Genomic DNA, 54,681 nt, shown 5'->3' on the forward strand with positions numbered 1-54,681 from the left:
GCGGTACCCGCTCGCGGACGGCGTCCGTGCCTGCGTCGAGTTCCTGAACGAGCACACCCGCGGGAAGGTTGTCGTCGTCGTGGCGGAAGACGAGGAAGGTTGACCCGCGGTCGCCTTCGCGCGGCGGAGTGATCCGGCGTGCGGGTGTTCAGATCCGGCCGGCCACCGTTCGCGCCAGGTTCTCCAGGGGCCCGCGGTTCTCCGCCGGATCGTTGTTGCGGGCCAGCACGATCGACACCCAGAAGTCGTTCACGTTGACGAAGACCGCGTAGTCCTCGATGTAGGCTTCCTTGCCGATTCCCGGCAACGGGGTGAGCGTGTGGCCGATGCCGCGCTCGGCAGTGAGATAATCCTGTGCCGTTTGCCCGGAGAAGATCTCCACCTGGCCGGTCGGCCCGTCGGGCGGTGCTGTGTAGACGCACCTCTCCGGGGTGGACTCGGGGCTGCCCAGCGCGGTGCCGGCGAGTTGCTCGGCCTCCGGCCGGGACACGAGTTTGCAGGGATCCGGGACTCCCGCCGCGTTTCCCGCCGGCCCGGCCGATTTCCCGCTGCCGGTTCCGCCTGTGGTTGTCGCCGTCGCCGGCTGGCTGCCGTCCGCTGGGGGAGTCGAGGCCTCATCCGAGGAGCCGCATCCCGCCAGACTGATCGTCATGACGACCGCGAGCGCGGGCAGCATCCCGCGAGCCGCGCGGCGAATCCGATCCATCGCAGAACGAGTCATAAGAATCCCCCACCTGCCGGCCACCGCCGACACCCCCATCCCGGGCGAACGGGACGAACCTATTGCCCGTCGGCGGTGGCGACGGGCAAAAGTCGTATGCCTGACGATCCGGCGTCGGGCAGGCTCGCCACGCTCCGGACCTGCAGGGTCGATGAACCTGGCGGGCTGCCGATCAAGGTCTGTGGGGCACGCGGCGGTTGGGCGGGCTGACCATGGTGTCGCCGGCTGGGCTGGCGAGGCGTCGTTCAAGATAGACGAACGCTTCGATGGCTTCGGGGGCTTCGAACGCACGATTTCGGCGTCCAACCGTGACCTGGCGGAGAACGCCGACATCGACGAGACGGTTGATCGCCTGGTTTGTTGCCTGCAGGCTCCGACCTGCGAGTGCGGCAGCAGAGCCGACGGTCAGCACCGGCGTCGCGGGGAGCAGGTGCACGATGCGTTCCAGCGTGGAGTCGGCGCGCACGCGGCCGGCTCTGCGGAGCCAGTCATTGCGAAGCGTTTCGAGGCGCTGCTCGAAATCGACGGCATCCGCACACGCGCGGGTACAGGCGGCGGCGAACAGCGCGACCCAGGAATCGGTTGCCACCTGCGCCTCGTCGGAAGTTGCCGGACCCACGTAGTGAGTAGCGGAAAGCGCCGCGAGGTACTCACGGGACCAGGTCGCGAGGATCAGGGAGACAGGGGGTAGGACACCCGCTGCGAGCCCGCGGCGCCGCAGCAGCATGTGGATCAGTGCGCGGCCGGTCCGGCCGTTCCCGTCGACAAACGGGTGGATCGTCTCGAACTGTGCGTGCGCGATGGCTGCCTGGGCGACGGCTGGAAGACTGTCGTCGGCGCAGAACGCGCAGAGGTCTTCGAGCAGGTCGGGCACGGCCTCAGGGGGCGGTGGGACGAAGGCGGCCGAGCACGGGTTGTAGCCGCTTCCTCCGATCCAGTTCTGTTCGGTTCGAAGCTTGCCGGCATGCTGCTCCAGGTGGCTGGCGGTGAGCAGGCGCCGGTGGACATCGAGCAGAGACGCGACAGTGATGGGATCACCGACACCGACCAGTTCGGTCGCACGTACCATTGCGTCGATGTTGGCCAGTACTTCGGCCGCGGTGATGTCGGTGGCGGGCTCGCCGAACCCGCGCGCTGCCTCGGCCCGCAGGAGGCGTCGGCCGCCGACCTCGAGGCCTTCGATCCGAGATGAGGCGACCGACTCGGCCCGCAGAAGGATGCGTGCCAGCACTTCGGTGCCTCGTAGTGCGGAGGCCTCGCGGTCGAGCCGGCTGATTGCGACCTCGGCCTCCGCGACATCTGCCGCTGTCGCGGCATCAAGACGCCACGTCCGGCCGACCAGGCGGTCCGGCAGGTAGGCGTCGTAGTCGCAACCGAGCCTGTCTCGCCGGGACAGCCCTGCGCCAGGATCGCTCTCCCAACGCTGCCGTAGGAGTTCAGCCATCTCGACAGCCTCCATAATCAAGGTTATGTCACAACCTTGATTATGGAGGAGTCGACTTCAAGGTTGCCGTTACCGGGCCAGGCGCGTCGATCAGTCGCCGGGAACGGTGCCTGGCGCTGGGAGCTGTGCTGCCGGCTGGGCAGCTTCCTCGTCGGTGAGCAGGCGGGAGCGGGTGAGGAAGCGGTAGCCCTCGGGTGCCTCCAGGCTGAAGCCGGCGCCGCGGCCGGGCACCAGGTCGATGGTCAGGTGGGTGTGCGACCAGTACTCGAACTGGGCCGCGCCGATGTAGACGGGCACGCCTTCGCCCGGCACGGCGTCCCCCGGGGCGACGTCCTTCCCGACGCCGATCACGCCGAGGAGGACGTCGCTGTCACCGACCAGAAACTCCCCGCGCGGAAAGCACATCGGCGACGAGCCGTCGCAGCACCCACCCGACTGGTGGATCATCAACGGCCCGTGCTCCTGGGCGAGGCGGCGCAGCATGGCGAGCGCGGCAGGCGTGGCGTCGACCCGGGTCACGTCCGTGCTGTCTGCGCTGTCTGTGCTCTCCTGGTGCATCGCCGTCTCCTGTCGGTCGCGGGCGGGAAGGCTGCCGAGCGATCTGGCGATCTGGCGGGCTCGGCGGCTTGGCGGCCTAGAAGAAGCCCATCGCCTTGGGGGAGTAGCTGACCAGCAGGTTCTTCGTCTGCTGGTAGTGGTCGAGCATCATGCTGTGGTTCTCCCGGCCGATCCCGGACTGCTTGTACCCGCCGAACGCCGCGTGCGCCGGGTAGAGGTGGTAGCAGTTCGTCCAGACCCGGCCCGCCTGGATGTCCCGCCCGGCCCGGTAGGCGAGGTTGCCGTTACGGGTCCACACGCCGGCGCCGAGGCCGTAGAGGGAGTCGTTGGCCTGGGCGATCGCGTCGTCGTAGCCGTCGAAGGAGGTCACCGACACCACCGGCCCGAAGATCTCCTCCTGGAAGATCCGCATCCGGTTGGTGCCCTGGAAGATCGTCGGCTGGACGTAGTAGCCGCCCGAAAGGTCGCCGCCCAGCTCGGCGCGCTCGCCACCCAGGACGAGGCGGGCGCCCTCCTTCTTCCCGATGTCGATGTAGGAGAGGATCTTCTCGAGCTGGTCGGAGCTGGCCTGTGCGCCGATCATCGTGTCGGTGTCGAGCGGGTCGCCCTGGCGCACCGCCTTCGTGCGGACGGCCGCCGCGTCCAGGAAGTCGTCGAAGATCGACCGGTCGATGAGGGCGCGGGACGGGCAGGTGCAGACCTCGCCCTGGTTGAGGGCGAACATGGTGAATCCCTCCAGGCACTTGTCCTGGAAGTCGTCATGCTCGGCGAGGACGTCCCTGAAGAAGATGTTCGGGCTCTTCCCGCCGAGCTCCAGCGTCACCGGGATCAGGTTCTGGCTCGCGTACTGCATGATCAGGCGCCCGGTCGTGGTCTCACCGGTGAAGGCGATCTTCGCGATCCGGGGCGATGACGCCAGCGGCTTGCCGGCCTCGACGCCGAAGCCCTGCACCACGTTGAGAACACCGGGCGGCAGCAGGTCCGCGATCAGCTCCCACAGCAGGTTGATGGACGCCGGTGTCTGCTCGGCGGGCTTGAGCACGACGGCGTTGCCGGCCGCGAGCGCCGGCGCGAGCTTCCACGTCGCCATCAGCAGCGGGAAGTTCCACGGGATGATCTGCCCGACGACCCCGAGCGGCTCGTGGAAGTGGTAGGCGACGGTGTCCTCGTCGAGCTGCGACAAGGTGCCTTCCTGCGCCCGGATGGCGCCGGCGAAATACCGGAAGTGGTCGATGGCCAGCGGAATGTCGGCCGCCAGCGTCTCGCGGACCGGCTTGCCGTTGTCCCAGGTCTCACCGACCGCCAGCAGTTCGAGATTCGCCTCCATCCGGTCGGCGATCCTGTTGAGGATGTCGGCGCGGGCGGCCACCGCCGTCTTCCCCCACGCGGGTGCGGCCGCATGGGCGGCGTCGAGGGCCTTCTCGACGTCCTCGGCGCTGGAGCGGGCGATCTCGGTGAAGGCCTGGCCGGTGACCGGGCTCGGGTTCTCGAAGTACCGGCCCTTCACCGGCGGCACGTACTCGCCACCGATGATGTTGTCGTAGCGCGACGCGTAGCGGACTGGCGAGCCCGGTTCGCCAGGGCGGGCGTAGATGGTCATCTCGAGCGCTCCCTCTGCGATGTGAGGCCGGTCACCGTGACGCCGGCTGCGTGCACGCTAGATCGGTGAACGTTGCAACACCGTTGCAACACGGCGGGGGTGCCAGCGGCCCCTTGCCCACTGATCCGGTTCGCGCCACCCTGTCGGGGGGAGGTCTCCATGACCAACGGGTGCGACGGGCGCCGGGTCGCGCAGGAGCAGCTGCTCACCGGGGTCCGCACCGCCGCCGCGGCCGACGGTCGTGCGCCTGGCGGTGGCGAGCAGGCGCTCGGCCAGGTGCGCCCCGAGGTACTGGAATCCTGGTCACGCTCCCGCACCTTCGGGGTGGACCCGGACGCCACCGTCCCTCCCGTCGATCTCGTCGACGACGCGCTGGAGGACTACCGGGCGTCGCACCCGCTGGGGCAGGCGATGCCGGTGGTGCGCGACCTGCTGGTCGAGCATGCGGCGTCCGAGGAGATGATCGTCGCGGTGAGCGACGCCGCCGGCATGCTGCTCTGGGTGGAAGGCGACCCGGCCGCCTGCCGCCGGGCCGAGCGGATGCGGTTCGTCGCCGGGGCCCGCTGGGACGAGCGACACGCCGGCACGAACGCTCCCGGCCTGGCGTTGGCGCTCGGGGTCGGCATGCGGGTGGTGGCCGCCGAGCACTGGGCCCGTCCCGTGCAGCCGTGGAGCTGCTCGGCGATGCCGGTCCGCGATCCGGTGGGCGGTGCGCTGCTGGGCGCGCTCGACGTGACCGGCGACGAGCGGGCCGCCTCACCCGGGGCGCTGGCGCTCGTCCGGGCCACCGCCGCCGCGGTGGAACGCGAGCTGCTGCTGCGGCAGCACCGAGACGGGGGCGGGCGTCGTGCAGCCGAGCCGCCGCTGCGGTTGTCCGTTCTCGACCCGGGTGGGCCGACGCTGTCCCGGCACGGGCGCACCAGGCGGGTCAGCCTGCGCCATGCGGAGCTGATGCTCCTGCTGGCCGAGCATCCGCAGGGATGCAGCGCCGGCCGGCTCGCCGTCCTGCTCGACGAGCGGGACCTCGACGAGGTGACGGTCCGCGCCGAGCTTTCGCGGCTACGGCGGGTCCTCGGGCCGGAGGCGCTGCGTTCGCGTCCGTACCGGCTCGCCCCGGGGGCGCTCACCACCGACGTGGACGACGTCCGGCGGGCGCTGGCCGCCGGCGACCCCGCGGCGGCCATCACCCTGTGGCGCGCGCCGTTGCTCGCGCGTTCCGCCTCCCCGGGGGTCGCCACCGTGCGGCTGCGGATGGCGCAGGAGGTGCAGGCGGCGCTGGAGCGCAGCGGTGATGCGCTGTTGCTGCTGCGCTGGGTCGAGGGCCCGGTCGCCGCGGACGACCTCGCCCTCTGGCGCCGATGCCGGGACCTGCTGCCCGCGGGCCCGGAGCGGGACCGCGCAATCGCCCGGGTGCGCGTCCTCGACCGCGAGAGCCGCTGAGCGACGCAGGACCGGACGTAATGGTCCGCCTCAGAGGATTCTGGTCGTTGGAGAATCCACTCTAGGATACCGAGCTTCGGATTTCCTCTGCTGCCGAGCAAGAAGTGAGGATTTTGGCTGTTATAACAACCGAAATTCCTCACGTTACGGGTGGGCTCGGTTCTGGTTGTAGGTGGATTGTGCGGCGTCCACCTCGGGCATGTGGGCCTCGGCCCACTTCTTGAGATGGCGCAGGGTTTCCAGGAGTGACAGTCCCAGCGGGGTGAGTTCACGCCAAGGTCGCCGGCGGCGGTCAGCGCGGCCGCTGGCTACTGGTCCCCCGACCCGCCCTCTGGCGGGAGCGCCGGCCCCGCGCCTGCCGTGAGGTCTGGCCGCACCCGCACTCGGCTGGCCCGGGCTTCCAGATAGCGTTGCTCGGCGAGGCTGGCGGTGGCCCGCGCGGCCCGCCGGTAGTGCTCGTACGCCCCGGCCGGGTCGCCGTTCTTCTCCAGCAGATGCGCCCGGACGGACAGCAGACGGTGATGCCCGGCCATCCGTTCGTCACCGTCCAGGGTCGCCAGCAGCTCCAGCCCGGCCGGCGGGCCCTTGGTCTCGGCGAGCGCGATCGCCCGGTTCAGGGTGACCATCGGGTTGGGTGCGATCCGTTCCAGGATCAGATAGAGGGCGTGTACCTGCGGCCAGTTGGTCTCGGCGGCGGTGGCCGCGTCGGCGTGCGTGGCGGCGATGGCGGCCTGCAGCTGGTAGAGCCCCAGGACCGGCCCGGCCAGCGACGCCGCGGCCAGCTCGATGCCCTCGTCGATCAGCTCGCGGTCCCACCTCGCGCGGTCCTGCTCGTCCAGTGGCACCAGGTCGCCGGCTGCCGTCGCCCGGGCCTGGCGGCGGGAGTGGGTCAGCAGCATCAGGGCGAGCAGCCCCGTCACCTCGCTGTTCTCGGGCAGCTGGGCGTGCACCATCCGGGTCAGCCGGATCGCCTCGTGCGCGAGGTCGGCGCGGTGCAGCTCGCTGCCCGACGAGGCGACGTAGCCCTCGTTGAAGATCAGGTAGAGCACGTGCAGGACGACCCGTAGCCGCTCGGCGTGCTCCGTGCCGCCCGGCAGGCTGAACGAGCTGCCGGCGGCCCTGATGCGCTGCTTGGCGCGACTGATCCTGGCCGCCATCGTGGCCTCGGGCACGAGGAACGCGCGGGCGATCTCGGCGGTCGTCAGGCCGCCGACCGCCCGCAGTGTCAGCGCGGTCTGGGAGGCGGGCGTCAGCGTCGGATGGCAGCACAGGAACAGCAGGACGAGCGTGTCGTCGCTGTCCGGAACGTCCTCGGGCACCGGCTCGGTGGCCGTCGCCGACTCCCGCTCGCGGCGCGCGTGGTCACTGCGCATCTGGTCGATGAGCCGCCGGGACGCAACCGTCATCAGCCAGCCGCGCGGGTTGTCCGGCACCCCCTCGGCCGGCCACTGCACGGTGGCGGCGAGGGAGGCCTCCTGCACGGCGTCCTCGCATCCTTCGAACTGCCCGTGCCGACGTGCCAGGGTGCCGAGGACCTGCGGCGTGATCTCACGCAGCAGGTCCTCGATCACTGGTGCGGTCATGCCTCCAATTGTCCGTCGGCGAACATCACCTGCCGCACCTCGACACCCAGGCCTTCGATCGCGGCGTCCGGGATCTGCGCCGCCAGCTCGATCGCCCGCTCCTTGTTCTCGACATCGATCAGGTAGAAGCCGCCCAGATACTCCTTGGACTCGACGAAGGGCCCGTCGGTCACCACCCGCTGGCTGTCGCGCACGGCCACCACGGCGGCCTGCGCCGGGTCGACCAGCGCCAGTCCGGTGATCAGCTCGCCGGACTTCTTCATCGCCTCGATGAGCCTGCTGTGGCCGTCGCCGACCGCCGCCTTCTCCTCGTCAGTCAGGACGTCCAGCAGGGCTGGGTTGATAACCAGGCTGATCACGAACTTCATGGGTTGCTCCTCGTGGTTCGCGAGCCCCGGCTGGGCCCGCCGACCACCTGGTCGGAGCCGACCGCACCGTCTTGACATGCCCGCCCGAACATCTTCCGTCCGCACCGGCCCGACGAGCGGGACAGGCCTGGTTCCGCAGGGGTAGAGGCCGCGTTGACGCCTCCACGCACTCTCCCGAACATGCGGAGGAGTCCGCTGTCTACCAGGCAACGGGGCCGTCGGCGTCGACGAAGGTGCCCGTCTCGGCGTCGGCGGGCAGTGTCGCGGCGCTGACCACGACGTGCGCGGCTTCGTCGGCGGTCAGCGGCGCCAGCTGGCGGTTCATCGGGGTCAACTCCGTCTGGACGAAGCCCGGGCACACGGTCGTGACCTTGATGGAGGTGTCCCTGAGATGCTTCGCCAGCTCGATCGTGAGACTGTTGAGTGCGGCTTTCGAGCTCCTGTAGGCGGGCAGGAACATCGAATAGTACGGAGATCGCGAGTTGTTCTGATCGGTGAGCGAGCCCATCGTCGAGGACACGTTGACAATCCGGCCCGCGTCGCTTAGTCGCAGTAGCGGAAGAAAAAACTCGGTTACCGTCACCGCGCCGAAAACGTTTGTTTCGAATGTTTGCCGGAACGTGTCCGGGTCCGCGAGGTCGTGGGTGCCGGTGTCGGTGGCCTCGGGGAGAACGCCCGCGTTGTTGATCAGGACGTCGAGGCGGCCGTATCGCTCCTGGACTGCGGCTGCGGCAGATCTCACGGTTGCCGGCCTGGTGACGTCGAGTTCTACCCAGTCCACGGCTCCGTGGTTTACGCCCAGCGTCTCGATGGCCCTGCGTGCTGCTGTCTCCCGGCGCGCTCCAATGATTACAGTAGAGCCTGCTCGGCTCAGATGTGCGGCGGCCGCGTACCCCAGGCCTCGGCTGCCGCCAGTGATGAGAACGATGGTGGACATTCGGATCTCCAGGATCTCCGGCGTATTTCCCTGCAGGCTAGTTCCTGCGCGCCGAACAATGCTGGCGAAAATCCGACGTGGCATTCCCCGGTCCGATACAGGACTGCGGCGTCGTTCCCTCCGCGGCAGTCTCCGCTATGAGGCGAAACGTGAGCTAGCCACTCAGGGCGACGAACCGCCTGAGCTTGCCTGTCGAGGCGTGCCGGGGGATCCGCGCAACGGTGGTCACGCCTATGTCGGCATCCGGGAGACCGTAGGGCCGTAGCGAGAGGGCGAGCGCCGTGGCCACCGCGGTGGTGTCGGGTGACCCGACCACCAGCACATCCGCCCCACCTGCGGTCTGGCGCACCTGATATTCCGAGATCAGCGGGTCGGTGCCCAGCACATGCCGGAACACGCTCGCCGGGACCGTTCGCCGCCCGTAGCGGAAGTCGTCGTCACGCCGGCCGACGATGTCGGCGACACGCGGCATCGAACTCCCGCACGCACAGCGGCCAGGCAGCGGCGTGATCTCGTCGCCCAGGTCGTAACGGATAAACGGGAAGGTTCGTCCCGCCAGTCCGGTCGCGAGTGTGCGGGCCGCCGGCTTGTCGGGGGCGACCGGGCGCCCGGCCGCGTCGACCCGCTCGAGGATCACCTCGTCCGAGCAGATGTGCAGGCCGTCGCCGTCGCGGTGGCCGCAGCCGACCGCCTGGACGCCGATCTCCGTCGAGCCCCACAGGTTGTGGACGGGGACGCTCCAGGCGGTGTCGATGGCGTCGCGGTCCTGGGCGCTGAGCGGCTCGGAGTTGGTGCTCACCCGAACCGGCCGGATGTCGAGCTCTCCCGCGTTCGCGGCCCGGGCGAGGCGGCCGATCACCGAGGCGTAGCCGACGAGATGGGTCGGCCGTGCGTCCGCCACCGCGCGCAGAATCTGATCGAACGGGGCCGTCGTCGGGATCACGAAGGTCTGCGTCGACGGCCCGGTCGCGATGTCGAACAGCGGCGTGCTGGCGTGCGGCGGCTCGCCGGCCTCCAACACGGCCAGTCGTGCCGGGCGGCCGGCCTCGCCCGCCGGGTCGGCAGGGCCGGCTGATGCTCGCTCGCCCCGAACCTGCCATCGCCAGGCGAGACAGGCGAGCGTGACGAACTGCTCCCAGTCCCAGATGTAGACGCCGCGCACACCGCTCGAGCCGCCCGAGCTGAAAACCTGCAGCCCGGTGGGCGTGTAGGAGAACCAGCCCTGCCGCGCCAGCACCCGCTCGGCGCCCGCCCGGTCGATATCAGGCGTGCTTACTATCGCGTCCCATTCACTCTGGACGTCCTGCTTGGTCATTGCGGGCAGCCGCGCGAGGTCGTCAACCGTCGCCGTGGCCGGGTCGAGGTCGGTCATCCGGGCTGCGTGGAACGGTGAGCGTTCGCGCGCGAACCCCAGCAGCGCACGCAGTCGTTCGGTGCGGTGGTGCTCGATGCGCTGGCGCGACCAGGACAGCCGCGCGACATGGTCCTCGAGCGCCGCCCGCACAGCGCTCAGATGTGCTGCACGCAGACGCTGGTAGACCGCCGCGGAATCCTCGCGGGACACGCACACAGTGTCGGCCGCGACCCGCGATCACGCGAACCGGTGGCTGTGCGGGTGGCCGGCAGGTTCGGTGGATCGCCGCCACAACTGGCCGGATTTTCCCGTTACCCGCGCTGAAGACCGACTGTTCCTCGGCGTCCCTGCAGTCTGCGCAGCAGGGCCAGGCCGGCGAGGAAAAGAGCCAGGACGCCGGGGCCGGCGTGCACGATGATGAAACCGGAATAGTGCGGCCCGCCCCAGGCGTGCCGATAGGCCGCCGGATCGCCGGGGCGCTCGGTGGCGAGAAGGTATCCGGCCCGGGCGACAAGAACAGTGCCGACGGCCAGCAGGAGGAGGCGGGCCACGGCGCGCCATAGCCGTACAGCCCGGCCGGTGGCCGGTGGTGGCACCGGCCGGCGTGCGGCGATCACGCCCACCGCGATCAGGCCCGCTGCGACCACGGCGGCGACCGCGAGCCCGGTCATGCCGCCCTGGCTCCGTCGGGTCGGATGCGGCGCATGACCGCGGAGTGGAGCAGCAACGCGGTCGGTGTCAGGGTCGCGACCAGGGTCAGCGCCCGCAGCGGGGTGGTCGGAGCCCACAGGATGTTGTCGGTCAGCTCCGCTCGTACGGCAGCCACCTCCATGGCCGCGGTGGCGAGCACCGCCGCGGCCATGCGGGTGAGTCGCGGCCTGGCCCGGAGATGGAGCCCGACGGCCAGGCGAAGGACGTCGACGACGACGGCGAAGGTCAGTGGGGTGTCCTGGAGGAGCGCGGCGAACTCGTCGCCGTAGCGCGCCCGCCACCGCCGGGGGCACAGGGCGAGAAGGGAACGTTTCATGCCTGGGCCAGCCTTGTCTGCCCGGTGTGGACGACCCGGGACCAGGTCGCCAGCTGGGCGGCGAGGGCAGCTCTTCCCGCTGCCGTGATCTCGTAGGGGCGGCGGCGGTCGTCGCTGGGCAGCGCGGCGATCAGGCCGCGTTCGACCAGCTTGGTCAGCGAGCCGTACAGGGTGCCGGGCCCGAGCCGGACCCCGGTCTGTTCCAGCACGTCGGTGGTGATCGCGTAGCCGTGCTTGGGGCCGTCGCTCAGTGACAGCAGGACGAGTACGCCTGGCTCGCCGAAGCGGGCCAGGCCCTCGTCCCGCCCGAATCTCGCCATGCGATGCATCGTATGGCGTAGTAGTCGGGTGCGGCAACACCCGGTGATCTCCGCTCAGGCGTGGGCGCGCAGCGCCCGGGAGTACCACTCCCAGGCGTCGACGATGTCGTCGGGCGCCTGGCTGGGCTCCCAGCCGTTGATGACGCCGACGAGCGTCCAGTAACGGCCGACGCGGCGGTCGGTGAAGGCCTCGATCCGGTCGGCCACCCGCGTGCGGTCCTCCGGCGGGGTCGGGCCAAGCGCTTCAAGACGCTCGACGATCGTCCGAGCCTCAGGCGCGGCAGGGTCGACACCGGCCCTCGCGGCGGGACCAGCGAGCTCGCCGACGGCCTTGCCGACATCGAACTGCGCCACGTCCGGCTCCGGCCCCTCGGCCCTGGCCCGCTGCGCCATCCGCCGGCTGGTGGCGATGAAGTCCGGATCCCGCAGCAGCTCGGCGATCTCCACCCAGGCCACGACCTGCTCCGGGGTCGGATCCTCGGGCAGCTCGGGTGCACCCATCGCCATCCTGTCGGCGACGGCGCTCGGGCTGTCACCGAAGACGGCGTCGAGATATTCCTCGACGATTCGGCGACGCTGTTCGTCTGTCATGTTTGTGAGGTCGGTCATCCGTCGCAGCTCCTCTGGGTCGGTGGAACCGATGAAGGCGCGCAGCACCGCACGCTGCAGCCGCAGCACGCGGATCTGGGCGTCAAGGGCCTGGACGTGCCGGGCGGCCACCTCGTCCAACGAGGTCTCGGCGCCGAGCACCTCCCTGATGTCGTCCAGGCCGACGCCGAGCTCGCGCAGGGTACGGATCAGGCGCGCACGGGCGACGGCCTCAGGCCCGAACAGCCGGTACCCCGCCGTCGTGCGTCCCTGCGCGGGCAGCACCTCGGCGTCGGCGTAGAACCGCAGTGTCCGTACCGACAGCCCGGTACGCGCCGCAAGCTCGCCGATCATCATGAACCCGATCATCAGGCCTCCACCAACTGGAGAGTCAACCGCCGCAGCCGTCCTGCCGCCCGCGCGCGCGGAACATATGGTCCGGGAGACTGCCCGAAAGGACATTGACGGCCGGATCGGCGCCCGTGATTCTGATTCTGATTCTGAATCGGAATCGCAGACGAAGCGGCCGCCGCGCAGGCGGACCGGAATCCGGAGAAACCCGGGCGTCGCGGGTCGCAGGGCCGCACTATCCGGGGGAATTTCCTGCGGCGGTATGCACGCCACGGGCTGACAGCTTGCTGCGGGGCCAAGGTGAACACGAGCGTGGGGATGCGACGGTCGGCCGATCGTGGCATGCGGCTGGCGGTGACCTGCGCCATTCTCGCGACCGCCGCGGTGGCGGTGGTCGTCGTGTCGAGTCACGGCGACCGGGCGCTGCGGGTGTCGCTGGACAGCGGGTCGGCGTGGCTGGTGTCCTCCGCGGTCGGCCAGGCCGCGCTGGTGGACGGCTCCTCCGGGCAGCTGATCACCCAGGTCAGGGTCGCAGACCCGGGCTCGGATCTGTCCGCCGCCTCGACCAGTGCCCAGACGCTGGTCGCTGACACGTCCACCGGCACGGTGGTGCGGGTCGACAGCGCCTCCTACGAGGTCTCCAAGCCGGTGCGTTTCGCCCGGCCGGGCCAGCGGCTGCGGGTCTTCGCCGGCCCGCGTCGCGCGTACGTCTTCGCCGAGCAGACCGGGCTGGTGACCAGCGCCGACTCCCGGACGCTGAGCGCGGGCCAGCCGCAGTCCGTCGTGTCACGGATCGGGCCCGGCGGCGGCGTGGTGGACGCGACCGGCCGGCTGTGGCTGGTCGACGCCGACTCGGGCCGGATCGTCTCCCTGGACAGCGCCGGCACGGGCCCGGCGGTACCCCGGACAGGGGCCGTCGCGACACCGGCGGCCCGGCTGCTCGAAGTCGGCGGGCGAGCCGTCGTCATCGACGGGGACGCCGTGCGCCCGCTGCACGACGACGGCACCTTCGGGGCGCCGACCTGCCTGGCCGGCGGCGCGCGGGACGACACCGCCGTACTGACCGGATCCGCGGCCGCGTCCCGGGTGTACGCCGCCTCCGGGCAGCGAGGGGTTCTCCTCGTCAGCGACCTGGACAGCAACCGGTGCGACACCGCGATCGACCTCGACGCCGCCGGGCACACCCTCGGCGAACCCACGGAGGCCGCGGGCCGGGTCTTCATCCCCGACTTCACCACCGGCGAGGTCCATATCGCGGACCTGGCCCACCCCGACACCGTGACGCACGCCGACGTCCTCGACCCGGACACGCCGTTCGACCTTGTTCCCAGCGGGCCGTTCGTGTTCTACAACGACCCCGCCAGTGCCCGCGCCGGAGTCCTGTCCCTCACCGGCCAGACCATCCCCATCCAGAAGTACAACCCCGACCGACCCGGAGACAGCCTGTTCTCCGGAGGCAGCGGCGGCGGCGCGGAAGACACCCAGGGCTCTGGCAGCTCCGGTGGCTCTGGTGGTTCCGGCGGCTCCGGTAGTTCCGGGAACTCCTCGAAACCCACCACCCCACCGACCGGCACAGCATCGCCACGGCCACCGACGCCGACCGTCTCCGGCACGCCGGATCGTGACCGATCCGCCGTGCAGATCCAGACATCGACGAATCCGGCGACAGCCGGCCGCCCGGTGGTGCTGCGTGCGATCGCCTCCAACGGGGCGAGGCTGGTCTCGGTGCGGTGGTCGTTCGGCGATGACGCGGGTACCGCGGCGGGAGCGGAGGTGTCGCACACCTGGGCACGGCCGGGCAGCTACCCGGTGACCATCCGGGCCGGGCTCGCCAGCGGCGAGCAGGTCCAGGTCAGCAGCACGATCAACGTGGTGGACCAGGCGCCTCCCACGAAGCCCGACCCGTCGCGCACCCCACCCCCCGGCACTTCCACGGGCACCCCGCCTCAACCAGACCCCGACCCGACCCGGACCCAGCCGCAGCCCGATCAGCCCGCCAACCCGGCGACGCCCACCCTCGACGTCGCGCGGACGTCCACCACCTCCCTGGACGTCAGGGTTCGCCCTGGTACCGGAGCGGGCGCCGCCGTGACCCATTACGCCCTGGACGCGTCACCAGCGACGGGCACGACGGTCAACGCCCTCGGCGGCGGCGCGTTCCGGGTCGACGTCACAGGATGCGACGCCTTCACCCTGGTGGGCACGGTCTCCGCGGCGAACGGGGCGACCGCGCGATCCCAGCCGCATCAGGTCGCGGCGCGCACGGACGGCGACTGCGGCCCGCCGCAGGCGTCGCTGGCCGTGACACCGACCTCCGGCGAGGCGCCACTGACCGTGACAGCCGAGGACACCATCCGTTACCTCGTGGACCCGCACCTGAGCTACCGCATCACTTTCGGCGATGGGAGCCCTGCGACAGCTGGTTCCCCGGCCACCCACACCTACACAGCTCCGGGCACCTACACCGTCACCCTGACCGCGATCAGGGACGGTTCCGGGGTGACCGCGACGGATACGGCCACCGTCACCGTCGGGGCCCAGTTCAAGGCCACCGCCGGGTCCGCCTCCGTCAGCCCGGGATCGGGTACCTACGCCTGCCCGTTGACGCTCACCTTCACCGGCACGGTGACCGCGAACGGCGCGGGCACCGCCACGTGGGCCTGGCGCAACCATGGGCCCGGGGCGCAGTCGCTGACCTTCAGCGGCGCCGGGACGCAGACCGTCAGCTTCACGATGACCGTGGACGGCGCGCCCGGGGAGACCACCACGAACACGGATGAGATCGAGATCTACGAGAACGGGCAGATCACCTTCGTATCCCCGGCATACCGCGCCAGTGCCACGATCACCTGCGCGTCACCCACGCCTCCGCCGACGACAACGCCGTCCTCGTCCGGGGGACTCGGCGGACTCGGCCGTCCCGGCAGCGGCTGACCTGGCAGCGCGCCGCCCTCCGCCGTCCTCCAGACGTGCGTGGCGTGTAAATGGTTGGCGAGCGTGGCGGCCCCGCGTCATGATTCCTCCGTTCCGTGTAGGCGATCGAGCACACAGCGCCCGTGTCGGAGGAATCATGACGACCGCCGTCACCGGGACGGCGTCAGCCGGGCCCCGGCCCGAGGTCCGCGTGGCGGGCGGGGCGCTGCGCGGAAGCCTGGAGTCGGGCGTCGCGGTCTTCCGCGGCATCCCCTTCGCTGCGCCGCCGGTCGGTGCGCTTCGCCTCGCCGCACCGCGGCCGGCCGCGAGCTGGGACGGGGTGCGGCCCGCCCTTTCGTACGGCCCCCCGCCGCCGCAGACCGACATGCTCGGCCAGGGCACGGGTGCCCAGGACTCCGGGGCCCAGGGCGTGGTGGGCGACGACTGGCTGACGGTCAACGTCTGGTCGCCCGAGGCCGACCCGGCCGCGACGCTGCCGGTGATGGTGTGGATCCACGGCGGTGCGTACACGATCGGCGTGTCCAGCCAGCCCGAGTTCGACGGCGGCCGACTGGCGCGCGACGGTGACGTGGTCGTGGTGACCTTCAACTACCGAGTCGGGATGGAGGGCTTCGCCCAGCTCGCGGGAGCACCTTCCAACCGGGGCCTGCTCGACCAGGTCGCAGCCCTGGAATGGGTGCGCGACAACATCACTGCCTTCGGTGGCGACCCGGACGACGTCACGGTCTTCGGCGAGTCCGCCGGTGGCGGATCGGTCGCCGCCCTGCTGGCCATGCCCCGGGCGGGCGGGCTGTTCCGCCGAGCCATCGCCCAGAGCGTGCCGGGCACCTTCTTCTCGCCCCAGCTCGCCGCCGACATCGCCGCCGCCTGCGCCGCCGAGCTCGGACTGCGTCCCACCTCGGCGGACCTCGCCACGGCGGACCCGGCGCTGCTGGCCCTCGCCGGTGACGCCGTCGCCGCGACGATCACCACCCGGGCGCAGCGCTGGGGCCAGCCCGCACACCGATCGATCCTGTTCGCGCCTGTCGTCGACGGCGACGTCCTGCCGGTCACCCCGTGGCAGGCCGTGGCATCCGGCAGCAGCCGGGACGTCGACCTGCTGGCCGGCCACACCCGCGACGAGCAGCGGCTGTTCACCGCCTTCACCGGCCTGCTCGGCCAGGTGACCCCCGAACAGGCGGAGACCGCGCTCCAGGTCTTCGCCCCCGGCCCGGACGGTGCCCACCGCTACCGCGGCGCCTACCCGGACGCGAGCCCCGACCAGCTCTACGAACTGGTGCACTCCGACTGGCTGTTCCGGATGCCCACCCTGCACCTCGCCGAGGCGCAGGCCGCGGCCGGTGGCCGGGTGCATCTCTACGAGCTGACCTGGCCGGCCCCGGGGATGGGTGGCGCGTTCGGAGCCTGCCACGGCCTCGATGTGCCGCTCGTTTTCGGCAACCTCACCAGCGGCCAGCCAGCCCTGCTGATCGGTGACAGCCCCTCCGCCGAGGCGACGGCCCTGTCGGCCCGGATGCGGACTGCCTGGACCGCCTTCGCCGCCGGGGGCGACCCCGGCTGGCCGGCCTACGACCGCGACCGACGCCTCACCCAGCTCTTCGACGTCTCCTGCGCCGTCACCGCCTACCCGGAGGAGCGATCCCGGCTGATCTGGCAGGACCATTCCTTCCCGGCCCTGCTCCTCGGCGCGGAGTGACGACCGCGGACTGAGTACGACCGCAGCCTGAGTGCGGCTGCGGCACGCACGAGCACGCGCCGCGGCCGTGAGGTGTCGAGCGGTAGCGCGACCTACCGGCTGAGCCCCCGCGCTGGCCGGGCAACGGAACAACCTGCGCGCGGCCGGACACATAGCGATCTTGTTTTGGCAGTGCTGACCGAAACACCGGTCAGCCGTGCCGACATCGCCCGCCGAGCTGGCCTCACCGTCGAGCAGACCCGTCAGACTCTTGCACGGTTGCGTCGGCTCGGGCAGGCCGAGCTGATCGGAGTACCCCGATCCCGAAACGCACTGTGGCGACTGTCCGCACCACCGAACCTCGACGGTTGACGGGCCCGCGGCTCGGCCGAAAGAGGCGACTCGGTCCGGCGCCAGGGCTGCCTCGGTCAGCGCCGGGTTCACCCGACGAGTGGTCGAGCATGCGCTGAGCCCGCTTCCTCCAGAAATGTCGTACCCAGGTGGAAGCCTGTCCCCATGAGTTTCGACCTTGTGATCTGGGAAGGTGAGCGGCCGGCAGACGACCTGGCCGCTGGTGTCGCCTATAACGAGCTGTTCCAGCGCTACGACGAGCAGAACCCGCACACCCCGGCGACGGATCGTATTGCCGCCTACTGCGAGGCTCTGACGAGCCGATGGCCGGATGCTTACACCGCCCCGTGGTCGATCACACCCATGCCCTCCGGGCCGTTCCTCTATCTCTGCGTCGTGTGGAGCATGGCCGACGAGGTGTCCGTCATCGCGGCTGAGCTCGCGGCATCGATGGGTCTGGTCTGCTACGACCCCCAGTCGGATGCACTGCTGCGGTAGCCGGTCTCACCGGGCTGCCTGAACGGCTGTGCCGCCGGCGCGGTGCGCCGGCGCTGCGGGCGGCGACGTCTGGCGTCGCCGCCCGAGCAGCCGAAAGGCGGATGACCAGCAGCCGTCACGCCCGGGCGGTGCCCAGGATCGGGTGCTTGCCGAGGCTGAGGCCGGCGAACGCGACGATCAGCCAGATCGGCCCGACGATGCCCGGGAATCCTGCGATCGACAGCGCGCCCGACATGAACAGCACCGCGACCGGCGGGATCAGGCTGACCAGGCCCAGCCACCGTGACACCAGCCGGTCGCGCAGGCCCAGCCAGGCGACCGCCCCCGCGGCGACGACGACTCCGAGGTAGCCGATGAACGGGCCGAAATCGTTCAGCATGAAGTAGACGAACTGGCCATCCGTGTTGAAGCCGTTCTCGTTGAGCCCGCCTGGCAGGTACAGCGCCAGCGCCAGCTTCCAGCCGTAGCCGAGGCTCAGCGCCGCGGCGGACGCGGTCAGCCCGTCGGCGGCCACCCGGGCGGCCACGGCTCCGCGCGCCGCGGTCACCGCCTTCGCCCGCCAGGACGCGGCCAGCACCAGCAGGAGCACGACGGTCGCGTAGCCGAGCGCACCACCGAGCTGGAGCTGCCCGCGGGAGAGCTTGGCCAACGCGTCCGGCCCGACCTGCTCCGTGCCGACGTTCGGGCTGGTGAACATCGTCGCGACGATGCCGAGCACCCCGGCGCCGACACCGAGCCACGTCCACCGGGCTCGGGTGGGCGTACCGGCGTCGACATCGTCGCGGTAGCCGCGGGTGACCTGCGCGGTCGTGGTTGTCATGGTGGTCCGTCCCCTCCTCGTGCCGGTGGCCCGATCGCCGCCGGCGTTGCGAGGACCAGCCTCGGGCGCCCGACGTCCCGCAAACGAGGGACAGCCGCCCCGTGCCCGGGACGTGCGTACGACACCGGGGACGCGCGCGCGACACCGCGCTGATCGGGCTCGCGACAGTGCGCTGACCAGGCGCGACATCGCGCCGATCCGGCGTGATGCTGGGTGCATGGGGGCATCTGCGCCGGTATCCGGCACCTGGGACGGCGCGGCACCGCACCCGGTGGCGCCCCCGCCTGTGCCATCGGTCCCGCCCCGGCCTTCGTCCCCGGCCGCGCCTACGGTCCCACCCGCGCCTACGGTCCCACCCGCGCCTACGGTCCCACCCGCGCCTACGGTCCCACCCGCGCCTACGGTCCCGGCCGCGCCTATGGTCCCGGCCGCGCCGGCGGTCACGATGACGTCCGGAGCCGTCGTGGCCTCGGTGCTCGCGGTCGGGCTGGCGCTGCAGTCCGTCCTCTGCTCGGTCGGCGCCGTGCTGCTGCACCGGTACGTCACGGCCCGCACGGCCGAGCATGTCGCGTTGGACCGCGCGGATCTGGTCCTCGCCATCGCGTTCCCGCTGGTCGCGGCCCTGGTGCTGGTCTACCAGCCGCGCAACCGGGTCGGCTGGTTGCTGCTGACGACCGCGCTGACCGGCCCGTACCTGCTGGCCACCCAGTACGCGGCGCTCGCTCTGCTGTCCGGTGCGCAGGGCATCTCCGGTGCGCAGGGGCTGCCCGCCCAGGAGGCGGCCACCTGGTTCGCGACCTGGGGCTACGTTCCGTACCTGGTGCTGTGGGGGCTGGTGCCGGTGCTGTTCCCCGACGGCCGGCTGCCCTCCCGGCGGTGGCGGGCTCCCGTCACCGCCACCGCCGTGGCCATCGGATGCCATCTGATCGCCCGGATGTTCTGCCCGACCCAGCTGGACGTGTCCTCGCTGCTGCGCAACCCGTACGGTCTGGAGTCCGCGACCGGGCTGCGCTACGTCACGATGATCACCTCCCTGGCGGTCATCTTCGGCGGCGGGCTGCTCGGACTGCTGGCGGTCGTGACGCGGCTGCGCCGGTCCACCGGCGTCGAGCGGGCCCGGCTGCAGTGGCTGGTGCTCGGGGTCGCCTGCCTGCTCGGCGCGACCCTGCTCGGCGCGCTCCCGCACGGGCCGGACGGGCAGGCCACCGGCATGGACGTCGGGATGGCGCTGCTGGTCGCCGCGATCGGCGTCGGCGCCGTCCGCCATCGGCTGTTCGACATCGGGACGGCGCTCAGCCGGATGCTGGTATACGGCCTGCTCACCGCGTTCCTGCTGCTGGCCTACGCGGCGACGGTCGCCGGCGCGGGCGCGCTGGTGCCGGGGCGCCGGATCGCCTACGGCGTGCTCGCGGTCGCGGCGCTGGTCGCGGCGGCGGCCCGCGACCAGCTGCAGCGCCTCGTCGACCGGCTGCTGTTCGGCGCGGCCCGCGACCCGTACGCGGTACTCGCCGTCCTGCGTGGCCGGCTCGACCTGGCCACCGGTCCGGTGGACGCGCTCTCCCAGCTCACGGACGGGGTGCGGGAGGCGCTGAAGGTGCCCTACGTAGCAGTGGAAGGCAGCGACGAACGGCTGCCGACGATCGAGTCCGGGACGTCCGTCGGCTGGCTTGAGCGGCTGCCGGTGCCCGCCAGGACCGGACGCGGGCGGGCCGGCACGCTGCTTGTGGGCCGCCGCCATCCGGCCGACCAGTTCACCGAGACGGAACGGGCGATGCTCGACGACATCGCCCGGCGGGCCGGCGACCTGCTCGACGCGGCGAGCACACAGCATGAGCTGCGGCGCAGCCGGGAGCGGCTGGTCACCGCGCGCGAGGAGGAACGCCGCAGGCTGCGCCGCGACCTGCACGACGGCGTCGGCCCCCAGCTCGCCGCGATGGCGATGCAGCTCGACGTCATCGCCTCGGGCCTGGCGGAACGGGCCGACCCCGCGGCGGAGCGCGCCGCCCTGGTCCGGGACCGACTGCGCGGCACCGTGCGCGAGATCCGGCACATCGTCGAGGATCTGCGCCCGCCGGCGCTCGACGAGGGCGGGCTGGCGGTCGCCCTGACGCAGGCCGTCGCGCCGTTCGCGCCGGTCGTGGCCCTGGACGCACCGGCCGAACTGGCGGCGCTCGTCCTGCCGGCCGCGACCGAGGTCGCCGCGTACCGGATCGTCGCGGAGGCGGCGACGAACGCGGTCCGGCACTCGGGCTGCGAGCGGTGCGTCGTCCGGGTTCGGGCCGAGCCGCCGTGGCTGCTGGTCGAGGTGTGCGACGACGGCGGCGGCCTGGCCGCCGACGCGGTCCCGGGAATCGGGCTGCGCAGCATCCGGGAGCGGGCGAGTGAGGTGGGCGGTCGCCTGGAGGTCCTCGACGCCCGATCCGTCCGCCCCACCGGCGGAACCGAGCCCAGCGGCGGAACCGAGCCCAGCGTGATCGAGCCCAGCGCGATTGCGCGCGGCGGGACCGGGAGCGGCGGGACCGGCGCGGGTAGCGGCACGGTGGTTCGGGCGCGGCTGCCGTTGCGGGAAGGCGGCCCGGTGTGACATCACTGCGCGTCGTGATCGCCGATGATCACGAGCTGTTCCGGGACGGGCTGCGCGGCCTGCTGGCCGACCTGGGCGCGACCGTGGTCGCCGAGACTGCGGACGGCAACGCCGCACTGGCGGCGGTGCTGCTGCACCGGCCAGACGTGGTGCTCATGGACCTGCGCATGCCGGGCCTGGGCGGCATCGAGGCCACCGCCCGCATCGGCGAGCAGGCGCCAGGGACGTCCGTCCTGGTCCTGACGATGAGCGAGGACACCGCCTCCCTGCAGGCGGCCCTGCAGGCGGGGGCACGCGGCTACCTGCTGAAGGAGTCGTCGAAGGCGGACGTCGCGCGAGCGTTGGAGGCGGTGGCGCGCGGTGAGCTGGTCATCGGACCGGGGGTCGCCGACAAGGTGCGCCACGCCGTCGGCGGGCTCTCACCGCGGATCTTCCCTCAGCTGACGGACGCCGAGATCCGGGTGCTGGACCTCGTCGCGGACGGTCTCGCCAACGGGCAGATCGCCGCCCGGCTGTCCCTCTCCGAGAAGACTGTGCGCAACCGGATCTCGACGATCCTCACCAAGCTCGAGGCGGCGACCCGCACCGAGGTGATCCTGCGGGCCCGCGACGCCGGCTTCGGATCCGGTACGACCGAGTAGCGGCCCGATTCGTGGGCCCGATACGTCGGCATGGTCAGACGCCACCGGGGGAGCGCTTCACCGGCCGCGGCTGTTGCTGCTGCTCGCTGGACGCCGGCCCGCATGTCGGCGGCACCGTGTCCCAGGTGTCGTACTCATGGCGGGCATCCGCGATCTCGTCCTGGTGTGTGATGACCCAGTCCGTGAGGACGGAGAGCGGCACCAGCAGCGTGACGCCGAGCTCGCTCAACGAGTATTCGACCGTGACCGGGACCGTCGGCGCGACCGTGCGCGTCACCAGGCCGTCCCGCTCCAGGCCGCGCAGCGTGCGGGTGAGCATCCGCTGGCTGATGCCTTCGACCAGACGGTGCAGCTCGTTGAATCGCCGGGGCCCGCGCCCGAGCAGAACGACAACCAGCACGCTCCATTTGTCACCCACCCGGCGCAGCACGTCCGTGATCGGGCATGCCTCGTGTTCCGCGGGGGTGACCGGCAATCCGAGGTCCACGGCAAGCACCGTGGGCACACCCATGTGCGTATCCAACATGAATGTTCCTTCTTTCCCGATGGATTCTGTGCCGATTACGGTGCGCTGAACCTGTGTGTCAGGTTCGAACGGTAACAGCGGGAGGAGTTGGGTATGGAGCAGCGACATCCGGACGGCAGGACGGTCGTCGTTTCCGGTGGCACCGACGGGATGGGTCGCGGCATCGCGCTCGCCCGGCTCGGCCGGGGCGACACGGTTGTCGTGATTGGCAGCGGTGAGGCCAGGGGCGCGGCGCTGATGGCAGACGCCGCGTTGCTGGGGGCGGCTCGCCGGTGCCGCTTCGTCCAGGCCGACCTGAGTTCCATCGCCGCCGTCGAGCGGGCAGTCGAAGCGATCACCCGTGAGCATCCGGTGGTCGACGCGCTCGTCCTGTGCGCCAACCGGTTGAACCGGACCCGACGGGAGTCCCCCGAGGGGCTGGAATCAACCTTCAGCCTGTACTACCTGAGCCGCTATCTGCTCGGGCACGGCCTGCGCTTCCAGCTCGATTCCGCCGACAACCCGGTAATCGTGAATTTCGCCGCGCCCGGGTTGAAGGTCGGCTCGGTGAAATTCGACGACCTCCAGGCCGAGCGCCGCTATGGCATCCTGCGCGCGCAGGCGCAATGTGGCCGAGCGAACGACCTGCTGGGCCGGAACTTCCTCCAGAGCCCGAGCAGCAGGGCTCGGTACGTGCTGTATCACCCCGGTTTCACCGCGACGCGCGGTGGCGTCGCCCATCTGAGGCAGCCGGCGCGCGGGATCATCACCGTCCTCGGCAGGGTCGCGGCGAGATCGGTCGACCAGGCGATCGCCCCGATGGTCGAGCTGATCGACCGGCCCCCCGCCGACCGGCTCACCGCGATCGACCGCGGCAGGCAGGTCGATCTGAGTCTGCGGACGTTCGACCCGGACAACGCGCGCCGACTGGCCGAGGTGTCCAGGAGCCTGGTGCTCACGCACCACGGCCCCACCCAACTGTTGCCAGAGCCCGGAGAGCCCGGAGGGCCCGGATCGGCCGGTGGCGTGCACTGACTGTTCGGCCGTCAGCTGGATGGGCTGGTGACTATGCGGGTGCGGGTGCCGGCCGGACCCCGCCCGGTCGAATGTGCGGCCGGCAGGTTTGCCTTCGAGGTGCCGGGTACGGACCCACTTGGCACTCAATGATCCTGGATGGTGACTTCAGGTAGCGGAGCGCCTGGGCGTGTTGGTCGAGACGAGGGTGGGTGACCTGCCGGTGACGCTGACCGGGCGCGACGGCGGTCTGGAGCCCGCCGGCCTGTTCGACCGGTTCGGGCTGGCCCGAACCGGCATGGTTCTCGTGGGTCGCGACGACGGGCGGGTTCGGAGTGTCAGCCCGGCCGCCCGCGAGATCGTCGGGTGTGGCGAGGCTGACTACGTGGGCAGACGCTGGAGCGAGATCGTCCACCCGGTGCATGCCGACGGAGCCGTTGGAGCCGACGGAATCGCCGCGGACCTCGCCGGATCCGGCGACACACCCCAGATCGTGCGCATCGCCCGACCCGACGGCACCGCTGTCCAGGCCCTCCTGTCCACGGTCGAGGTCACCGTGGACGGTGATCGTTGCCTTCTCGCCCGGTTCGAGGACGTCTCCGAGCTCGCCTCCACTCATCGGCAGCTGCGGCTCGTCCTCGGCCACACCCCGTTCTCGATCTTCCGCATCGACCACGACGGGCAGGTGCCGCTCAGCGGTGGCTCCGACTCCGCGGAGCCTGCCGTCGCGCTGCACCAGGAGGCCAGGTCCGCCGTCCGCGCGGCGTTCCATGACCAGCCCACCGTCCTGGCACTGGTGCGCCGCGCGATGCACGGGGAACAGGCCCACCAGGTCGTGAAGTCCGGCGGGCGTTGGTACGACCTGCATCTCGTACCGGTGCCCGAAGCCGAAGGCGGGCCTGCGTCCGTCGCGGGCATCGTCAGTGATGTCACCGCGCACGAACGAGCGACCGCCGAGCTGGTGAGGCGCACCGCCTGCGACACCGCGCTCGCGGATCTCGCGCAGCAGGCCCTGCGGATCGCGGACGAGGACACGCTGTGGGACGTGGGCGTGCGGACCCTCACCCAGCAGCTCGGCGCCGACCTGGTCACCGTCCGCCACGACGCCGACATCGACGCCGACACCGATACCGACGCCGACGCCGACGGTGCCGTGGACGTCCGGCCCGTGGACGCGGAAGCCGCGGACATGGCCGTGCCTGTCACCCATGCCGGCAGGCGGATCGGCACGGTCCTGGTGCGCCGCCGCACCAACCCGCTGACGCCCGACAACGAGGCGTTCGTCCGTTCGGTGGCGGCGATTCTCGGTGCCGCGGCGATGCGGATCCGGATGGAGGACGGCGCCCGCTACCTGTCACTGCACGACCCGCTCACCGGTCTGCCGAACCGGGCCGCGTTGCTCGACCACCTGGGCCGAAGCCTGCGTCGCGCCGCTCACGACGGACGGCACACCGGCGTCTTGTTCATCGACCTGGACGGCTTCAAGGCGATCAATGACACCCTCGGGCACAAGTGCGGCGATGAGCTGCTGCGGGTTGTCGCCTCCCGGCTGCGCGACGCCGTCCGGCCCGGCGACGTCGTCGGCAGGCTCGCGGGAGACGAGTTCGCGGTGCTCTGTGACGACATCGGCGATCTCGATGAGCTGCGGGCCATCGGCGAACGGGTGATCGCCACCGCGCTCACCCCACCCATCGAGCTGATCCGGCCGGTCGGTGTCAGCGGCAGCGTCGGGCTTGCCCGGTCGGGCGCCGACCTCACCGATGCCGAGGACCTTCTCAACGCCGCTGACATGGCGATGTACGAGGCGAAGCGTCGCGGGCCGGGGCACGTCTTCGCCTACGACGACCGGATCCGGGCGGCGCTGGCCACCCGGCTGCGCGACAGCACCGACCTGCGGCGTGCCCTCGGCGCCGGCGAGCTGACCCTGTGTTTCGAGCCGGTCGTGTCCCAGTCCGGCGTGATCGTCGCCGCGGAGGCGGTCCCCTACTGGGCCCATCCGACCCGCGGCCTGCTCGGCCCGGACGACCTCTACCCGATCGCGTTCAACGCCGGTCTTACGGTCGCGGTCGACCGCTGGCTGGTCGACAGCGTCGCCGCCGTGCTGCCGACGGCCGCACCGAGGCAGCAGCCCGATCGCCAGGAGGAGCTCACCCGGCGGGAACTGTGGCTGCGGATCTCCGAACGAGGGCTGTCCGACACCTCGCTGCGCAGGACGATCATTTCTCGAGCCGCCTGTCTCTCCGGCGTCGGTGGCATTCAGGCGTCTCTCGGCATCCTGGTTCCCGACACGCTCTCCGTCCCGGGCGACCGCACGCTCGACACGATCACCGCCGAGCTGTCGGGTGCCGGAATGGCCGTCTGGGTCGATCTCAGCGAGATTCGGCCGTTGCGAAGCACGACCCGGGACACGATTCCCCCCGGCATCGACGGGGTTCGGCTCGGCAGCCAGAACATCCACGGCGCCGAGCACGACGCCATGGCCGAGGCGGTCATCGCCGGGCTCGTGCGCTTCTCCCACCTGCTGCACCTGGGCGTCGCCGCCCGTGGCGTCGACACCTTGCTGCAGCTGGCCGCCGTGCGCGGCGCAGGTTGCGACCTCATGCAGGGCGTCGCCGTCGGCAAGGCGCTCCCGGAACCTCCCTGGTCCGGGTCTGCCCGGACAACGGGGTGTGGACCACGCACCGAGGCTTCAACCGGGAACAGTCCGTGACGACGACGATGGACGGCTTTCGGCTCTACGCGCTCAGGCCGGCGATCACCACCTCGATGGCCCGGCTGATGGTCCGTGGTGCCGACGGCGTGGTGGCGGATGCCTGGGCGAGACCTCGGATCAGGAGATAGACCTCGTCGGCCCCGACGTCTCGGCGGATCGCCCCTGATCGGACCGCACGGTCCAGGAGGACCTCCACGGTCGCGCGTAGCCTGTCTGCCTCCTGCCGGACGCTCGGCGGGAACTGTCCGTCCGGCAGCTGGGCCGCGAGGGTCAGCTTCGTCGCCCCGCCCTCGATCATGCTTCGCAGCAGGTCTCGGAACGCCTGCCCCGGGTCGGAATGGGCAGCCAGAGCGGATGCCTGCTCGTTGAGCAGGTCGAAGTGGCGGACCAGAGCCGCCTCCACCAGAGCGGCCTTGGTGGGGAAGTGGCGGAACACGGTCGCGATGCCGACTTCGGCGCGGCGCGCGACGTCCTCGGTGGAGCCGGCCGCGCCGTGCTCACCGAACACCGCCTCGGCGGCGGCGAGGATGCGCTCGCGGTTGGCCACGGCGTTCCTCCGCACCGCCCACCTCGACTTCCGTCAGCTTCCGGCATCGGCACCGTTGTAAACGAAGTCTGGACTCCGTTAACGTGCCGGAGTCCAGACTTCGTTTTGGAGGTTCGATGCTACCGACACCTGCCCCGGCCGACGTCGTTCGCATGGTCGCCGTCGGTGTGAGCCGACTGGTCCGCGGTGATCTCACGCCGGACGAGCGGGAGCGACAGCTCGACATGCTCGCCGGCCTGTACGGGGAGCGGACGGACGTCCGGCATCCGTTCGCGCCGTTGGGTGACCAGCCGATGCGCACCCGCGCGGAGCTGCGCCAGCACTTCGCAGGATCAGCCGGGCGAGTATCCGGTGTCCGGCGGTTCGCGCCGACGAACATGGTCGTGCATCGGACGGCGGATCCCGAGGTGGTCGTCGCGGAATTCGCCTACACCGGGACGGCCGAGCCCGGGGAGTTCGCGGTGCAGTGCGTGTTCGTGGTCCGCGTCCGCGACGGACAGATCATCGAGTCCCGCGACTACGCCGACCACATCGGGATGGCCCGGGCGGTCGGCCGGCTCGAGCCGCTGGCGCGGGCGCTCGCCGACGGAACCGGCCGTGCGTCCGACGAGCTGGCCGGGGCCCAGCTGAGTCGGGACCTCGCGCTTCGCATGCATGCCGCCTTCAACGCACTCGACCTGCCGGCGGTCGACGAGATCTTCGCCGCCGACTTCTTCAGCCACCCGCTCCAGTTCCGCGGGCCCGCCGCGGTCAAGGAACGCTGGCTCGCCATGCGTGCGGCCGCACCGGACCTGCGCACGGAGATCGCCGACCTGATCGCCGAAGACGACCGCGCGGTGATCCGTTCCCGGCTCACCGACGGCACCGGGGAACTCCTCGAAATCATCCGGATCGCGCAGGGACGGATCGCCGAACTGTGGGGCGCCCGCACTGGTCCCGTCCGGACGTGATCCGCGCACACCGGGCGGTCGCCGCCGGCCAGAACACCCCGATCGCTCCGCCTGCCTGAGAACCAGGGTGACTCGGGCGGCGGTATGCCTCCGACCGCCGTCCACGGCCGGGTGATGGTCAGGTGGAGACGTCGCTCCAGTGGTCCCAGGTGACGTCCACCTGGGTGTAGGTCGGATCGAAGGTCAGAACAAGGCTTTCTCGGAGATAGACCACGGTGTTGTAGGCCTCGCCGGACAGCATGGGGAAAGACAGGAGAACGGCGCGGCCGGGGCGGACCTCGATTTCCGCGGTTTCCAGCCAGGCGCCGCCGCCGAGCCGGGCTCCACCGGGGAGCGGGGCCCCGCCGGGGAGCCAGTCGACGGGACCGGGCGGGCGGATCTCGCGGGTGCGTGTCCTGGTGTTGCCGACGATGGTGTCTGTTTCGGTGAGCGTCATCGCCACCGGTTCACCGTCGAGAAGGATACGAAAACCATCGTCCTGATCGTTCAGCTCGGTCGACATCCGATGGTTCTCGACGCCGATTTCTGGCATTGCGCCAGAATACGACCGGGCGTCCCGTTGCGATCACCGGCCAGGCCTCTCGCGTCGGCGCTGGCTGGATGGAGTGGACGGGTCAGGTTGGTTCGCCGGCGACGACGATGCCGTTCTCGTAGGCGAGCACCACGGCCTGGACCCGGTCTCGCAGTCCCAGCTTGGTGAGGATGGCCCCCACGTGGCTCTTCACCGTCGCCTCGGTCACGACGAGACGGCCGGCTATCTCGGTGTTCGACAGGCCGCGGGCGACCAGCACCAGCACCTCCCGCTCGCGTGGCGTCAGGGCGTCGAGCAGGCCGGGCGGCGTCGGCGGGCGGGTGCGGGCGGCGAAGGCCTCGACCAGCCGCCGGGTGATCGCGGGGGACAGCAGCGCGTCGCCGGCGTGCAGGACGCGGATCGCCTCGACCAGGCGCTCCCGGGAGGCGTCCTTGAGCAGGAATCCGGCCGCGCCGGCACGCAGCGCGCCGAACACGTATTCGTCCAGGTCGAAGGTGGTGAGTACGAGGACGCGCGGGGCCGGGATGAGGCCGCCGCCGGTTCGGCCGCGGCCACGGCTGTGCCCGGGGCCGTGCCCATGCTCGTGCCCGCCGTTCGTGAAATTTCCATGGCGGAAGAATCCAGTCCGCCGACCTCGCGGTCATCATCACCTGGGCGGATTTCTCGACCCGACCCCGGGAGCAGACCGGCACGACCGATCCTCATCCTGGAGTTGGATGATCGAGAACGGGTGAGGCCACCGGGAAGGCCCCAGCCAGGTCGCCGGGCCGGGCCCGCCGTCAGACCGGTGCTAGTCGCCGTCGCGCGGTACGACACCGTCGTCGGCGGCGAGCCGGCAGGAGGTCAGGAAGCCGAACATGCCGGTACCTTCCCGGTGCCGAAAGAACTCGACCATCTCGGCGTTGAACTCGTGGCGGCGTGCGGCCGGGACGCTGATGGCGTCCAGGCCGTGGGACATGAGGTGACCATTCATCATGTAGCGGGCGGTGCGCTTGTTGCCGTCATAGTAGAACTGCTGCAGCGAGCCGAGGAGGAAATAGGCGATCGCCCGCTCGAACTCGTCGTCGATCTCGGCGGAAAGGAACTCGGTTCCCTGCGTGAAGATGCGGCGCAGGTTTTCGCCGCCGCGTTCGGTGGCAGGTGGCAGGTAGCGTCCATGCTGTCCGAGGCTGACACCGGGGGTGAGTGTCTCCCTGCCTTCGCCGCGGAAATGACCCGATTCCAGCGCCTCGTCTCGGGCGAGGAGAAGTTGGAGCCGGTCGGAGATCTCCTTGGACAGCTGGAACTCGTGCGCCCTGACGAGCCGGGCGAGTTCGTTCGCCGCCTCGGCGAGGTTGAGGATCTGACGTTCGTCGCTGATCTTCCGTCCACCCACGGTGATCCCGTCGAGGAGCGTCTGGACCTCCGGGTAGGTGAACGGGTTGCCCTCGAGCACCGCGGCGTCCCACACGTACTCCGGCAGCGACCGGTGAAACCGCCAGAGGGCTCGCTCTACCGAGAACCGTGGAATATCCTTCCGCACCGCGGACCGATCCCAGACGAACCCGAGGGCGCCTCGCGTCGCCTCGCTCGTCGCCATGACTCGCACCTCCTTGGGGCTGCGCGCGACCGGCACACGCCGCGAGCCAGGCCTGTGATCCAACGATACGGCGACCACGGGATCTCGGCGCGTCCGACCGGTGGCGCGCGGCATCCGTGCTCGGCGGCCGTGGGCTGAGTGTGTGGTGGCTCAGCTCGTCTTCGTCGGCTCGTCCTCGGTGAGAACCAGCGCGAGCAGGCCTGGGAAACGGGCGTCGAACTCGGCGCGGCGCAGCCGGTTGAGGCGGCGCGGCCCCTGGTCGATCTGTTCGAGCAGCCCGGAGGCACGCAGGACGGAGAAATGGTGGCTGGCGGTCGCCTTCGACACGGGCAGGTCGAAGCCGCCGCAGGCGCGGGTGAAATCCGGCTCGCCTGCCAGCACCCGAAGGATCGATCGGCGGACCGGGTCGGCCAGCGCCTCCAGCGCTTCCTGCAGGCTCACATCGCTCGGATCGGTGTGCCGCAGGCCAACGGTGCGTCGTGCCCGCGCGGTCATCGTTCTCGGCGCTCGCCTTCCTCGACATCCAGACTGTTCGATCGCTATCGTACACTCATCGGTGTTCGATGGTGGTCGAACACTGATGAGCCGCGTGAACATTGCCTACGCACGAGGGAGGACTCCCGTGACGGTGTCAGTGGGACGGGTCGGTATCTGGACTCCGTACTTCGCCTGGAACGCGCCGGATGCCCGTGAGGCGGTCGAGGAACTCGACGAACTGGGATTCGGGGCCCTGTGGCTCGGTTCTTCCGCCCCTGAGCTGCGCCTGCCCGCCGAGTTGCTCGCGGCGACCGGTCGAATGGTCGTGGCCACCGGCATCGTCAACGTGTGGTCCACCGACGCGGCCGAGCTGGCGGCGAGATTCCAGCGGGTCGCCGCGGCACATCCAGGCCGCTTCCTGCTCGGGCTCGGCGCCGGCCACGCCTCCACCGCGGGGGCGTTCGGGAAGACCTACACGCAACCGCTCCGGTACCTGGCTGCCTTCCTCGACGGTCTTGACGCCGCGCCGGAACCGGTTCCTGCGGCATCCCGTGTACTCGCCGCGCTGCGGCCGAAGGCGCTGGCCCTGGCGGAGCACCGCTCCGCGGGAGCCCATCCCTACCTGGTAACTCCCGAGTACACCCGGTTCGCCCGTGAAACGCTGGGCGAGGGGCCGCTGCTTGCCCCTGAGCAGAAGGTGATTCTGGAGACCGACCCCGCCGAGGCCCGAGCGCTCGCCCGCCGTAACCTCGGCTACTACCTCACCCTGCCCAACTATGTGCGCAACCTGCAGATGATGGGATTCACCGACGACGACCTCGTCGGGAACGGCAGCGACCGGCTCATCGACGCCCTGGTCGCCTGGGGGACGGTCGAGCAGATCGCCGGGCGGGTCGCCGAGCACCACGCCGCCGGTGCGGACCATGTGGCCGTCCAGGTCATCTCGGACGACACCGACGTGCGCAGCCGTACCGGACGGCCCGCCCGGAAGCAGTGGCGAGCCCTGGCCGCGGCACTGCTGTGACGATGTGATGCCGGGCTCAGATGTGGGCCTGAATCTGCTCGACCGCGGCACGTCCACAGGCACGCAGGGTGCTGACGATCAGGTGACTTTCCCGGCGTGGCAGCAGAGCCCGATATGGTTACGGATATGTCGAGCCTGTTCATTCTGGATCTCACATACACCGCCGACCTGGCTGAGGTCGAGCGGCACATGGACGGCCATCGGGAGTTTCTCCGGCGCAACTACGACGCCGGGCTCTTTCTGGCGTCCGGGCGGAAGGAACCGCGCACGGGAGGAATAATTCTCACGGCAGGTGACCGGTCCACGATCGAGCAGATCATCGAGGCCGACCCGTTCCAGTGTCACGGCGTGGTCTCGTACACCATTACCGAGTTTCTTCCGATGACGACCGGCCCTCAGCTTGCGGCGTTCCGACACGAGATCTGAGCCTCGCCAACACCGGAATGTGGTCGATGTGACCGATGTGGCTGGCGAAGGTGAGTCGGCCGTCCGGGGTCCTCACGGGGGTCCGTCCGGCCGTTGCTGACCGGTGCCGGCGGCGGTGGTGGGCAGGTCTCGCAATGTGGTCGACAGCCCGAGCGCGACCAGCAGGGCTGTCAGCATCCCGCCGCCGCCGGCCAGCAGAAAGGTCGTCCGTGGGCTGGTCGCGTCGAGCAGGAGGCCGCCGGCGAGGTATGACGTCGCGGCGGCGACCCCGACGGCACCGTAGAAGCTTCCGAAGGCCCGTCCGAGCAGGCTGGCCGGGACGAGGCGCTGGAGCAGGGTGTTGGCGGCGACGTCCATCGCCGCGATACCCAGGCCGCGTACCGCCTGAACGGTGAAGGCCGCGCCGACCGCCCAGGCGAGGCCGGTGAGGAGGTTGCCGGCGCTGCTGACGAAGAATCCGCCGACGAGCAGCAGCGGCATCGAACCCTGTCCGCCTGCCCGCGCGAGGAGGGCGTAGCCCACGACCAACCCGATCCCGACCGCGGCGAGCAGCAGGCCCACCGCCCAGTCGCCGGTGCCCAGTGTCTCCTTCGCGAACAGGACCAACGCGACGTCGTCGATGCCGTTGAAGGCGACCGTCGCAATGAAGCCAACGAAGATCATGAGTAGGGCCCGGTTGGCCAGCAGGCAGCTGATTCCCGGAAGGGCCTGGCCTGGCGGCCCGTCTGGCCCGTCGCCGTTCACCGGTCGCGCTGGGAGGGGCTGGAGACGCAGCAGAAACAGCGCGGACAGCAGGAAGGTGACGGCATCGACCAGGAGAAGGCCGCGTGTGCTGACCAGTGGCACCAAGGCCGCGGCGATCAGCGGGCCGGCGACCTCCGCGGCGTTGGTGCCGAACCCGATCGCGGAGTTCGCGACCGGGAGGTCCCGGTCGGCCACCAACGCGGGAACCGCTGCTCGGGAGGCGGGCATGAACACCTGCCCGATGATCGCGCGCGCCGCGACCAGCGCCAGCAGGATCGGCAGTGCGGGCAGCCACAGCGCGATCACGAGCATGATGAGCGCCTGGCCGATCTCGCAGAGAATCATGACGCGTCTGCGGTCGAAACGGTCGCTGATGGCGCCCGTGAACGTGCCGAGCAGGGATGGCGCGAAGTCCCCGGCGAGCAGGAGCAGTGCGATCGCCAGCCCCTGCCCGGCCGTGTCCGCGACATGGAGCATCAGCGCGACCAGGCTCAGGGAATCACCGGTACCGCAGACGCACCGTGCCGCGAACAATCCACGCAGCGGGCGGTTCGTGCCCAGCAGTCGCGATACTCCGTTGTTTTCCTGGCCGGTGTCGAAGGTGGCCTGGCCCGGCTGCCGTGGTTGTCGTGTGGCGGCGCCTGCGTCTGTCACTTCGCCTCGCCCCGACCTGGCATCGGCGCAATGTAGCTGGCGCGTGCCGTTGGGCGCGACCGATTTTTCGAGGAACACGATGCGATCGGGATCCGGAAGGATCGCCGGGCGCTCAGCCTGCTGATCGCCACCTCGATGGCCCCGGCGCGTGCTCGGTATGGCTGGTCACCACGCCGTGGCGAGCCAGACCGTGATGGCGGCCAGGACGATCAGCGTGCCGTTGAGGGCGGTGTCACCGGCCTCGCCGCGCGAGAGATGCAGGCCTGCGGCCAGGCCCTGCAGAACGACGAGGCCGATCGCGGCGGCCAGCGCGAGCACGGTCGCGATGCCGGTTGCCGGTGGCAGCACGAGACCGGCGGCGCCGAGGACCTCGACAACGCCGATGCCGCGCACCAGCCACATCGGGGTCGCGTCGACCCAGCCCATCATCGGCGCGAGCTGCTGCTTGCTCTGCAGCAGCTTCTTTCCTCCCGCGTACAGGTAGAAGACGCACAGCGGCGCGGCGATGATCCAGTACGCGATCTTCACGGTGGCTCCCGATGGTTATGGTTTGTAACCGACCCCATGATGGGTGACTATGGAGACCGCTACAAAAGGAACATCGGTGTTAGCAACTAACAGGGATGGCAGTCGTGTCGCGCTACGAGAAGGTCTGCCTCATCCGCGCGGACGGTGGCCGCGCCATCCGTCGGATCCTCGATCGGATCGGCGACAAGTGGGCGCTCCTGGTCATTGCGACGCTCCACGAGCAGCGCATGCGATTCACTCACCTGCAGCAGCGGGTGCCCGGAATCTCGCAGCGGATGCTGTCTTTGACGCTGCGTAATCTGGAGCGTGATGGCCTCGTTTCCCGCACCAGTTATCCGGAGGTCCCACCACGGGTGGAGTACGAGCTCACCCCGATGGGCCGCACACTGATCGAGCCGGCTGTGGCGCTGGCGGAGTGGGCCGTCGAGCACGACCCGGACATCGGGCGCAGCCAGCGGCAGTACGACAGCCGCCAGACCTGACCGCGTTCGGGCAAGGTCAGAATCCTGAGGTTGTTTCGGCCTTCGAGGTGAGCACCGCGCGGGCCTGCTCGGCGGCGCGGACGATGCTCTCGCCGACGAAGTCGAGGAAGCGGGCGATGTTCTCGAGGCGGGCGGCGGCCGGGGTGTCGGGGCCGAGGACGCCGACACCCCGGCGTGCTGTCTCAGCGAGCTGGGCGTTGGACCGTGCGCTGGTGATCGCCGACTGGTACCAGAGCTCGTCGTCGACGGCGTAGCGCTCGCGGCGGCGTTCGTCGCGTTCCCGGCGGACGAGGTTCTGGCCTTCGAGGAACGTGATCGCCTTGGAGATGGACGCCGGGCTGACCTGGAGGCGCCGGACGAGCTCGGACGCGGTGAGACTGGCGGCGTCGGTGGTCAGGAGGCAGGTCAGCACCCGGGACGTCATTCTGGGCAGGCCGGACTGCATGAGCAGGGCCGTGAACATCTCCTCGTACTCGCGCACGGCCTCGGCGTCGCGCCCGTGCGCCGGCGGGAGCGCTCGCGGCGCTGGGGGAGCGGCCTGCCGGCGGTGGTGGGCGCGGCGTTCGGTGGCGCGATGGGCGAGGTCGGCGCGGTAGGCGGTGGGGCCGCCGTTGCGCATCACCTCCCGTGTGATCGTCGAGGTCGGACGGTCGAGGCGCCGGCCGATCTCCGCGTAGGCGAGGCTTTCGGTCAGCCCCAGCGCGATCTGCTGGCGTTCCTGCAGGGTGAGCCTGCCTCCCGGCATCGTGACCTCCGGCCCGCTCGTCGAGGCCTTCAGGGTAGCGTTCATCCTCATCTCATTGCAACGATCGTGAGATCGACGTTGCATTAATTCGATTCTTGTTGCAACGGTTTCAGTGCTGTGACCTGCACAGATACACGTTTCGGCGCAACGAACTGGTTGCAGGTTTTTCGAACGCAACGTAGCTTTCCGATTGTCAGAAAAGACCTGCAGTAGGAGAGCGCGATGCAGAGCTTCGACACCCCCGCCCCGATCTCAGCCGTCCTCGACGTCCCCGCAGGGCGCCTGCAGCTCATCGCCGCCGACCGGGCCGACACCACGGTCGAGGTCCGGCCCGCCGACGCCTCGAAGGGCCGCGACGTCAGGGCGGCGGAACAGACCGAGGTCGAATACGCCGACGGCGTCCTGAGGATCGTGTCCTCCGCGAGGAAGCATGCCCTTGCAAGCCCCGGCTCGGTCGAGGTGACGATCCAGCTGCCCGCCGGTTCCCGCGTCGAGGCGAAGGCGGCCAGCGCGGAGTTCCGGGGCGTCGGACGGCTCGGCGACGTCGCGTTCGACGGCTCGCACGGCGCGATCAGGATTGACGAGGTCGCGAGCATCCGGGTCGCCACCGCCGCCGGCGACGTCTCGATCGGTCGCCTGGGCGGCCCCGCCGAGATCAGCACCGGAAAGGGCGACATCCGGGTCACGGAGGCCAGGCGCGGCACGGTCGTTCTGCGCACGCAGGCCGGCGACGTGTCGGTCGGCGCTGCCCGTGGCGTTTCAGCCTGCCTGGACGCCGGTACCACCCTCGGCCGGATCCGCAACGCGCTCCAGAACACCGCTGGCGTGCCCGACCTGAGCATCCACGCGACCACCGCCCAGGGCGACATCGCCGCCCACAGCCTCTGAAGGCCTGTCCTCCGACGGCGGACGAGCGAGCGGACGAGCAGGCGGCGCAGTCGGCGGTTCTTCCTCCACCCGGTGATCGGTACCGTCGACGCCTTCGTCGCGGCGGCCGTGGACGCCGGCGTGCGCTACGCGGTGCTGCTGTCCTCGCCGGCGGCCTACGAGGTCGGGGAGTTCGACCGGCCCATCGGCCAGATCCACCGCGCGGTCGAGCGGGCTGTGCCCGACTCGGGTCTCGCGCACACGGTGCTGTACCCGAGCTGGCTTGCGACCAACACCCGCCGCGACTGGGCGGGTCAGATCCGGGCCGGCGGACGGGTCGCCATCGCGTTCGCGGACGCTCCCGTCACGCCGATCCATCCCGACGACATCGCCGAGGTCGCCGCCCATCTGCTCACCCACGAGACCTTCCGCTCCCGGATGCAGATCCTCAGCGGGCCGCAGTCGATGCGCATGCGTGACGCCGTCGCGCTCATCGGCGACGTGCTCGGCGCCGACGTCACCGTCGACGACGTGACCCGGGAGCAGGCGCTGGATCTCGACCAGGGTCGGATTCCCCGTCCAGTTCTGGAAAGCCTGCTCGATGTGGCCGCGGCGACCATCGGCCAGACCGCCCCCGTCAACAACACGGTCGAGCGGATCACCGGTCACCCCGCGCGGACGCTGCGCTCCTGGCTCGAAGCCCACCGGCACGACTTCCAGAACGGCTGACCGACTACGCCGGGGCAGGTACCTGGCAGGCGTCGGCGAAGGCCGGATAGCCCTCGCTGCCCGTGCGCTCGGCCGCATCGATGTAGTTGACGAGTGCGGCCCGGGACCGGGCGAGCCTGTCCATCTGATCGTTCAGGCGCCGCAGCCGCGACCGCATCGCGTCGAGCAGCTCGGGACATCCTGGCAGCTCCGGGGCCTCGCCGACGGCACAGGGCAGCAGGTAGGCGATGTCGTCGGACGAAAGGCCGGCATCGAGCAGGTGCCGGATCTGGCTGACCCGCAGCACGGCGTCCTCGTCGTATTCGCGGTAGCCGTTCGCGCGGCGGCCTGCCTCCAACAGGCCCTGGGCTTCGTAGTAGCGCAGCTGATGGGCGTTGACGCCCGTCCGACGACTCAGTTCCCCGATCCGCATCGAACCTCGCTACTCGACTCGTGCTTGACCTTCAGGCCGGTATCAACGTTGACGATGCTGCCATGAGTGACAACACCGACACACCCGTGACAGTGATCGGCCTTGGACTGATGGGCCAGGCGCTCGCCGGAGCCTTCCTGAAGGCCGGTCATCCCACGACCGTCTGGAACCGCACGGCCTCGAAGGCCGACCGGCTGGTGGCCGGCGGGGCGCGGCTGGCGCCCACCATCGGCGACGCGCTCGCGGCGGGCCCCCTGGCGATCATCTGCATCACCGACTACCACGCCGTGCGTGAACTGCTCGACGCGGACGGCGCCGAGCTGGGTGGAGTGACGCTGATCAACCTCACCTCGGGCACTTCGGCCCAGGCCAGGGCGGCCGCCGAGTGGGCTGAGCAGCGCGGCGCGCGTTACCTGGACGGCGCCATCATGGCCCTGCCCGCGGCGATCGGCACCGTCGAGGCGGTGATCCTGCACAGCGGGTCGCGGTCGGACTTCGACGCACACGCGCCGACACTCGGTGCCCTCGGCACGGTCACCTACCTCGGCCCTGACCACGGGCTGGCGTCCCTGTACGACGTGGCTGGTCTGGCCATGATGTGGAGCGTCCTGAACGCCTGGCTCCTGGGCACCGCCCTGGTCAGGACCGCCGGTGTCGACGCGGCGACCTTCGCGCCGTTCGCGCGGCAGATCGCCGCCGGTGTGGCCGAATGGCTGCCCGGACACGCCGAGCAGATCGACGCGGGCGCCTTCCCGGCCGAGGCGTCGGCCCTGGAGACCGACGCGCGGGCGATGGCACATCTGGTCGAGGAGAGCGAGGCGGTGGGGGTCAACGCCGAACTACCCAGGCTGATCAAGGCGATGGCCGACCGCTCGATCGCCGCCGGGCACGGCAAGGAGCAGTATCCCGTGCTGATCGAGGAGTTCAGCAGGCAGCGCGGCGACTGACCGCGAGGCAACGCAACCGCGTCGGCCGTCGGGAAGGTGGTGGCCCCTGCGGCTACCACCTTCAGCCCGCCTTCCTGACCGTCCGGGTGCGCCGGTCGAGCGGAGTGCGGTCGAGCGGAGTGCAATAGTCGCGATGTGACACAGGGGAAGCACATCGACTCGCTGACGACCGAGCGGCTGCTCCTGCGGCAGTGGCAGCCGGCCGACGAGGCGGCCATGGCGGAGATCAACCAGGATCCCGAGGTCGCACGGCACCTCAACCGCCCCGTTGACGGCGCCGCCGGGGCCGCGTTCTACGGCCAGATGTGCTGGCACTGGGAGGAGCACGGATACGGGCCGTGGGTACTGGAGTCACGCGAGCCCGACCGTCTCGGGGAGTTCCTGGGTTTCGCCGGCCTGGCGCACGTCCCGCCCTTTCTGGCGGAGGCGGGCCCGGACCCCGAGCTGGGCTGGCGGCTGAAGCGGTCGGCGTGGGGGCGGGGGCTCGCCACCGAGGCCGCTGTGGCAGCCCGTGACGATGCGTTCCGGCGCCTCGGACTGTCGGAGATGATCTCGATCATCCATCCGGAGAACGTTCGTTCGCAGCGGGTTGCCACCAAGCTTGGAATGCGGGTAGCACGGCGGATCGACAATCCCGCCATCGGCAGGCGGGTCGACGTCTGGTCTGTTGCGTCGGGGCCCGTGGATGTCGGGCGTCACCGCGTCACCTGAGCGCGACCGAAGGATGACGGCCTATGTGATCAGTTCGATGGCGCAGCGGGGGCCAGCCGCGGCGGCGTACTTGGCGTCGCAGGTGAGAAGGACGGCATCGATCTGTTCAGCCAGTGCGACATAGCCGGCGTCGTAAGCGGTCATGTTCTGTCGAAGTTCCCAGACGCGTTGGGCGGTCGGCCCGCTGAGCGGTTCGCGACGGATCGGTAGCCGGATCAGGCTGGCGATGAGATTCGGGGCGTGCTCGGCGAGACGGCTCGTGCGCCTGGCCAGGCCGCGGAGCGCCGAGATGACCTCGATGTCCAGGTGGGCCGGGGCGTAGGAGGCATCGCCGCCGGTCAGACGATCTCTCGCGGCCTTGCGTCGAGGGCTGTCGTCCCCGGCGAGCAGATCGACGATCACGGACGCGTCAACGACGATCAGTCCCACCGTGCCTCTTCCGTATCGCGGACCGTACGGACAGCGGCGACCGCGTCGTCCGTGGTGAGCCCTGTGGAGACACGAGCGCTGTCGATGTCGGCGAGCACCTCGTCCATGGTCGGGGTGGTGGCCTCGCGGCTGAGTACGTCGAGCAGGTAGGCGTTCAGAGACTGCCGGCGCGCTTTGGCCCGTGCGGTCAGAGTGACACGTACACGAGCTGGCAGTGCCCGGATGGTGAGGTTGGTGGTGATCTCCTCAGCCTCGTTCATGACGTCATTCTAACGTCAAAATCACGTCTCGGTGACGCTGAAATGACGATCATGATGGCCCCTCGCCTGGCGCCCTGTCAGGGCTGGGCCTCCCTGCTCCAGGCGGCGAGGCCGGCGCGGAAGCCCGCCCGTTCCTCCTCGGACAGCGTGGCCAGGGCGCGCAGCAGCGGCGCCGAGCGGGTTGCGAGGAAGGCCTCGACCGCAGGTCGGTATTCCTCCCGTAGCGAGACCAGCGTGCGGCGCCGGTTGGCCGGGTCCTCCGCGCGCTCGACCAGGCCGGCCTCTCCCAGGCTGCCGACGAGCTCACTCGCGGTGGACAGCGACACGCCCAGCCGGGCAGCCAGCTCGGTGACGCTGAACTGCTGGCCGCCGACCAGCTGGGGCAGGACCGCGCCGTGCCGCGCGGTCAGCCGGTGCGTGTCGAAGGTGCGCCGCAGCTGTGGCGGCATCTCCCCGCGGGCGCGCTGGAAGTAGGCCGCCAGCAGCGGCACATGCAGGAGCACGTCTCGCTCCTGCGCCGTCCACGGCCGCGGCTGATCTGCCGCCGGCACCTGCGTGCCGTCAGGGGCTCTTCGGTCGGGTCGCACGTTACGATGGTAGAAGCTTTGGATATCCGAACCATTTGGCGATGCGACATAACGGCAGGGCGACGCCTTCAGGCGGAGTCGTCCGCGTGAGGACGTGAAGACATGGTTTCGGTGAGTTATGGCGACGTGATGGCAGACGCCCTCGACCGCCTCGACGATCTCGGCTACGAGCGTGCCGGCAAGGCCGATCTGGCCAACCACGGGCCGATGGGGGCCGAGGTACTGGCCGTCCTCGGCCACGGGGCCGCGATCCCGGGCTGGGTACGCGCCTACCGCGACCTCCTGCCCCACCACGAGCGGTCCGCGCGCCGCGATGACCTGGATCCGACCGACGAGTCCTCCTGGCGGCCCGCGCTCGGCGCCATCGACCGGGCCGGGGACTGGGAGTACCTGTTCGAACGGGAGCTGGCCCAGGAGCCCTGGCGGGACGTGCTGGTCCGCTGGTGGCCACGGCTGCTGCCCGGCCTGCTGTCCCGGCTGACCCACGGGCTCATCCGCACCGCGCACGCCGTCCGGGGCGTTGCCGCCGCCGAGGGCGTGCCGGGCCCGCAGCAGCTGACCGAACTGGCCCGCGGGCTCGCCTACTGGGCCGCACGCTTCACCCCGCTGCCCGGCAGCCCCCGGTTCGACGGACGCCTCGCCGTGGCCGCGGCCGTGGCCACGGTGCCCCGGGCGCCGATCGAACCGGGCCTTTCGGCGGGCGAGCTCCTACAGGGGCGCCTGCGCCGGCTCGACGGGCAGCCCGGCTACCACGATGCCCTCACCGCGCTGCGCGCCGAGCAGGCCCAGGCGCTGCTCAGCGACCTGACCGCCCAGTTCGCGGGCCTGTGCCTGGTCCACACCGACCTGTCGCCGGTGCCCCTGATCCACGCCGTCACCGCCCCGGCGGCCATGCGGCTCGTCCTGCCGTACCTGCCGGCTGAGCTGCACGAGCCTTCCGTCGCCACCATGTGGCAGACCGAGGCCGCGCTGCTGATGGTGTTCACCGGTGACGACCGCGGGGAAGGCGAGGCTCACGCGCGGGCGTGGGCCGTCGACGTTCCCGGGCACGAGGAGCTGATCCACCAGGCCGTCGAGCACGGCGACGAGCACGTGCTGAAGTTCACCGAGGCCTGCCTGCGTGAACATGCGCTGCGGCCCGATCCGCGCTACCTGGCGGCCGCGACGGTCGTCCGCGACCGGATAGCCCGATACCCGGCGCGTGCCACGATCTGACGAGGTACGCGTGTACGTCTACGTGTCCTGACCGATGGCGCGACGGCCGCCACCCTCAGGGTGCGACGCCCTGCTGGGCGACGGATGCGTCCCGCTGGCCGTTCTGGGGCGTCGGCCGCGGTGTGGGTGACAGCCGTGCGGCGAGGTTGCGGGCGGTGATCCCGGCCCGTGTCCTCGGGGCGAGCAGGGCGGCGGAAAGCCTCAGGCGGCGTTGTCTCGGCTCGACCAGGGCGCTGTGCGCATTCTGGTAGCGGCGTAGCGCGGCGGTGTGGTCCGCCGGGCTGGCGGCGAGTTCGCTGGCCAGTGTGTGCGCGCCGGCTATGGCCAGGCTGGAGCCGTCGCCGAGGAGGGACAGGCAGGAGGCGGCGTCGCCGAGCAGCGCGACGCGGCCGTGGGACCAGGTCGGTAGACGGACCTGGCTCACGGAGTCGAAGTACAGGTCTTCGGTCTCCTGAAGCCGGCCGAGCAGCTGCGGAACGCGCCAGCCGACGCCCGCGTAGGCCTCGGTGACCAGCCGCCGGTGCTGGTGGACGTCGCGGTGGTCGAAGTCGGCGCGGGCCGGCCCGCGGAAGATGAAGGCGACCAGGGCGCGTCCCCGGTTCGGGTGGATGGAGACCAGCCGCCCCGGGGTGTTGTGGATCAGCACCTCCCGCGAGTCGTCAGCCGGTGCGCCGAGCGGCATGGTCGCGACGTAGAGGCCGGCGTGCCGGACGAACTCGTCTTCCGGGCCGAACACGAGATGCCGCACGGTGGAGTGCAGGCCGTCCGCGCCGATGACCAGATCGAAGCGGCGCGGGGCGGCCCGCGCGAAGGTGACGTCGACGCCGTGCTCGTCCTGCGCCAGGGCGGTGATCGTGTCGTCGAAGAGGAACTCCGCCTCCTCCCGGGCGGCCGCGACGAGGACGGCGGCGAGCTCGTTACGCGGAATCTCGATCTCGCCGCGGCCGGCTGCGCTGTTGCTGGGCATGGCGACCCGGGTGATCGGGCGGCCTGAGGCCGCCAGCAGCCGCAGCGCCGTGGTCTCGGTCGCGGCTGCGCGCAGGGACGGCCGCAGGCCCATCGCGTCGACCACGGGCAGCGCGGGCCCGCGTATGTCGACCGGGCTGCCGCTGGAGCGCAGCCCTTCGGATCGCTCGACGACGGTCGGCCGGAACCCCTGCCGGGCCAGCCAGTAGGCGAGGGTCGGCCCGCGCTGACCGGGGCGTTCGTCGGCGCCATCGCCGGCGCGCTGGCGGTGGTGCTCGACGGCTCCGAGCACCGCGACGACCCTGCCGCCCTGCACGCGGCCATCCGCGCCGCCACCGAAGTTGCCCTCGCCCCCTGGCTACGCGACCTGCCGTCCTGACCCCGGCCCGTCGTCGGCCGTCGGCCGTCGGCTGTCGGTCGACGGTCAGCGGTCAGCGGTCGTCGGCCGTTGCAGGAGGCGGGCCGCGCTGTCAGGTCGTGGTCTGGCCGTCGATCGTTTCGCGGAGGATGTCGGCGTGGCCGGCGTGCTGGGTGGTCTCGGCGATGATGTGGATCAGTACCCGGCGGACGCTGTGCCGGCCACCCGGCTCGTGCCAGGGTGCCTCCGGCAGCGGCTGCGTCGCCGACAGGTCGGGGATGGCCGCGACGATCTCGTCGGTCCGGGCGGCGACCTCGCGGTAGCGGGCGACGATCCCGGCGATCGTGTCACCCGGCTGCATCTGGAAAACGTTCTGGCGCTCGACGGCCCAGGCTGGATACTCCCGCGCGGTGCCGGTCATGAACTCCTCCCAGGTGACGCCGTCGGGGAGCGCGTAGTCCATCGCCGAGGGCCCCTCGAGGACGAACCGCATCCAGCCTTCCTCGCCGGAGGTGACATGCTTGATCAGCCCGCCCAGGCACAGGGCGCTGGCCGTCGGGCGTTCGCCGGCCTGCTCGTCACTGAGGCCGCGGGTGGTGTTGATCAGGCTGGCTCGGGCCACGGCGAGCTCGGCGAGCAGGTCGGCCCGCTCCGCGTCGAGGGCTACGGAGTGCGTGGTCGTGGTCATGGTCGTCGTCGTGGACGTCATCGTGATCGGCCCCTTCCAGGTCGTTGCCGTTGTCGGCTGTGACCACCACGGTCGTCCGGGAAGCGGTCAGGTTCTGGCCTCTTCTTCGGGCAATCTCATGGACATGCCGACGACGTCAGCGCGCCTGCTCGCCCTGCTCTCGCTGCTGCAGGCACGCCGGGACTGGCCGGGGGCACTGCTCGCCGCGCGGCTCGAGGTCAGCCCGCGCACGGTTCGCCGCGACGTCGACCGCCTCCGTGAACTGGGCTATCCGATCCGGGCCACCAAGGGCCCCGACGGCGGATACCGGCTCGATGCCGGGGCGGAGCTGCCGCCGCTGCTGTTCGACGACGAGCAGGCCGTCGCCCTGGCCGTCGCGCTCCAGCTCGCTGTCACGTCCGGCGCCGGTATCGGGGAGGCGGCGGCCCGCGCGCTGAGCACCGTCCGGCAGGTCCTGCCGGCGCGGCTGCGCCATCAGGTCGACGCGCTGCGGGTCACCGCGGTCGAACGCCGCGGCGGACCGTCCAACCCGCGGGTCGAGCCGGCCGTTCTGGTGACGCTCGGGGCCGCCGTCCACGCCCGGGAGGAGCTGCGCTTCGACTACGCCGTCCCGTCGCGGTCCGCGCCCGCCGACGTCCCCCCGCCGCGTCGGGTGCAGCCCCATCACCTCGTCACCTGGGGCGGACGCTGGTACCTCGTCGCCTGGGACCTGGACCGCGACGACTGGCGCACCTTCCGCGCCGACCGGATCACTCCGCGTCCCCCGGCCGGCCCGCGGTTCACACCCCGCGAGCTGCCCGGCGGGGACGTGGCCGCCTTCGTCGCCCAGCGTTTCCAGGGCTCCGCCGGCCCGGACCGCTGGCCATGCCGCGGGGAGATGATCATCGAGCTGCCCGCCGCCTTCGTGTCCCGGTTCTCCCAGGACGGGATCGTCGAGGAGCTCGGCCCGGACCGCTGCCGGCTCGTCGCCGGCTCCTGGTCATGGCCCAGCCTGGCCGCCACCGTCGGCCGGTTCGACGCTGACATCGAGGTCCTCGGGCCGCCCGAGCTCGCGGACGCCTTCGCCATGTTGGCCCGCCGCTACGCCCGCGCCGCCGCCGGGCAGCGCGGCGGGGCGTCGACGCCCGGGCGGATCGGCCCGACGGGAAGCTCCGCTGCCAGAGGCTCCGCTGCGAGAGGCTCTGCTGCCAGCAGACAGCCTCTGCTGCCGGCAGAGGCTGCTCCCGATGGCCTCGCCGACAACCTAGGTTCGCCTCCATGACTGGGAAGGACAGCACGAAGGACGGCGCGATTGTCACCGGCTGGGCGGCTGACGTGCCGTTCACGGCACTGCCTCCGGCCGGAGGCGCCGACGAACCGGCTCCGTTGCTGGTGACCTGGCACATGATGGACGCGCCACGCTCGGACGCCGCGTTCGCCGCGGCACTTCCGCTGACGGATGTGCCCGCCTGGCGGGTGCATTTCGGAATGCCGCTGGTGGGCCGGCGCCCGGTGGACGGAGCCTATGAGGCGGCGGTGGCCGACCCGATGCTGGGATATGTCGACCCGGTGGTCCGGCAGGCCACCGACGAGTTTCCGGCGGCGCTCGACGCGTTGCGTGCGCAGCTCCCGCTGTGCGGCGGGCCGATCGGTGTCGTGGGCGGCTCACTCGGCGGCACCGTCGCGTTGAACATTCTCGCCCGTCTGCCGGTCCAGGTCTCGGCAGTGGTGCTGATAAATCCCGCAGTCCGGGCTCGGACCGCAGTGGACGTCTTCACCTCGTCGACCGGCACATCCTGCTTCTGGCACGAACAGGAGCAGGAGGCTGCCGCGCACCTTGACTTCGTGACACACGCAGCGCTCATCAGCGGCCGGAAACCACAGCCAGCCGTGCTCGTGGTCAGCGGTGAACTCGACTACCCGGCAAGCCGTGCCGACGCCCTCGATATGGTGGTGGCGCTCCAGGCCGCGTATCCGGATGCCGACCGGGTCAGGCTGAGCACAGTCGCCGGTCTGGAGCATCCCCTCGCCGAACGCCCGGGCCTGGAACCGGCGCCGCAGACTCCGCTCGCCAGGGTCGTCGACCGTATGGCCACCGAGTGGTTCCAGACGCACCTCAGCAGGGCGGGATGAGGGGGACGACGGCGACATCGTCACCTCGGCTGGTGTCAGCGCGGGCATCGACATGGCTTTGCACCTCGTGGCGCGCCTGCACGGCACCGAACGGGCGATACAGGTGCGACGCGGCATTCAGCACGATCCGCGGCCAGGGACTTCGGCGTTCGGTCGACCTGTGAACGCCATTCCGGTGAACTGTCAGGACGACGCCGATCGGGCGTCATAGTCACGGCGGGAAATCTCGACCCCGTCGAGGTTGGCGTTCGCCCATTCGGCGAGATGTGCGAACAGCGGGGCGAGACTGAGCCCGAGGTCGCTGATCTCGTACTCGACCCGAGGGGGGACCTCGGGGTGATATGTGCGGATGACCATCCCGTCGCGCTCAAGCTGGCGGAGCCGCTGGGTCAGTACCTTCGGCGTGATCGAGGTTATGCGCCGTTCCAGCTCGACGAATCGTTGCCGGCCATGCTGGTGGAGCGTCCAGAGGATCGGCGTGGTCCACCGGCTGAACACGATCTCCACCACCGGGCTGATGGCACAGGCGCTCTCGGGGTCGGTCGTGGAATCCGCCGACAGGGTCCTGAGCATCTGGTTCCCCTCTGGGTAGTCACTTTCTTCTAGGTACCTACTGTACCGGTGCTGTTAGCGTTCGACGTGCGGCTGATCGGCCGGGATGTTCGCGTCGCCTGGGGCGTGAACAATTCAACCAACCCCACCTTGGAGAATTACGTGATCGTGGTTATGGGGGCGACCGGCAACGTGGGTCGCACGCTCGTACAGGAACTCGTCGCCGCCGGTGAGAAGGTGACGGCCGTTTCCCGCGGCGTCTCCGCCGGGCACACAGTTGACGGGGTGCGATACGAGCGCGCGGATCTCGCGGTTCCGGAGAGCCTGCGGCCCGCGCTCGACGGCGCCACCGCGCTGTTCCTTCTGGTGTCCGGGGCCGGCGCGCACCTCAGCCCGCGGGACATCCTCGACGTCGCGACGGCCAGCGGAGTCACCCGAACCGTGCTGCTTTCCTCGCAGGCTGCCGGAACCCGACCGGAATCGCCGTCCCATGCGCCTCTGCGCGTTCTCGAGAACGTCGTCCGCGAGTCGGGCACGGACTGGACGATCCTGCGGCCGGGCGGGTTCGCCTCCAACACCTATGCGTGGGCTGAATCGGTTCGCCTGCACCGGACCGTCGCGGCACCGTTCGGTGACGTCGCTCTTCCGATCGTCGACCCGGACGATATCGCGGCGGTCGCCGCGGCCTGCCTGCGGGACGCCGACCACGCCGGTCGGACCTATGTGCTGACCGGTCCCGAACTCAGCACGCCCCGGCAGCGGGCCGAGGCGATCGGCGCCGTGCTTGACGAGCCGGTGCGTTTCATCGAGCAGAGCCGTGACGAGGCTCGTGGGCTGATGCTGGGGTTCATGCCCGAGCCTGTGGTCGAGGGCACTCTCGCCATCCTCGGCGACCCGACCCCGCAGGAACGGCGGGTGAGCCCTGACATCGAACTGGTTCTCGGCCGTGCGCCCCGCACCTTCGCCGACTGGATCGAGCGCCACGTCGCTGCCTTCAGATAAGCGGCGCGCGTCCAGCCGTGCCCCCCGGCCCACCCTGCCTGGTACCGAGTCATTCTCGACTCAGTCAGATTCGGGTGCGGTTAGATTCGGGTGCGATCCGACTCCGGATCTTTCCGGTACACCATGGGGGGAAAGCTGTGGGGATACGTGCTGCGCTCGGTCGGTTGGGGCGGCCCGGCCGAGCCAGACTGGGAGTCGCGCTGACGGCCGCCGCGCTGGTGGGGCCGCTGCTGACCGCAGGCACCGCCCAGGCGGCGGCACGGCCAGCTGGACGTTCGGAGTGGTCAACAACTTCAACCCGGCCGCGCCGGCGCCGACCGAAGGGTCGCTCACCTGGACGTGCTCCACGGCCAGCTTGAATCCGTGCCCGTCCGCAACGGCCGTGGAAACGCCGAACACTCTGGTGCTGACGTTCACCGTCAATGACTTCGCCGTCGACGAGTACAACATTCAGGTGATGTACGACCCCGGCCCCACCGCCAACTACCCGGCGGCTGTCGGCAGTCTCTATTTCGGCACCACCAACAGCGGCGGCTGACGGACGCGCCTATGCCCGGCGGGCCGCGATACCGGCCTGCCGGGCATAGGCATCAGGGCAGCCGTGCCTGACAGCGAGGGCGCCACGTTGCAGGTCGTCGTCCCAGCCTGCCTGGAAAGCTCCCTGGCGAACAGGACCAACCCACCTGCTCCACCGAAACCGGGGCGGTTCACTCACCGGGTCGTAGGAGTTCTTGCGGCGCCGAACCACCTGGCCAGCGCGACCTCGAGCATCTGCTGATCCTCGCCGACCCACGCGACGTGCCCGTCCGGCCGAAGCAGTACCGCCGGCACGTCCAGCTCTTCGCTGATGTCGACGACGTGGTCGACCCGGCCGGCCCAGCCGTCCACCGAAAGCCGCCCCGTCTGATCGAGCAGCAGCCCGCTGCCGGTGCGCATCAGCTCGAACAGGCGCCCATGCCTGAGCTGGACGTCGCGCAGTCGCCGTCCGAGCAGGGCGTGGCCCTCACCAAAGTCGTATCGGATGCCGATCGCCGTGATCTTCTCGATCAGGAAACGGTTGACGTCGTCGAAGTCCATCAGCTGCGCCACCAACCGCCGAACCGCCTGCGGCCCGGGTTCGTTGATCGTCAGCTGCATCTGTGCACGGGTGTTGGTCAGCACGTCGGCGGCCACCGGGTGCCGCTCGGACTCGTAGCTGTCGAGCAGGTCGTCCGCCGCCCATCCATTGATTTCCGCCGCCAGCTTCCAACCCAGATTGAACGAGTCCTGGATCCCGAGATTGAGCCCCTGCCCACCCATCGGCGGGTGGACATGCGCGGCGTCCCCGGCCAGAAACACCCGTCCGACCCGGTAGCGCTCGGCCTGGCGGGTCGCGTCGCCGAAGCGCGACAGCGAGCGGGGGGAGTGCACGCCGAAGTCGGTGCCGGCGTACCTGCGCAGCTGTCGCCTGAACTCCTCGAACGTCGGCGGTACCGAACGGTCTTCGGCCACGCCCTGCGCCGGCACGACCGCGCGGAATACCCCCGGCCTGCCCGACGGCCCGATCCCGAACCGCTTCTCGGTCCTGCGCACCTCGGTCATCACTGCAGCGATGTCGTCCGGGGACGCTGTCACCTCCATCTCGCCCAGCAGCGTGTCGATTCTCGACGGCTCGCCGGGGAATCCGACCCCGAGCAGTTTCCGAACCGTGCTGCGCCCGCCGTCGCAACCGACGGCAAACCGTGCCCGCAACGGCATTGCGGTCCCGTTTTCAAGGTGGACCGCCACGCCGTCGTCGTCCTGCTCCAGCCCGACCACTGAGCACCCGCGCCGGATCTCGGCTCCGACTTCGGCCGCGTGCTCGGCGAGCAGCCGGTCGGTGAGCGTCTGCGGAATGCCGAGCACGTATCCGTGCGCGGTGTCCAGCCCGGTGGGAGCGGGCTTTTCGATGCCCGCGAAGAATCCCCGGACGCCGCCGGGAATCATCGGGTACTGCGTGCCATTCTCGAGGAACCGCTCCAACAGCCCCCGCTGATCCAGCACCTCGATACTGCGCGCGTGCAGGCCGAGCGACCGCACGAACGGCGGTGGCTCGGCATCCTTCTCCAGCACCAGCACCTTGACGCCCTGCAGACGGAGTTCGCTCGCCAGCATCATTCCGGTCGGCCCACCGCCGACGATAATCACATCGAACATGTATACCCCATCGCGTGCCGACTCCTGCGCTCGACCGAGGATTATGCACCATGCGCGGGGTCTTGCCGCAAGCCACTGGGGGTGAGATAAAATAAAGGAGTTAAGGAGTTCCTCTCCGCGCTATGACGTTCCGGACGGGGCGGGCGGTGGCTGGGGAGGGGCCGGCGATCTCGTGGCCAGCTCGGCTTCGATGCCGGGCAGCCAGAACGCCACTTCGAGGGTTTTGAGGGCAGCCCAGCGGGACAGTTCATGCCCGGCCCGCGTCGCGCCGACGAATCCCGCGAGGAAAGCCGCGACGGCGAACGCCGCGAAACCCCGTTCGTGGCTGGCGACCAGCTCGACCACGGCGACGCCCGCTGACAGGAGCATGGCAATCCCGGCGTTTCGCAACGCTATTCCGCTGGCTCGCAGCCGGCTTATTTCCACCGCCGAGTCGGGCGCTTTGACCTCGATGGCCGCGAAGACGAGCGCCTGGTCGACCCGGACGAACGCCATCGACCGGGCGCCGGGAAAGCGGTCGAGAAACTCCGCGCGAGCATCGCGCCCTTGGCCCAGCCACTGCGGCATCCGCCGCCCCAGGAACCGGCGCGGGGCGTATGTCAGATGGCCGAGCAGGTAGCTGGCGATGATCCCGCCCGCGATCAGCACGGTGGAGTTGAGGTCGCCGACCTGCCCGAGATCGATCCACGACGCCCGGTCCAGGACGTACAGCAGCAGCACCAGGTACAGCGAGCCGGGAACGGAGTAGGCGAAGATATCGAAGACGCCGAGGCTTAGATTCACGCTCTCCTCTGTCCGGTCGGTCGCGTCCCACCCGGCTCGGGCAGAGCCGCGGTGCGCGCGTGGTCGTTGACAGCGCGCACCGCGCGGTGCCGTCGACTTTCCATGAGTGATTCTGGCCCACAGCATTCAGCCTGGACCGCGCAGAGGGAGATCGTCTGAGTCCCCTTTCGTTCCGGCGGCGCCTGTCCATCCTTTCCGGTGGACAGCCGGGATGCACGCGGTCGACCTGGCGACCTCGGCGAGCTGTGGGGCGGGTGGGCGCCAACCTGCGGAAGTGCCTGCTCAGAGCCGGCGAGGCCGGTGGTGCCACCAGCAGTGGATGCTGGCGCGCCCGGCCGATGGAGTCAGCTCGCCGGAGCTGACGGTGGCCGCAGTCGAGGCGTCGGCCAGACGCGAGCGGGGACCAGCCCCAGGAAGTCCATCCGGCGACCCGTCCGATGATCATTTTTTCATGGAAATCGCGGGCGGATAGCTACCCGACGGGTTTGTGCGGATGCGGAAACGCGCTTTTCGACTCGACTCTCTCGTAAGGGTACCGGCACTGTCGTCCTACTCGTCGAAAGCCGTCTGATATACACGGAATTCTCGCGTGTAATGGGGGTGTTGGCGGTGGCGGAGCCTGTGACCGGCGGTAGCCTGAAGGTCTTGTTTCTGTGTGAACAGTACCCGCCGATCGTATGGGACGGCGCCGGCATCTACACCGCTGTAATTGCAGGGGCGCTTGCCGCGCTCGGCCACGAGGTGCATGTTCTGTGCGCGCAGGGACACCGGATCGTGGACGAGATTCACGACGGGGTGCGGGTTCACCGCCGTCCGCTACTGCGTGTTCCCGTCACGCGCATGCTGGGCCGTTACGGCCGGGTGATCGCGGGCCGTCACCACCCTCGGGACTCGCTGAGCCTGCGCGCGAGCCTCGCCGCGTCCTACGCGTTCTGGCTGCGCCGGCTGGGTCTGCGGCCCGACGTCATCGAGACTCAGGACGGCGACAGCCGCGGGCTGATCCGCATCCTGGGCCACCGCCATCCGCTGGTGATCCACCTGCACTGCCCGACGATGCTGCCGCCCCGACTGTCGGGCGAGAAGCTGTCCTGGAAGGGACGGGTCGCCGATCGCGTCGACCGGGCCGTCGTGGCGTGGGCCGACGCCGTCACGGCCCCGTCGGAGCTGATGGTCACCACGCTGCGGGAGTTCGGCTGGCTCACGGACCGGCCGGTGGAGGTCATCCCGAATCCCTTCGACGCGACCTGCTGGCGCTCGGTCGCTCCGCCGCGGGAAACCGAACCGGTCATCGCCGTCGTCGGGCGCATCGAACGGGAGAAGGGCGTCAACATCCTGCTCGACGCCGTCGCCAAGCTGCGCGCGGACGGTCTGGAGGCTCAGATCGTGCTCGCCGGAACGTCCGCCGGGTTGATCGGTGGTATCCCGACCCGTGCATGGCTGGCCCGCCGGGCCGAGCAGCTCGACGTACCGTGCACGTTCACCGGACACGTCCCGCTCTCCGACCTGGCCGAGATCTATGGCAGGGCACGGGTCGTCGCGGTTCCGAGCCGCTTCGAGAGCATGTCCATGGCTGCGATCGAGGCGATGGCCAGCGGTCGCCCGGTCGTCGCCACCGCCCGGACCGGGATCGCCCCCTATCTGGAACGTCACGGCGCGGGCGCGGTCGTGCCGCCGGACGACCCCGAGGCACTGGCCGCCGCGCTGCGTCCGCTGCTCGTCGATCCGGAACTCGCCGTGACGGTGGGTGCCCGCGGCCGCGCGGCGGTGGCCGACTTCGAGCCGCGAGCCGTCGCGATGCGCCGCGAACGGGTCTATCGCCGGGCCATCTCCCGTTTCGAGATCCGCCGCGGAACAAGCCCGTGAAGGCCGCGACAAGCCCGCGACAAGCCCGCGATGAGTCCGCTCACCGGCGGAGATGTGAACGGCCCGCCGCCCGCGCCGAGTCTCCGGCGGGTCAGGCCAGATGGTCGAGGGCGCCGACTTCCAGGTAGATCTCGACGGGGGAGCGGGTGCTGGCCGCAAGCAGGGAGGCAGGCAACGTGGGGGCGTTACCAGCCTCGTCCGGCGTCGTCTGGCTGACGTGCTCGGCGAGCGCGGCGAGCTGGCGCTCCCGATAGCCGCGAGCGTCGACCAGCAGCGGCCTGACCTCGCGAACCCGGTCAACGGGGTCGCCGAACACCCGCCGCGGTGACCAGCCCTCGGTGCCATAGCCCCGGGTCCAGGGCCAGTGGGTCCACAGCCACACCCCGTACTCCAGAACCTGACCGGTGTAGCCGGTCATGGCAGCGGCCCGGCGAGCGGCCGCGCCGCTGGCGTTGTGGTCGGGGTGCCCCTCGCAGGAGACCGGGATGAGCATCTGCTCCGGCTGGCATGCCTCCAGCAGTTCGGCGAGCCGCGCGCTCACCTCGTCGACCTGGTCGCAGACTCCGCCGTCGGGAAAATCCAGGAAGTGCAGCTGCTCCGCGTCGACGCCGAGCCGCCCGCCGGCCTGGCGGGCCTCCTCCCGCCTGATCGCCGCGAGCTCCGCAGGGCTGATACCCGAGCGAGGCGCCGCGGCGCCGTCACTCACCATGGCTATGTGCACCGGCCTGCCGGCGTCCCGCTTGCGCAGGATCGACACCCCGCAGCCGAGCGTCTCGTCATCGGGATGCGGGGCGACGACCAGGGCCGATGTCCGGGCCATCCGGACCGTGAGATCCAGACCGCGGCGTGCCCAGGCCCACCGGAAGCCGCGACGGAACGGCAGCAGCAACTCGTCCCGGCCCAGAAAGGTCGCCGCATCCGCCACGGCGTCACCCTACCCGCGACTTTCGCCCGTCAGCGGGAGCCGACGCACCAGGCGGACGGGACGCCGGGGACTGAGACGCCCGATCCAGGGCGTACAGCAGCAGCACCAGGTACGGCGAGCCGGTAACGGAGTAGGCGAAGACGCCGAAGACGCCGAAGCTGAGATTCACGCTCTCCTTTGTTGCTGGACCGGCGGGTGCCAGAAGGAACGAGTGGGACGACGGCGCTTCGCGGCTGGCGCACATCATTCATGCACTGAAAGATGATGCTGGTCGAAGAAGTCAAGAACGGTGTCGGTGGCCGGGAAAGTCCTACCGGCCTGGGAGTTTCCCCTGGCCGAGGGTCTGTCGCCGGCGGCGGCCGGGCCGCCGGGCCAGACGTGGGTGCCGCCGGCAACCGTGATGAAGACGATCTCACTGCCCTGCACGCAGCCCTGGTACCGCATCTGTTCCACGCCGTCGGCGACGCGAGTTCTGCCGGGCGCGGTGGCGCACCGGTAGCGCTCCACATAGGTCGCGATGGACGCCGCGCTGTTCTGGTACGGCACTGTCACGTCCGCGGTGCCGTTGACCGCCAGCGTCGCGGGTGCGGTGCCGTCCGGGCAGGACGGTGGTGCCACGCCGGCGACCATGGCCACGGCGGCGAAAGGGTACGGCGGCTTGCAGACAAGAAAGCCGGCGAAGGCGGATCCATTGGAATGGCCGGCGGCGTAGACGCGGTCGGGGTCGATGCACAGACGGGTGGTCAGGTCACCGAGCAGAGCTTGGATGAAGCCGAAGTCGTCGGCTCCACCCTGCTGGGCGAGAAAGTTCCACTTCGGTGGCGAGCCGGCCGACTGGGGGGTGACGACGATATACCCGCGTGCGGTGCCCGTCTGGGCAAGAGACGTGTTGGCTTCCTGTTCTTCCATGCTTCCACCGAATCCGTGGAAGCTGAACAGGAGTGGGTAGGCCATCTGGCCGTCATAACCGGCCGGGAGCCCGAGCAGGTAGGAACGGTCGGTGTCACCGACACGGAAGATCTGCTGCCCCGCCGCCGGTGCGGGTCGTGCTGGAGCGCACGCGCCGGGTGCCGCGCCGGGTGCCGCGACGGGGATCGAACGCGCGGTGTCGTCGCCGGGTCCGCAGGATGCGACGAGCAGGAGGGCGGCGAACCCGCGGACCGCGGCCGACCCCAGACGGAGCCGGCGTTCTCGGGTGCTGTGGCCCGGGCAACGGGCCGCGTTCCCCGTCGGCACCGGTCTTTCCCGGCCGCCGGATCGGAGCGACAGGAACGGGACGAAGGGCGCGGATCGACGCACGAGGAGGAGAATAGTCAACCGTAGTTGACTGTCAAGGATGGTTGCACGGTTACGCTGCCACGGTGGCTTCCTCCCCATCCGTCCCGCCGCCGTCCGGTGACGGCGGTGAGACCTCTGCCGACTGGGCGCTGGGGCTGGCGCTGGCCTCCGCGCACCAGGTGTGGCAGGCCAGGACGTCCACCGCGCTCGCTGAAGGTGGTTTCGGTGATCTACGGCTCCCTGACCTGCAGCTTCTGCGACTGGTCGAGGGCGGCGTCGCGACAGTGGGCGAGCTCGCCACCCTCTTCCAGGTGAGCAAGCAGGCCGTCAGCAAGGTTGTCGACAGCCTGGCCGGTCGCGGCTACCTCACCCGCTCCACCGACCCCGCCGACCGTCGACGAGCCCGCCTCACGCTGACTTCTCGTGCCCGGGACGCTGTTCGCGTAACCGGCCAGCGCCGCGAAGCCGACCAGCTCGCGCTGCGGGAGCAGCTTGGGGAGGTGGGCCTGCGCTCGCTGCGCGACGGACTCGCCGCTATCGTCGGCCTTGCTCCCGACCAGGAGGTCGTCATCGCGCTCGCGCGGCGGTTCGTCGAAGTGGACCGACTGCCTCCTGACTCCGGCCACCCGGCCAACTGACCACAGCTGACGGCGCGGGTGCGCTCCGGGATGCTGCGCTCCGTGTTCCCACTCGATCTGCCGCACACGCTCGGCGGGACGTCGCCGGTACGGTCGTCGAGGCCGGCGACGGGGTCCGCGCTCCGGCCGTCGGCGACCGGGTCATCGGCCTGCTGGACGGGGGCGCCGCGGCTGAACATGCCTCAGCCGTCGCCGATGCTCTGGCAGAAGGGTCGTCCCAGCTGAGCTGTCATACCTGAGCATGAGGTCCAGCGAGCCCTTCGGAGCGAGCGCCGTCGCCAGCTGAACGCATCGAGCATCCGCAACCAGTCGGCGGCACGCGGGTCGCGTCGGAGGGGACTCCGTTCGGCGATCCGGACCCGGGCTATGCCGGAAGTGACCGGCTGGCATCGGCCTTGCGCAGGACGACCTCGAGGCTGATGCCCTCGGCGCGGATCGTCGCGCCGCCGAACACGCTGGCCGTGGCCAGC

Annotated in this window: 59 protein-coding genes and 1 pseudogene (2 of these 60 running past the window's edge); 25 read left to right on the forward strand and 35 right to left on the reverse strand. The window is 70.6% G+C overall.

Going from position 1 to position 54,681, the window contains the following annotated elements:
- Positions 1-103: the 3' end of an NADP-dependent oxidoreductase gene (locus AWX74_RS27570; protein WP_091282946.1), read on the forward strand. It extends 929 nt beyond the left edge of the window; only the last 103 of its 1,032 coding nucleotides appear in the window; its start codon lies beyond the left edge, outside the window; the stop codon is at positions 101-103.
- A gap of 45 nt (positions 104-148) precedes the next feature.
- Here the strand turns inward: AWX74_RS27570 and AWX74_RS27575 are convergent, their stop codons facing one another.
- The 4 genes from AWX74_RS27575 to adh all read right to left on the reverse strand — a co-directional run bounded on the left by AWX74_RS27575 (position 149) and on the right by adh (position 4,323).
- A complete protein-coding gene (locus AWX74_RS27575; RefSeq protein WP_091282948.1) occupies positions 149-721 on the reverse strand; it encodes a DUF3558 domain-containing protein in 573 nt (190 codons plus the stop codon).
- A gap of 172 nt (positions 722-893) precedes the next feature.
- Positions 894-2,180 carry a Fic family protein gene (locus AWX74_RS27580; RefSeq protein WP_242666445.1) on the reverse strand — a complete coding sequence of 429 codons (1,287 nt, stop codon included), beginning with the start codon at positions 2,178-2,180 and terminating at the stop codon, positions 894-896.
- A gap of 75 nt (positions 2,181-2,255) precedes the next feature.
- Positions 2,256-2,723 (reverse strand): DUF779 domain-containing protein, encoded by a 468-nt coding sequence (locus AWX74_RS27585; protein WP_091282950.1) that lies wholly within the window; start codon positions 2,721-2,723, stop codon positions 2,256-2,258.
- Positions 2,724-2,799: 76 nt separating this feature from the next.
- Positions 2,800-4,323, reverse strand: coding sequence for an aldehyde dehydrogenase (adh, locus tag AWX74_RS27590; protein ID WP_054568482.1), 1,524 nt, complete (start codon positions 4,321-4,323; stop codon positions 2,800-2,802).
- A gap of 159 nt (positions 4,324-4,482) precedes the next feature.
- Between adh and AWX74_RS27595 the strand changes: the two genes are divergently transcribed.
- Complete coding sequence (locus AWX74_RS27595) at positions 4,483-5,763, forward strand: GAF domain-containing protein (protein ID WP_091282952.1); 1,281 nt, start codon at positions 4,483-4,485, stop codon at positions 5,761-5,763.
- A 308-nt stretch (positions 5,764-6,071) separates the two neighbouring features.
- On the opposite strand, the gene AWX74_RS27605 is transcribed toward AWX74_RS27595, so the two are convergent.
- The 8 genes from AWX74_RS27605 to AWX74_RS27640 all read right to left on the reverse strand — a co-directional run bounded on the left by AWX74_RS27605 (position 6,072) and on the right by AWX74_RS27640 (position 12,309).
- The gene (locus tag AWX74_RS27605; protein WP_091282954.1) at positions 6,072-7,346 is read right to left on the reverse strand and encodes an RNA polymerase sigma factor; all 1,275 of its coding nucleotides are present in this window, start codon (positions 7,344-7,346) and stop codon (positions 6,072-6,074) included.
- Positions 7,343-7,714, reverse strand: coding sequence for a YciI family protein (locus AWX74_RS27610; RefSeq protein ID WP_091282956.1), 372 nt, complete (start codon positions 7,712-7,714; stop codon positions 7,343-7,345). The genes AWX74_RS27605 and AWX74_RS27610 overlap by 4 nt, the downstream gene beginning before the upstream one ends.
- Before the next feature lie 199 nt (positions 7,715-7,913).
- Positions 7,914-8,651, reverse strand: coding sequence for an SDR family NAD(P)-dependent oxidoreductase (locus AWX74_RS27615; RefSeq protein ID WP_091282959.1), 738 nt, complete (start codon positions 8,649-8,651; stop codon positions 7,914-7,916).
- A 154-nt stretch (positions 8,652-8,805) separates the two neighbouring features.
- Positions 8,806-10,215, reverse strand: a complete 1,410-nt coding sequence (locus tag AWX74_RS27620) for a phenylacetate--CoA ligase family protein (RefSeq protein WP_242666446.1) — start codon at positions 10,213-10,215, stop codon at positions 8,806-8,808.
- Between the two features lie 101 nt (positions 10,216-10,316).
- Positions 10,317-10,676 carry a hypothetical protein gene (locus tag AWX74_RS27625; protein ID WP_091282963.1) on the reverse strand — a complete coding sequence of 120 codons (360 nt, stop codon included), beginning with the start codon at positions 10,674-10,676 and terminating at the stop codon, positions 10,317-10,319.
- On the reverse strand, positions 10,673-11,032 hold the full coding sequence (locus AWX74_RS27630) for a hypothetical protein (RefSeq protein WP_091282965.1): 360 nt from the start codon (positions 11,030-11,032) through the stop codon (positions 10,673-10,675). The genes AWX74_RS27625 and AWX74_RS27630 overlap by 4 nt, the downstream gene beginning before the upstream one ends.
- On the reverse strand, positions 11,029-11,352 hold the full coding sequence (locus tag AWX74_RS27635; RefSeq protein ID WP_006542578.1) for a PadR family transcriptional regulator: 324 nt from the start codon (positions 11,350-11,352) through the stop codon (positions 11,029-11,031). Before AWX74_RS27635 ends, AWX74_RS27630 begins: the two co-directional genes overlap by 4 nt.
- A gap of 54 nt (positions 11,353-11,406) precedes the next feature.
- Positions 11,407-12,309 carry a MerR family transcriptional regulator gene (locus AWX74_RS27640; RefSeq protein ID WP_091282967.1) on the reverse strand — a complete coding sequence of 301 codons (903 nt, stop codon included), beginning with the start codon at positions 12,307-12,309 and terminating at the stop codon, positions 11,407-11,409.
- 300 nt (positions 12,310-12,609) lie between these two features.
- Between AWX74_RS27640 and AWX74_RS27645 the strand changes: the two genes are divergently transcribed.
- The 4 genes from AWX74_RS27645 (at position 12,610) to AWX74_RS27660 (ending at position 17,749) form a co-directional block, all read left to right on the forward strand.
- The gene (locus tag AWX74_RS27645) at positions 12,610-15,225 is read left to right on the forward strand and encodes a PKD domain-containing protein (RefSeq protein WP_091282969.1); all 2,616 of its coding nucleotides are present in this window, start codon (positions 12,610-12,612) and stop codon (positions 15,223-15,225) included.
- A gap of 136 nt (positions 15,226-15,361) precedes the next feature.
- Entirely contained in the window at positions 15,362-16,921 is a 1,560-nt protein-coding gene (locus tag AWX74_RS27650) for a carboxylesterase/lipase family protein (RefSeq protein WP_091282971.1), read from the forward strand.
- A 171-nt stretch (positions 16,922-17,092) separates the two neighbouring features.
- Positions 17,093-17,272, forward strand: coding sequence for a FaeA/PapI family transcriptional regulator (locus AWX74_RS42655; protein WP_423212981.1), 180 nt, complete (start codon positions 17,093-17,095; stop codon positions 17,270-17,272).
- Positions 17,273-17,416: 144 nt separating this feature from the next.
- Positions 17,417-17,749 (forward strand): hypothetical protein, encoded by a 333-nt coding sequence (locus tag AWX74_RS27660; RefSeq protein ID WP_091282975.1) that lies wholly within the window; start codon positions 17,417-17,419, stop codon positions 17,747-17,749.
- A gap of 115 nt (positions 17,750-17,864) precedes the next feature.
- Here AWX74_RS27660 and AWX74_RS27665 read toward each other — a convergent pair whose 3' ends face one another.
- Positions 17,865-18,569: a hypothetical protein gene (locus AWX74_RS27665; protein ID WP_091282977.1), complete on the reverse strand. Its 705-nt coding sequence runs from the start codon at positions 18,567-18,569 to the stop codon at positions 17,865-17,867.
- Positions 18,570-19,014: 445 nt separating this feature from the next.
- On the opposite strand from AWX74_RS27665, the gene AWX74_RS27670 reads away from it, so the two are divergent.
- Positions 19,015-21,153: a sensor histidine kinase gene (locus AWX74_RS27670; RefSeq protein ID WP_242666447.1), complete on the forward strand. Its 2,139-nt coding sequence runs from the start codon at positions 19,015-19,017 to the stop codon at positions 21,151-21,153.
- Positions 21,150-21,794, forward strand: a complete 645-nt coding sequence (locus AWX74_RS27675; protein ID WP_091282981.1) for a response regulator transcription factor — start codon at positions 21,150-21,152, stop codon at positions 21,792-21,794. The genes AWX74_RS27670 and AWX74_RS27675 overlap by 4 nt, the downstream gene beginning before the upstream one ends.
- A 34-nt stretch (positions 21,795-21,828) precedes the next feature.
- On the opposite strand, the gene AWX74_RS27680 is transcribed toward AWX74_RS27675, so the two are convergent.
- Entirely contained in the window at positions 21,829-22,320 is a 492-nt protein-coding gene (locus tag AWX74_RS27680) for a winged helix-turn-helix transcriptional regulator (protein WP_091282983.1), read from the reverse strand.
- A 93-nt stretch (positions 22,321-22,413) separates the two neighbouring features.
- Here AWX74_RS27680 and AWX74_RS27685 point away from each other — a divergent pair, with 93 nt between their 5' ends.
- Positions 22,414-23,334, forward strand: coding sequence for an SDR family NAD(P)-dependent oxidoreductase (locus AWX74_RS27685; RefSeq protein WP_091282985.1), 921 nt, complete (start codon positions 22,414-22,416; stop codon positions 23,332-23,334).
- 169 nt (positions 23,335-23,503) lie between these two features.
- Positions 23,504-26,023: a diguanylate cyclase domain-containing protein gene (locus AWX74_RS27690; RefSeq protein WP_091282987.1), complete on the forward strand. Its 2,520-nt coding sequence runs from the start codon at positions 23,504-23,506 to the stop codon at positions 26,021-26,023.
- Between the two features lie 25 nt (positions 26,024-26,048).
- On the opposite strand, the gene AWX74_RS27695 is transcribed toward AWX74_RS27690, so the two are convergent.
- Positions 26,049-26,573: a TetR/AcrR family transcriptional regulator gene (locus AWX74_RS27695; RefSeq protein ID WP_242666448.1), complete on the reverse strand. Its 525-nt coding sequence runs from the start codon at positions 26,571-26,573 to the stop codon at positions 26,049-26,051.
- A 116-nt stretch (positions 26,574-26,689) separates the two neighbouring features.
- On the opposite strand from AWX74_RS27695, the gene AWX74_RS27700 reads away from it, so the two are divergent.
- On the forward strand, positions 26,690-27,523 hold the full coding sequence (locus AWX74_RS27700) for a nuclear transport factor 2 family protein (protein WP_091282991.1): 834 nt from the start codon (positions 26,690-26,692) through the stop codon (positions 27,521-27,523).
- Between the two features lie 118 nt (positions 27,524-27,641).
- On the opposite strand, the gene AWX74_RS27705 is transcribed toward AWX74_RS27700, so the two are convergent.
- The 4 genes and pseudogenes from AWX74_RS27705 to AWX74_RS27720 form a co-directional block, all read right to left on the reverse strand.
- Entirely contained in the window at positions 27,642-28,025 is a 384-nt protein-coding gene (locus AWX74_RS27705; protein WP_242666449.1) for a hypothetical protein, read from the reverse strand.
- A gap of 112 nt (positions 28,026-28,137) precedes the next feature.
- Positions 28,138-28,593 (reverse strand): annotated as a pseudogene (locus tag AWX74_RS27710) (LuxR C-terminal-related transcriptional regulator); the annotation flags it as partial.
- Between the two features lie 252 nt (positions 28,594-28,845).
- Positions 28,846-29,634, reverse strand: a complete 789-nt coding sequence (locus tag AWX74_RS27715) for a Fic family protein (RefSeq protein WP_091282995.1) — start codon at positions 29,632-29,634, stop codon at positions 28,846-28,848.
- Positions 29,635-29,784: 150 nt separating this feature from the next.
- Positions 29,785-30,129, reverse strand: coding sequence for an ArsR/SmtB family transcription factor (locus AWX74_RS27720; RefSeq protein ID WP_091282997.1), 345 nt, complete (start codon positions 30,127-30,129; stop codon positions 29,785-29,787).
- A gap of 127 nt (positions 30,130-30,256) precedes the next feature.
- On the opposite strand from AWX74_RS27720, the gene AWX74_RS27725 reads away from it, so the two are divergent.
- Positions 30,257-31,135, forward strand: coding sequence for an LLM class F420-dependent oxidoreductase (locus tag AWX74_RS27725; protein WP_091282999.1), 879 nt, complete (start codon positions 30,257-30,259; stop codon positions 31,133-31,135).
- 96 nt (positions 31,136-31,231) lie between these two features.
- Positions 31,232-31,561 (forward strand): YciI family protein, encoded by a 330-nt coding sequence (locus tag AWX74_RS27730; RefSeq protein WP_207550427.1) that lies wholly within the window; start codon positions 31,232-31,234, stop codon positions 31,559-31,561.
- Positions 31,562-31,633: 72 nt separating this feature from the next.
- On the opposite strand, the gene AWX74_RS27735 is transcribed toward AWX74_RS27730, so the two are convergent.
- Both AWX74_RS27735 and AWX74_RS27740 read right to left on the reverse strand, forming a co-directional pair.
- Positions 31,634-32,959, reverse strand: a complete 1,326-nt coding sequence (locus AWX74_RS27735; RefSeq protein ID WP_091283001.1) for an MFS transporter — start codon at positions 32,957-32,959, stop codon at positions 31,634-31,636.
- A 165-nt stretch (positions 32,960-33,124) separates the two neighbouring features.
- Positions 33,125-33,487, reverse strand: coding sequence for a DoxX family protein (locus tag AWX74_RS27740; RefSeq protein WP_091283003.1), 363 nt, complete (start codon positions 33,485-33,487; stop codon positions 33,125-33,127).
- Positions 33,488-33,582: 95 nt separating this feature from the next.
- Here AWX74_RS27740 and AWX74_RS27745 point away from each other — a divergent pair, with 95 nt between their 5' ends.
- Positions 33,583-33,969, forward strand: coding sequence for a winged helix-turn-helix transcriptional regulator (locus AWX74_RS27745; RefSeq protein WP_198955501.1), 387 nt, complete (start codon positions 33,583-33,585; stop codon positions 33,967-33,969).
- Between the two features lie 16 nt (positions 33,970-33,985).
- On the opposite strand, the gene AWX74_RS27750 is transcribed toward AWX74_RS27745, so the two are convergent.
- Positions 33,986-34,759, reverse strand: coding sequence for a MarR family transcriptional regulator (locus AWX74_RS27750; RefSeq protein WP_226931113.1), 774 nt, complete (start codon positions 34,757-34,759; stop codon positions 33,986-33,988).
- A gap of 177 nt (positions 34,760-34,936) precedes the next feature.
- On the opposite strand from AWX74_RS27750, the gene AWX74_RS27755 reads away from it, so the two are divergent.
- Positions 34,937-35,602, forward strand: a complete 666-nt coding sequence (locus AWX74_RS27755; RefSeq protein WP_091283005.1) for a DUF4097 family beta strand repeat-containing protein — start codon at positions 34,937-34,939, stop codon at positions 35,600-35,602.
- A gap of 72 nt (positions 35,603-35,674) precedes the next feature.
- Positions 35,675-36,310: a Rossmann-fold NAD(P)-binding domain-containing protein gene (locus AWX74_RS27760; RefSeq protein ID WP_226931112.1), complete on the forward strand. Its 636-nt coding sequence runs from the start codon at positions 35,675-35,677 to the stop codon at positions 36,308-36,310.
- A 4-nt stretch (positions 36,311-36,314) separates the two neighbouring features.
- Here the strand turns inward: AWX74_RS27760 and AWX74_RS27765 are convergent, their stop codons facing one another.
- Complete coding sequence (locus AWX74_RS27765; RefSeq protein WP_091283007.1) at positions 36,315-36,722, reverse strand: MerR family transcriptional regulator; 408 nt, start codon at positions 36,720-36,722, stop codon at positions 36,315-36,317.
- 62 nt (positions 36,723-36,784) lie between these two features.
- On the opposite strand from AWX74_RS27765, the gene AWX74_RS27770 reads away from it, so the two are divergent.
- Both AWX74_RS27770 and AWX74_RS27775 read left to right on the forward strand, forming a co-directional pair.
- Positions 36,785-37,669 (forward strand): NAD(P)-dependent oxidoreductase, encoded by an 885-nt coding sequence (locus tag AWX74_RS27770; protein ID WP_091283009.1) that lies wholly within the window; start codon positions 36,785-36,787, stop codon positions 37,667-37,669.
- A 135-nt stretch (positions 37,670-37,804) separates the two neighbouring features.
- Positions 37,805-38,380, forward strand: a complete 576-nt coding sequence (locus AWX74_RS27775; protein WP_091283011.1) for a GNAT family N-acetyltransferase — start codon at positions 37,805-37,807, stop codon at positions 38,378-38,380.
- Positions 38,381-38,401: 21 nt separating this feature from the next.
- On the opposite strand, the gene AWX74_RS27780 is transcribed toward AWX74_RS27775, so the two are convergent.
- The 3 genes from AWX74_RS27780 to AWX74_RS42150 all read right to left on the reverse strand — a co-directional run bounded on the left by AWX74_RS27780 (position 38,402) and on the right by AWX74_RS42150 (position 39,572).
- Positions 38,402-38,809, reverse strand: coding sequence for a type II toxin-antitoxin system VapC family toxin (locus tag AWX74_RS27780; protein ID WP_207550428.1), 408 nt, complete (start codon positions 38,807-38,809; stop codon positions 38,402-38,404).
- Positions 38,800-39,069: a hypothetical protein gene (locus tag AWX74_RS27785; protein ID WP_091283013.1), complete on the reverse strand. Its 270-nt coding sequence runs from the start codon at positions 39,067-39,069 to the stop codon at positions 38,800-38,802. The genes AWX74_RS27780 and AWX74_RS27785 overlap by 10 nt, the downstream gene beginning before the upstream one ends.
- Before the next feature lie 77 nt (positions 39,070-39,146).
- On the reverse strand, positions 39,147-39,572 hold the full coding sequence (locus tag AWX74_RS42150) for a MarR family winged helix-turn-helix transcriptional regulator (protein ID WP_091283015.1): 426 nt from the start codon (positions 39,570-39,572) through the stop codon (positions 39,147-39,149).
- A gap of 186 nt (positions 39,573-39,758) precedes the next feature.
- Here AWX74_RS42150 and AWX74_RS27795 point away from each other — a divergent pair, with 186 nt between their 5' ends.
- Positions 39,759-40,871: a questin oxidase family protein gene (locus tag AWX74_RS27795; protein WP_091283017.1), complete on the forward strand. Its 1,113-nt coding sequence runs from the start codon at positions 39,759-39,761 to the stop codon at positions 40,869-40,871.
- 55 nt (positions 40,872-40,926) lie between these two features.
- On the opposite strand, the gene AWX74_RS27800 is transcribed toward AWX74_RS27795, so the two are convergent.
- Entirely contained in the window at positions 40,927-42,153 is a 1,227-nt protein-coding gene (locus tag AWX74_RS27800; RefSeq protein WP_207550429.1) for an FAD-dependent monooxygenase, read from the reverse strand.
- A 154-nt stretch (positions 42,154-42,307) separates the two neighbouring features.
- On the reverse strand, positions 42,308-42,883 hold the full coding sequence (locus AWX74_RS27805) for a DinB family protein (RefSeq protein ID WP_226931110.1): 576 nt from the start codon (positions 42,881-42,883) through the stop codon (positions 42,308-42,310).
- On the opposite strand from AWX74_RS27805, the gene AWX74_RS27810 reads away from it, so the two are divergent.
- Positions 42,882-44,144 (forward strand): helix-turn-helix transcriptional regulator, encoded by a 1,263-nt coding sequence (locus AWX74_RS27810; RefSeq protein WP_226932419.1) that lies wholly within the window; start codon positions 42,882-42,884, stop codon positions 44,142-44,144. The two genes, AWX74_RS27805 and AWX74_RS27810, sit on opposite strands and share 2 nt — an antisense overlap.
- A complete protein-coding gene (locus tag AWX74_RS27815; protein WP_091283021.1) occupies positions 44,141-44,995 on the forward strand; it encodes an alpha/beta hydrolase-fold protein in 855 nt (284 codons plus the stop codon). The genes AWX74_RS27810 and AWX74_RS27815 overlap by 4 nt, the downstream gene beginning before the upstream one ends.
- 183 nt (positions 44,996-45,178) lie before the next feature.
- On the opposite strand, the gene AWX74_RS27825 is transcribed toward AWX74_RS27815, so the two are convergent.
- The gene (locus AWX74_RS27825) at positions 45,179-45,568 is read right to left on the reverse strand and encodes a winged helix-turn-helix transcriptional regulator (protein ID WP_091283023.1); all 390 of its coding nucleotides are present in this window, start codon (positions 45,566-45,568) and stop codon (positions 45,179-45,181) included.
- Positions 45,569-45,709: 141 nt separating this feature from the next.
- Between AWX74_RS27825 and AWX74_RS27830 the strand changes: the two genes are divergently transcribed.
- Both AWX74_RS27830 and AWX74_RS27835 read left to right on the forward strand, forming a co-directional pair.
- Complete coding sequence (locus AWX74_RS27830; RefSeq protein ID WP_091283111.1) at positions 45,710-46,549, forward strand: SDR family oxidoreductase; 840 nt, start codon at positions 45,710-45,712, stop codon at positions 46,547-46,549.
- A gap of 280 nt (positions 46,550-46,829) precedes the next feature.
- Positions 46,830-47,087: a hypothetical protein gene (locus AWX74_RS27835; RefSeq protein WP_091283025.1), complete on the forward strand. Its 258-nt coding sequence runs from the start codon at positions 46,830-46,832 to the stop codon at positions 47,085-47,087.
- 173 nt (positions 47,088-47,260) lie between these two features.
- Here AWX74_RS27835 and rox read toward each other — a convergent pair whose 3' ends face one another.
- Both rox and AWX74_RS27845 read right to left on the reverse strand, forming a co-directional pair.
- A complete protein-coding gene (rox, locus tag AWX74_RS27840) occupies positions 47,261-48,724 on the reverse strand; it encodes a rifampin monooxygenase (protein ID WP_091283028.1) in 1,464 nt (487 codons plus the stop codon).
- 120 nt (positions 48,725-48,844) lie between these two features.
- A complete protein-coding gene (locus tag AWX74_RS27845; protein ID WP_091283030.1) occupies positions 48,845-49,507 on the reverse strand; it encodes a hypothetical protein in 663 nt (220 codons plus the stop codon).
- A 609-nt stretch (positions 49,508-50,116) separates the two neighbouring features.
- Between AWX74_RS27845 and AWX74_RS27850 the strand changes: the two genes are divergently transcribed.
- Entirely contained in the window at positions 50,117-51,370 is a 1,254-nt protein-coding gene (locus AWX74_RS27850; protein WP_242666450.1) for a glycosyltransferase family 4 protein, read from the forward strand.
- Between the two features lie 91 nt (positions 51,371-51,461).
- Here the strand turns inward: AWX74_RS27850 and AWX74_RS27855 are convergent, their stop codons facing one another.
- The 3 genes from AWX74_RS27855 to AWX74_RS27860 form a co-directional block, all read right to left on the reverse strand.
- Positions 51,462-52,295 carry a PIG-L deacetylase family protein gene (locus tag AWX74_RS27855; protein WP_091283034.1) on the reverse strand — a complete coding sequence of 278 codons (834 nt, stop codon included), beginning with the start codon at positions 52,293-52,295 and terminating at the stop codon, positions 51,462-51,464.
- 4 nt (positions 52,296-52,299) lie between these two features.
- Positions 52,300-52,464 carry a hypothetical protein gene (locus tag AWX74_RS40225; protein ID WP_165615802.1) on the reverse strand — a complete coding sequence of 55 codons (165 nt, stop codon included), beginning with the start codon at positions 52,462-52,464 and terminating at the stop codon, positions 52,300-52,302.
- Positions 52,465-52,538: 74 nt separating this feature from the next.
- Entirely contained in the window at positions 52,539-53,531 is a 993-nt protein-coding gene (locus AWX74_RS27860; RefSeq protein ID WP_165615807.1) for a CE1 family esterase, read from the reverse strand.
- Between the two features lie 125 nt (positions 53,532-53,656).
- Between AWX74_RS27860 and AWX74_RS27865 the strand changes: the two genes are divergently transcribed.
- Positions 53,657-54,211, forward strand: coding sequence for a MarR family winged helix-turn-helix transcriptional regulator (locus AWX74_RS27865; protein ID WP_091283039.1), 555 nt, complete (start codon positions 53,657-53,659; stop codon positions 54,209-54,211).
- Between the two features lie 364 nt (positions 54,212-54,575).
- On the opposite strand, the gene AWX74_RS27870 is transcribed toward AWX74_RS27865, so the two are convergent.
- On the reverse strand, positions 54,576-54,681 hold the 3' end of the coding sequence (locus AWX74_RS27870; protein ID WP_091283041.1) for a class I SAM-dependent methyltransferase. The gene runs 590 nt beyond the window's last position; 106 of the gene's 696 nt are visible here — the last part of the coding sequence; its start codon lies off the right edge, out of view; its stop codon occupies positions 54,576-54,578.

Source organism: Parafrankia irregularis, from assembly GCF_001536285.1.
Classification (GTDB): Bacteria; Actinomycetota; Actinomycetes; order Frankiales; family Frankiaceae; genus Parafrankia; species Parafrankia irregularis.

What these genes read in the sequence shown, in the direction of transcription:
- AWX74_RS27575 (WP_091282948.1), bottom strand. Translation starts at nt 721, where the DNA reads ATGACTCGTTCTGCGATGGATCGGATTCGCCGCGCGGCTCGCGGGATG.
- AWX74_RS27580 (WP_242666445.1), bottom strand. Translation starts at nt 2,180, where the DNA reads ATGGAGGCTGTCGAGATGGCTGAACTCCTACGGCAGCGTTGGGAGAGC.
- AWX74_RS27585 (WP_091282950.1), bottom strand. Translation starts at nt 2,723, where the DNA reads ATGCACCAGGAGAGCACAGACAGCGCAGACAGCACGGACGTGACCCGG.
- adh (WP_054568482.1), bottom strand. Translation starts at nt 4,323, where the DNA reads ATGACCATCTACGCCCGCCCTGGCGAACCGGGCTCGCCAGTCCGCTAC.
- AWX74_RS27595 (WP_091282952.1), top strand. Translation starts at nt 4,483, where the DNA reads ATGACCAACGGGTGCGACGGGCGCCGGGTCGCGCAGGAGCAGCTGCTC.
- AWX74_RS27605 (WP_091282954.1), bottom strand. Translation starts at nt 7,346, where the DNA reads ATGACCGCACCAGTGATCGAGGACCTGCTGCGTGAGATCACGCCGCAG.
- AWX74_RS27610 (WP_091282956.1), bottom strand. Translation starts at nt 7,714, where the DNA reads ATGAAGTTCGTGATCAGCCTGGTTATCAACCCAGCCCTGCTGGACGTC.
- AWX74_RS27615 (WP_091282959.1), bottom strand. Translation starts at nt 8,651, where the DNA reads ATGTCCACCATCGTTCTCATCACTGGCGGCAGCCGAGGCCTGGGGTAC.
- AWX74_RS27625 (WP_091282963.1), bottom strand. Translation starts at nt 10,676, where the DNA reads ATGACCGGGCTCGCGGTCGCCGCCGTGGTCGCAGCGGGCCTGATCGCG.
- AWX74_RS27630 (WP_091282965.1), bottom strand. Translation starts at nt 11,032, where the DNA reads ATGAAACGTTCCCTTCTCGCCCTGTGCCCCCGGCGGTGGCGGGCGCGC.
- AWX74_RS27635 (WP_006542578.1), bottom strand. Translation starts at nt 11,352, where the DNA reads ATGGCGAGATTCGGGCGGGACGAGGGCCTGGCCCGCTTCGGCGAGCCA.
- AWX74_RS27640 (WP_091282967.1), bottom strand. Translation starts at nt 12,309, where the DNA reads ATGATCGGGTTCATGATGATCGGCGAGCTTGCGGCGCGTACCGGGCTG.
- AWX74_RS27645 (WP_091282969.1), top strand. Translation starts at nt 12,610, where the DNA reads ATGCGACGGTCGGCCGATCGTGGCATGCGGCTGGCGGTGACCTGCGCC.
- AWX74_RS27650 (WP_091282971.1), top strand. Translation starts at nt 15,362, where the DNA reads ATGACGACCGCCGTCACCGGGACGGCGTCAGCCGGGCCCCGGCCCGAG.
- AWX74_RS27660 (WP_091282975.1), top strand. Translation starts at nt 17,417, where the DNA reads ATGAGTTTCGACCTTGTGATCTGGGAAGGTGAGCGGCCGGCAGACGAC.
- AWX74_RS27665 (WP_091282977.1), bottom strand. Translation starts at nt 18,569, where the DNA reads ATGACAACCACGACCGCGCAGGTCACCCGCGGCTACCGCGACGATGTC.
- AWX74_RS27670 (WP_242666447.1), top strand. Translation starts at nt 19,015, where the DNA reads ATGACGTCCGGAGCCGTCGTGGCCTCGGTGCTCGCGGTCGGGCTGGCG.
- AWX74_RS27680 (WP_091282983.1), bottom strand. Translation starts at nt 22,320, where the DNA reads ATGTTGGATACGCACATGGGTGTGCCCACGGTGCTTGCCGTGGACCTC.
- AWX74_RS27685 (WP_091282985.1), top strand. Translation starts at nt 22,414, where the DNA reads ATGGAGCAGCGACATCCGGACGGCAGGACGGTCGTCGTTTCCGGTGGC.
- AWX74_RS27700 (WP_091282991.1), top strand. Translation starts at nt 26,690, where the DNA reads ATGCTACCGACACCTGCCCCGGCCGACGTCGTTCGCATGGTCGCCGTC.
- AWX74_RS27705 (WP_242666449.1), bottom strand. Translation starts at nt 28,025, where the DNA reads ATGTCGACCGAGCTGAACGATCAGGACGATGGTTTTCGTATCCTTCTC.
- AWX74_RS27715 (WP_091282995.1), bottom strand. Translation starts at nt 29,634, where the DNA reads ATGGCGACGAGCGAGGCGACGCGAGGCGCCCTCGGGTTCGTCTGGGAT.
- AWX74_RS27720 (WP_091282997.1), bottom strand. Translation starts at nt 30,129, where the DNA reads ATGACCGCGCGGGCACGACGCACCGTTGGCCTGCGGCACACCGATCCG.
- AWX74_RS27745 (WP_198955501.1), top strand. Translation starts at nt 33,583, where the DNA reads ATGGCAGTCGTGTCGCGCTACGAGAAGGTCTGCCTCATCCGCGCGGAC.
- AWX74_RS27750 (WP_226931113.1), bottom strand. Translation starts at nt 34,759, where the DNA reads ATGAACGCTACCCTGAAGGCCTCGACGAGCGGGCCGGAGGTCACGATG.
- AWX74_RS27755 (WP_091283005.1), top strand. Translation starts at nt 34,937, where the DNA reads ATGCAGAGCTTCGACACCCCCGCCCCGATCTCAGCCGTCCTCGACGTC.
- AWX74_RS27765 (WP_091283007.1), bottom strand. Translation starts at nt 36,722, where the DNA reads ATGCGGATCGGGGAACTGAGTCGTCGGACGGGCGTCAACGCCCATCAG.
- AWX74_RS27770 (WP_091283009.1), top strand. Translation starts at nt 36,785, where the DNA reads ATGAGTGACAACACCGACACACCCGTGACAGTGATCGGCCTTGGACTG.
- AWX74_RS27785 (WP_091283013.1), bottom strand. Translation starts at nt 39,069, where the DNA reads ATGAACGAGGCTGAGGAGATCACCACCAACCTCACCATCCGGGCACTG.
- AWX74_RS27795 (WP_091283017.1), top strand. Translation starts at nt 39,759, where the DNA reads ATGGTTTCGGTGAGTTATGGCGACGTGATGGCAGACGCCCTCGACCGC.
- AWX74_RS27810 (WP_226932419.1), top strand. Translation starts at nt 42,882, where the DNA reads ATGGTCGTCGTCGTGGACGTCATCGTGATCGGCCCCTTCCAGGTCGTT.
- AWX74_RS27805 (WP_226931110.1), bottom strand. Translation starts at nt 42,883, where the DNA reads ATGACCACGACCACGCACTCCGTAGCCCTCGACGCGGAGCGGGCCGAC.
- AWX74_RS27815 (WP_091283021.1), top strand. Translation starts at nt 44,141, where the DNA reads ATGACTGGGAAGGACAGCACGAAGGACGGCGCGATTGTCACCGGCTGG.
- AWX74_RS27825 (WP_091283023.1), bottom strand. Translation starts at nt 45,568, where the DNA reads ATGCTCAGGACCCTGTCGGCGGATTCCACGACCGACCCCGAGAGCGCC.
- rox (WP_091283028.1), bottom strand. Translation starts at nt 48,724, where the DNA reads ATGTTCGATGTGATTATCGTCGGCGGTGGGCCGACCGGAATGATGCTG.